We start from the raw sequence: 57671 nt of genomic DNA on the forward strand, positions 1-57671 counted from the left end.
CATGAAAGATTGCTGGTGTTGGTTATACAGAGGTGCGTGGCACGAGTGGCCAATCGACGAAATCGAAATGGCTGTACCAATGTCACCAGAGCAAGTGATGATCAAACGTAAAGCAATTTTCTTCCACGAGTCTCAAAAAGACGGAGTGGTATTCCAAGGTACAGACGACCGTGAATTCTGGCAACGTGCAGAAGAGCGTAACTCTGATACAGCCAAGCTTTACAACCAACTTGGACTAGCAGAATATGAAGCAATGGAAGCGTTCGTTCGCTACCACTTCATCTAAGCCATATATAATTGAATTGATAAAAAGCTCTCGGGGAAACCTGAGGGCTTTTTTTGTATGGGAAATTAAAAATGAAAAGTTAAAAATGAAAAACGTGAGATGTTAAATAGGATGTGTAAATGGTTCGTAAAACCATTCCTTACTTCTTACTTCAAACAACACATACCTAGCAATAAATTACTGGGCTTATGATACTCCATCTCCAAAAATACAATTTCCCTATTCCCTATTAGTTATTACTTAAATAAACGAGCGTCAATTCCGCAACTCCTCCCTCCTAATTCCTAACTCCTACCTATTTTTTCCCTATCTTCACTTAACGATTACTCATTTAAATATCCCTTATGCTAAATAAATATTTTTACATTACTCTATTTCTGTTTTTTACACTTAACATTCAAGCACAAACCCCATATGTAAAAGTGGGGATCGAAGTGCTGAAAGATCAAAATTTTAAAGCTTTAGAAGGCAAACGAGTTGGATTGGTTACTAACCCTACCGGTATCGATATAAATTTCACTTCTACAATTGATATTTTACATCAAGCAGCAAATGTAAACTTAACTGCTCTTTATGGTCCTGAACATGGAGCAAGAGGTGATACAGATGCGGGTGCTCACGTAGATAGTTATCTTGATAAAACCACAGGTTTAAATGTATTCTCTTTGTATGGAAAAACTCGAAAACCAACTCCTAAAATGCTCGAAAATGTAGATGTAATTGTCTATGATATTCAAGATATTGGTGTTCGATCTTATACCTTCATTAGTACATTAGGGCTAGTAATGGAAGCTGCAGCTGAAAATGGTAAAGAGGTGATTGTTTTAGATCGTCCCAATCCATTAGGTGGTAAAAAAGTGGAAGGTAATATTGTAATGGAAGGATACTTCTCTTTTGTGAGTCAATTTCCAATTCCTTACATCTATGGACTTACCGTTGGAGAATTGGCCTACATGATGAATCATGAAGGATGGCTCAAAGGAGGTAAAAAATGTAAACTCAAAGTCATTCCAATGAAAGGTTGGAAACGTTCTATGAGATTCCAAGATACTGGTCGTGCTTGGGTACCGTCTTCTCCTCATATTCCAAATGTTCAAACGGCCGAACTTTACCCTGCCACAGGTATAATTGGAGAACTTGAAGCTAGTTTTATCGGAATCGGTTACACCCTTCCTTTTGGTGTATTTGCCTCTGAATGGATCAATGGATTGAAATATGCAGAAGCTTTAAATGCTTTACATCTTGATGGTGTACATTTTAGACAAATAACGTTTACCCCTTATTATAAAGACAAAAAAGGCAAGAAGCTTTATGGTGTTCAGGTATATATTACCGATTATGATAAAGTGAGATTATCTGAAATTCAATTTCATGCCTTAGCCGTATTGAAAGACCTCTATCCGGATAAAGATCTATTTGCTGGTAAAGAAAATCGATTCAATATGTTTGATAAAGTTTGTGGAACCGACCTTATCCGCACTAATTTCACTAAAAACTATCTTTTTGATGATGTAAAACCCTATTGGAGAAAAGATGAAGAGGCTTTTAGGAAGAAGTCGGCGGTGTATATGATGTATAGGTAGGTAGCAGGTAGCAGGTAGCAGGTAGCAGGTAGCAAAATTTACGCTCGGTTTTAATTAGGAATTAGGAGTTTCTAATCTAACGCTCGTTTTAACTAAGAAGTAAGGAACTAAGAAACTAAGGGTTGATTTCGTTCTATGTAGGTACATATCAAAAGCCCCGTAATTTATTGCGGGGGATTGGTGTTAAAGTAAGAGGTAAATTCACTAAAAATTTATCTCGATGTGACTTTAGATTCTTATATGTATCAGTTGAATTTTAACCTTCAACTATTCATTAGATAAATCAGAAATATGTCTGAAATTATACTTTAGTAGATTTTTGACACAACTATATTCAGTAAAAAACCCTCAAAATTAAAGAAAAGTATAATTTTGAGGGTTTTTCTATCATATTATCAATTTTCATCAATAAAAAAGTTGAGAAATTAACTTAAAGGTAAATTTCTCAACTCAGTATATTTTCAGAGCAAATCGCTTTTCACTTTTCACTCTTCACTCTTCACTTATATTAGTACCACTGACTAATTTGGCGAAGTGATTTTCTTTCGATATTAGGCACTAAGGCATCTTTCTCTGGGTATCCAACAGGGATCAATAAGAAAGGTCGCTCATTGGCTGGTCTTTCTAATTCTTTGGCAAGAAAGTTCATTGGCGAAGGTGTGTGAGTTAATGCTACTAACCCTGCCTCATGTATTGCATGAAGCAAGAAACCGCAAGCTAAACCTACCGATTCATTCACGTAGTAGTTGTTGTGTCTCACCCCCATTTCATCTATTTCGTAGACCTGTTTAAAGACCACAATTAACCAAGGAGCTTTTTCTAGAAATGGTTTATTCCAATCTGTGCCAAAAGGCTTCAAATCTTCCAACCACTCTTCAGACATACGTCCGTGATAGCCTTCATATTCTTCTTTTTCTGCTGCTACACGTATTTTCTTTTTCATTTCAGGATTGGAAACAGCACAAAACATCCATGGCTGCTTATTTGCTCCTGATGGAGCTGCACCTGCTGCCTGAATAATATTTTCTATTACTTCTCTTGGAACTTCTTTATCTGAAAATTCTCTTAATGATCTTCTATGAGAAATTTTCTCCAAATATTCTTGTGTCACTTTAAGCATTTCTGCTTCTGAAAGTTCCTTGTGTTTATATGGTATGAATTCTTCCACTTAGTATTTATTGATAGTAAAACAGTGATCAGTGTAAAAGTACGTAATTTATAATATAAAATTCAAAACAGCCTCTAATAGTTCCTGAGGCTTCTGTGCATGTACCCAATGTCCGGCATCAGCAATCATTTCTATTTGTACGGAAGCAAATTTTTCATCTATTTCTGACATATCAAAAGATTGAATATAATTAGAGTCCGTTCCTCCTATAAATAAGGTAGGTACTTCAATAAGGTATTTACTATCCAATGCTTTACCTACTTCTTCGATCTTTTCAGTTAAAACAGGTAAATTCATTCTCCAAGCAAAACCACCTTCTTTCTTTCTATAGATATTTTTAAGTAAAAATGATCTTTCACCTAAATTCGGAATGTATTCGGCTAAAATTTTATCTGCTTCACCTCTAGATTTTAAAGTATCTATTGGCATGGCATTTAATCCCTCTAAGATGGTTTGATGATGCACCGGGTAATGTCTTGGAGCAATATCAACTACTACCATACGACTCGGCACTTCTGGAAAGTTTGCAGCGAATTGCATCACTGTTTTTCCTCCCATAGAATGTCCTAAAAGAACAGGTTTTATTAATTCATGCTGATCAATAAAATCTTTAAGGTCTTGAGCTAAAATTTCATAGGAAAATTCATCGCTTTGAGGAGACTGACCATGATTTCTTTGATCGACTAAAAATACATGAAACTTTTCCGCAAATTTCTTCCCTAATGTCATCCAGTTATCACATTGTCCGAACAAACCATGAAGTATAATCAGTGGTGTATTTCCTTTTTCTCCTAGTTCTCTATAAAACAAATTCATCTATGAAATAATTTTTATTGTATATCTAATCAAAAAATAAGCTATATAACTACACTTTGATAAGTGTACTTTATTAGTTTTGAAGTGCAATTTATAAAATCATCTTTTGAAAACTCAAAATGCATAGAATCACATTAAAAATTCTTTCGACTTTCGTACTCTTTTTTAGTATCACTGCTTGTGGTTTTAAAACTTCAGATAAAATCAATGCCCCTGAAGTGAACAAACAGATTAAGGAGAGAAAAATCAAAAGGTTTAAAGAAAACGAAATTGCTGATCAAGCATTCAGAATCGGCTCTCAATTATCCGATTCTATATTCTCTATTAATTGTGGAACGCTTCCGGTTGAATTATTAAAAATTGATCAGAAGGAGTTTATTAACAAAGTATGGGTAGATTGTTCAACACCAAAAGAAGATATTCCAAAGCAAGTTTGGGAAGCTTACGCATACAGTAAAAATCAAAAATTAGAGCTGAAAGACAATATCCAAAGAATAAAAGATGATAATGAAAGAGTAACTGCTTATTTATTTTCATCGCCAAAAATTGTTAACGATTCTCTAAAAGTCCTTCAAATCGAACTGAATCACAAAGCGTTGGTACTTTCGCTTTATTAAAAGTGATCAAAAAACTATCTTTGCGAATCAAAATCAGAAAATAATTTTTACAATGAAATATTTAATCGTCGGTTTAGGCAATATCGGTCCAGAATACGAAAAAACGCGTCATAATATTGGCTTTATGGTGGCAGATGCTATCGCAAAAAAACATGATGCTAAATTCGAGATGGATCGCTTGGCTTATGTGGCAGATTTTAAACATAAAGGAAGAAGCATTACTGTAATTAAACCAACCACTTTTATGAACCTTAGTGGTAAAGCAGTAAAGTATTGGGCAAATCAATTGAAAATCCAAAAGGAAAATATTTTGGTTATTGTTGATGACTTAGCCCTTCCTTACACTACCTTAAGAATGAGAGGTAAAGGTGGTGCTGCAGGTCACAATGGCTTAAAAGATATTGAGGCCCAATTACAGTCGGCGGCTTATCCAAGATTACGTTTTGGTATTGGTGATAACTATTCCAAAGGAAAACAAATCGATTTTGTTTTGGGAGAATTTACTGAAGACGAAAAAATAGATTTAGATACATTAATCGATACATCTGTTCAAATGTGCGAATCGTTTTGCAGCATAGGTTTATCAAGAACAATGAATCAATTCAATAAATAATCCATGACAGACAAATTATTAAAAGGATTCTCGGGGTATTTTATGATCATCCTACAGACAATTCTATTTGGAGTTGCCGGATATGTGTTATCATTACCCAACCTTGGTGCAGTGAGTATGCTTATTCTCTTTGTAGACCTTGTCTTGTTAAGAGGTTACTTTACTGTGGCTAATGGAGAGGCTGCCTTAATTAATTTATTAGGAAAATATAAAGGTACCATCAATGTTGCTGGTTTTTATTGGTCTCATCCATTTAGAAAGATCATTAAGACGAGCCTCAAAGATAACGTACAACATATTGGGCCATGGGAATCTTTTGCTAAAGATGGTGTTGCTTTAGAACTTAACGTGGAATGTCGTTGGCAAATCAAAGATGCGGCTAAGGTACACTTTGGAATGTCTGATGTTCAAGAAACAGTCAATTCCATCACAAAAGAAAAAGCCCAAACTTTAGTAGAGATGTATCCGTTTGATAATGCTAATGGCGTTTCTTTACGATTACACTCTAATGAAATTAACAGTGCTTTGATGACTTCATTAAAAGTACAATTAGCCGAGTTCGGTATTTTACTTCAAGGCGTACGCTTTAATAGTATCAGAATGATCAATAGAAAAAGATCTACTCAGGATGCTATGGTTTTAGCTAAAAAAATGGTCGAAGAAGTACATGAGATCGAACAATTATCCGATCATCAAAAATCGGATATGCAATTGCAATTGTTGTCTATTTTGATGACAGAATAAATTAGAAAAAAGTAAATCAAAAATATTATGCTTAAAGAAGAGTGTTTTGAGTTTGGTAAGATTACTAAAACTCATGGTTTAAATGGAGAAGTATTGATCTTTGGTGATGTGGATGATTTAACTCAATACGAAGGGTTAGACGCTGTATTTATAGAAAGAAGAGGAAATCTAGTTCCTTACTTTTTAGAATACCTTTCGATGCATAACAATAGATTTATTGCCAAATTCGAAGATATAGAAACTCTTGAAGATGCTGAAGCATTAAAAGATGCTCAATTGTATCTTCCGTTAGCTGCTCTACCTGAATTAGAAGAAGGTAAGTTCTACTACCACGATGTAGTTGACTTTACTATCGTTGATAACAATCTAGGTGAACTTGGTCAGATCAAAAAGATCTACACCAATTCTGCACAAGATTTAATTGAAATGCATTACAAAGGGAAAGAAGTTCTTATCCCTATTAGTGATGATATTGTGATTAAAGCTGATATGGAAAAGAAACAATTGATCACCAATTTACCTGATGGTTTAATTGATATATACATGGAAGAATAAATTGTTTAACATCTAATTTAAATCAATTTAACTTTTAAAAAAGGCTTTTACGTTTTTGTAACAATACGTAAAAGTCTTTTTTGTTTTTACAGTATAATAGATGTTTATGTTATCAATCGTTTAATCTAAAGCTTATCTATTTAATTATCACTCACGTACATTTGTTAATACACAAACATTCTATTTCTTAATAAGGAATAAAGTTTTATTTATCTTAAACTAATTTACGTGAAAAAGCTACTACTTACATTTGCAGTAATAACTATGTACTGTTCGTTTACCATTAACGATTTACACGCCCAAACTAGTGTTCAGTATTACTATGGTATGGGGAATGTTCAACAAATTTCGGTTTGGCAGAATGTTTCTGAGAACGATTTATTAAACTTCCGTGTAGGATATCAAGATTTTGCTGAGGATAATGTTTCTCTGTCTATTGGTTATGGTCGTTTATTTGGAGAGTTTTTACCCTACTTAGTTTTCAATAAAGACGTCACTTCAGACTTAAATAATTATTCGTTTACCAACGGTTATTATTGGGCTCCTGGAGGAAGATGGGACTTTGCATTGGGTTGGACTTTAAATCAGCATGAAACGTATTCGAATCCTCAGGCAGAAATTCCTACTGACACTTACAGCAGATGGAGTCAGAGTTATTGGTTTGATGTTTATTATAACCTAACTGACATGAAGGCTCAAGTGGGTGCAGAAGTAGGTGTGACTTCTTCGGGAGTTTGGTTTTGGGGAATCATGTTCTCTAAAGCTTTAGATTTTAGAAAAAAACATAAATAGTTAGAGCAAGGTAATTGTTCGAAAAATACATTGGTCATAAATACCAATTTTATTTAAACTACATCAAACTTAAATTTTTAAGTTGATTCCAAGAAGGTTGTCAAATATTATATTTGACAGCCTTTTCTTTTTTTAAAAAATACCTACTAAACCTTAGGTTAATAGATGTTAGTGTTATCATTCATTAATCTGAAGAAACTCCCCCATTATTCTATCAAAATTAACTTTGTTATACTAAGCACATTCTAACCGTATATTATCATTGAAATGAAAAGGTTTTTATTCATTTTCACCACTCTTCTATTGTTTTTCTTTTCTTTTGACGAAATCAAAGCACAAACAAGTATTCAATATTATTATGGCATGGGCGGGTTACAACAAGTATCTGTATGGCAAAATATCACCCAAAAGCACATGGTCAATTTCAGGGCCGGATATCAAGATGTTACCGAAAACAACTTCACATTATCGCTTGGGTATGGATACCTAACTAAGCATTTCCTGCCTTATCTAGTATTTAATAAGGATATCACTTCTGGATTAAATAACTACAGTATCAACAATGGATATTATTGGATTTCAGGAGGTCGTTTCGATTTGGCTGCTGGCTGGGTCATGAAACATTCTGAATATCAAATTGACGAAAGTAATAGTTCTTCTGATTGGGCAAAAAAATGGAGTCAAGTGTATTGGTTCAATGTGTATTATAACATTAAAAAGTATAGAATGCAGATTGGAGGTGAAACAGGAATTACATCTTCAGGGGTGGTTGTTTGGGGTTGTATGATCAACCGGTCATTCTAGTTATAGAGATAATTAGATTTTTTTTCACTAATAACATAGGAGTAGCAGTAATTTTTATCGAGTACTCCAAAATATTAAAATTTGACTATTTTTGAGTACTAATTAATTCCATTATGTTATTTAAGAAATTAAACGCAGCCTTCCCTTTAATTACAGATCAAAAAACGAAATGGCTAGCTTCCTTTTTGTTTGGTGCATTTGTAATTGTCTTTTTAAGTGTGTTTCAACCTTTCGGCATTGCAGGCATTTCATTCTATAAACCTCTATTCATTTTAGGTTACGGACTTATTACATTTTCTTCAGTAGCTTTTTGCTTTTTTGTTCTTCCAATACTATTTAAAGATTTCTTTAAGGCAGATCAATGGACAGTAGGTAAAGCTATATTTTTCACTCTTTTAATCACTTTGATGATTAGTACTGTCAATTGGTACTATACAAGCGTTGTTGGAAAAGAGTTTTTCGATGTTAGCCACTCATACATTAAGTTTATAGGTATTACTTTTTCTGTAGGAATATTTCCAATTTTTGTTTTTATACTTTTCACAGAAAAAAGTCTAAGACATAAACATGAAGAAGCAGCAAAAAAAATTACAAGTAAATTAGTCAGCAACGAAGTTAATCAAGCAGTAGTAGAAAAAGGGATTACTTTTGAAACCGACAACAAAACTTATGCTTACAATTTAGATCAGTTTATCTGTGTAAAATCAGAAGGTAACTATATAGAAATTTATTCTATTTCTGATGATCATAAACTGAAAAAAGACGTTGTTCGTTTATCATTAAAATTAGCTCTTCAACAAATTGATGACAGCTACAATGTACATCAATGTCACAGGTCTTATATTGCTAATTTTGATAAAATAATTAGGGTAAGTGGTAATGCTAGAAACTATGAACTCCACATCGATTTAATTGATTTTCAAATACCCGTTTCTAGGTCATTTTCTAAGGAGCTGATCAGTATTTATAAGTAAAATATTCTATTTATTTAGTGTCCCATTCGTCCCATTCATCACTAAAACATCCCTTTTCATACTAAAAATGGGCCTTCTCACCCCATTTTCTCCCAACCGTAACTTTTAGGTTTTAACTCTCTAAGGAAAGTTTGTAATTGCAATCAAACAAAAATATCACGCCATGTCTTTCCTGTTAAACCTATTAATATATACTCACTTGTTAAGTATACCTACAGATGATGTAACAATAACTATTTCCGGTTTGGAATCTTCCAAAGGTAAAGTGGAAATAGGTATTTATAATTCATCATCTACATTCCCTAAATCTAATGAATTTTACAAGGGATATTCTATTTCTCCCAATGGTTCGGAAATTACAATTTCTGTAAATGACCTGCCTGAGGGGACATACGCTATTGCCGTATGGCATGACGAAAATGAAGATAAAAAATTAAATACTAACTGGGTTGGAAAACCATCTGAAAAATATGGCTTTTCCAATAATGTTTTTGGTGTATTTTCCCCTCCTAATTTTGATGAGGCTTCATTTAACGTCGAAAAAAATAAATTAACTGAACTAAATATCAAACTTAAATAAGATGTCTTACCCACAATACGATGCAATTATCATTGGTGGTGGTCTTGGAGGATTGGTCTCTGCCGCTACTTTAAGTAAAAGAGGAAAAAAAGTATTACTCCTAGAACAACATTATGTTATAGGAGGTTGTGCGACTACTTTTAAAAGAAAAGATTTTATCATGGAGGTTGGCCTTCATGAAATGGATGGTTTATACGAAAGGGATATCAAAAATGATATTTTCGATTATCTTGATATTAAAAAGAATGTAGACTTATTACAAGTTCCTGAAGTGTACAATTTCAAATCGAATGATCTTGATTTTGTTCTTCCACACGGTCATGATGCAGCATTAAATGCTTTAGTTGAAAAATTTCCTCATGAACGAAAAAACATAGAAAAGTTCCTACTTTTCATGGATGCTATACTCTCAGAATTACCAAGTTTTCCAGTGGATAAATGGAAGCAGTATTTAAACTTGCCATTTATGCCTTTGACTTATCCAAATGTGGTAAAAGCATCTAAAAAAACGTTAGGAGAATGGTTGGATCATTACTTTGATGATGATAACCTGAAGTTAGTGCTACAGGCCAACTTACTTTATTATCATGATGATCCTTACAGCATGTCTATGATCTATTTTTCGGCTGCTCAAACCTCTTATATTTCTGGAGGAGGATATTTCATTAAAGGTGGGTCACAAAAGCTATCTGATTACCTTAAAGAGTTTATAGAAGAAAACAGTGGTACTGTACTATTAGGTCAGAAGGTTAAAAACATAATCATTGAAAACAAGGTCGCAACAGGAGTTGTTTTCCAAGATGCTTTTAATCCTAATAATACCAAAAAGGTATCGGGAAAAAAAATAATAGCCAATTGTGCTGTGCCTGTGGTAAAAAAAATGCTACCTAATGAGGAAGCTATAAAATTGGGCAAGAAGATTGACCATTTAAAACCTGCATGTTCCTTATTAAGCATCTACATAGGCTTTAAAAGTGATATCAAAAAGCTGGGCAGTAAGTATTACTCTACTTTTTTCAACTCTTCATCAGTGAAGAATATCAACGAGATTTATGCCAATGCTAATGGTGATTATTCTGAAAGGAATTATGTATTTGTAGATTATAGCCAGATTGATTCTGAACTTGCTCCTCAAAACAAAAGCTTTGGAGTGATCTGCTGTGCTGATTACCTGAAAAATTGGGAAAATTTATCTCCAGAAGAATATAAAATCAAAAAAGAAGAGGTTTCTAAAATTTTTATTGATAGACTTAATGATCATATACCAGGTATAGCCAATGAAATTGAGTACTACGAATTAGCCACTTCAAAAACAATCAATAGATATACAGGAAATCCATTTGGTACCCCATATGGTTTTGCTCAAACCCCTAATCAATCGGGAATGGGGAGAAATCCATTACAATCTCCTGTCAAAAATTTACATTTCGCCGGTGCTTGGACTTTTCCTGGTGGTGGATTTACAGGAGCTATAATCAGTGGTTTCCTTTGTGCGAACCAAGTGGACAAATCCATTAATTCTAAAAAGTTAACCAACTCAAATGTTCAAGATAATCGTTTGGTTAAACTTATTGAGAAAAAAAATATTGCACAAAATACAGTTGAATTAGTCTACGAGAAACCAGACAATTTTGACTATGATGCTGGACAATATGCTATTCTTGAACTTATAGATCCGCCCTTTTCAAATTTAGACGTCCCTCACAGGCCGTTATCCATCGTATCACATCCTTCTGAAAACAAAATTAAGTTTACTATGAGATACAGTAACAGTTCATTTAAAAAATCAATAAGTGAATTAATTGTAAACGATTACAGTAAAATTTACGGTCCTCTTGGAAAATTTACAGTAAAAAATGCTACAAAGGGTATTGCTTTTATCGTATCTGGAATTGGTATTACACCTATATTACCGCTTCTTATGGAGTTGAAAGAAAAAGAATATAAAGAACCAATTTATCTTTTCTATTCCAACAAAACAGAAGAGAGTGCCGCTTACCATGAAGATTTCTTAAAAATGAAATTGGATAACTTTAATTATGTCCCTGTATTTACATCAAAAGAAAAAAGAATAGATTCTAATTTCCTTAATGAATACTTACATCAATGGGGAGATTTCCATTACTACATTGTTGGATCAAGTGAGTTTAGTAAAAGTTTAGTAAAACAGCTTTCGTGTAATCCATTTATAGAACAAAAAGATATTAAAGTCGATGATTTTGGGTGATTTTAGAACTACATATTGGAAGGTTATTCATTAGATACTAACAGCTTATAAACGTATAATTCTAAGTTTACTGTAAATAAAAAAAGAGGTAGAAAAAACTTAAATGCTTATCTACCTCTTTTAAAATTTCTTGTATAAAAAACAAGCCAGGAACGCATCGCTACAACCTATTACCCTTGCTTACTTCCGTACCTGGGGGATTCTAGGGAGCAAATCGACCTGACTTGCGATGCAAAGGTACGTACATTTTTTTATTCTGCAAGGCTTTTTTCTAAATTTTATCTCAAAAACTTATAAGTTAATTATAATTATTTTACTATCAATAATTTATAGTTTATTTTTTTATCAAAAATATTTTTTTTAGGCATAATTAGAATTTACGGATGTAAATCTATAATTGTAAATCACATCAAATTATAGATTATAAATTAACATCCTACTTAATTTTATTTACAGTCTCCCTCATTAACAACTACCTATTTTTCAATACTATATATTTTAATAAAACCACCAATCTTAAATTAATTTTTGATTTAATTGTTAAATTTTCTTTACAAATATAACTTAATAAAATATACGTTAAAAATAGTAAATTGATAATTTTTCATTGAATATTTATAAAATTCGTAAAAACCAAATAATCTTAGTGAATGATTATTCAATTAATAGCTATTAAAATTATAACCTACTTATTCACACTTATTTAATAGTTAGTATTCTACCAATTGAGATTAACATTTAGTTCATTTAACATTGCACTTGCATACAATTGTAAGCTTTCACAAACATAAATTCTTATCTAATTCTATGGCACGCTACGTCATTACAATTTTATTCCTCAGTTTTTTAGGATTAAATATCCATGCCCAAACCACAACATCTGGAATGAGTGGTTTAATAACTGATGAAGACGGGAACACTTTAATCGGTGCTACTGTATTTGCTACACACACTCCTTCTGGTACTAAATACGGAGTAACTACTAGAGAAGATGGTCGTTTTGCTTTACCTAACATGAGAGTAGGTGGCCCTTACGAAGTGATCGTATCTTATGTAGGTTTTCAAAATGTAGCTTATAAAGACATCAATTTGACATTAGGTAACACTTATGTTTTAAATGTTACTATGAGCTCGGAGGACGAAATGTTGAATGAAATCGAAATCACAGCGACACAGGGTTTAGCTAATTCAGAAATGACTGGAGCAGCTACTAACGTGGATGAAAACACGTTGAGAATGATGCCTACGATTTCAAGATCAACTTCTGATTTTACAAGACTAACTCCTCAATCAGACGGAAATAGTTTTGGTGGTAGAAACAATCTTTACAACAACTTCTCTTTGGATGGTTCTATTTTCAATAACTCTTTTGGACTAGACGCTGCTGCTCCAGGTGGTCAAACAAACTCTCAACCTGTTTCTCTTGATGCCATTGAGCAAGTTCAAGTTTCTTTGGCTCCTTACGATGTACGTCAAAGTGGTTTTACAGGCGCAGGTGTAAATGCAGTGACAAAATCAGGTACTAACGAATTTAAAGGTACTGCTTATACTTATTTTAGAAACAACAGTATGATTGGTAGCACTGTAGATGGTGCAGATATTACTAATCCTGATTTAAATTACAATCAATCTGGTTTTAGTATTGGAGGTCCTATTCTTAAAAACAAACTTTTCTTCTTTGCAAATGCTGAATTTACTAGAAGAACTGATCCTGCTACTACTTATAGAGCTGCAAAAAATGAGCAAGAAGCACAAGATGCATTAGATGGTAAAATTTCTGGAGTATCTAGAGTTTTAGAACAAGATCTAGAAGACATTAGCAGCTTATTGAGAAATAAATACGGTTACGAAACTGGTCCTTACCAAGATTATAACTTAGAAACTTATAACAATAAGTTTTTGGCTAAGTTAGACTGGAACATAAATGAGGCACACACTTTTTCTATTCGTTATAATCACTTAACTTCTTATAGAGACAATTTACCTCACCCAATTGCGATCGCACCATCATCTCGTGTTCCTTCTGTGAATACAATGCAGTATCAAAATTCTGGCTATAGAATCAATAACAATTTCGATTCATTTATGGCAGAATTAAATAGCCGTTTCGGAAACAAGTATTCTAACAAAATGCAAATTGGTTATACAGCATTCAGAGATACCCGTGAGTTACCTAACTCAATGCCTTTCCCAATGGTGGATGTTGTTAAAGGTGGTACCACTTATGTTTCTTTTGGTTCTGAGCAATTCTCAGTAGAAAATAAATTAAGCCAAAACGTATTCCAGTTTACAGATAACTTCACTATTTATAAAAGAAATCACACCATTACTTTGGGTACAAACTTTGAATACTTTGGTTTTGAAAATGCGTTCAACTTACAAAGATATGGCTACCCATTCTTTGGTGGATATGAATACACAGGAGCTGCAGGTTTAGAAACAGCTTTAGATGGATACTTTGGTGGATTTGGTGGTTATGAAGGATATAGATCTTCAGTAACAGGTGCTCCAATTAAATCTGTTGATGTAAACGTTGCTCAGTTCTCTCTTTATGCACAAGACGAATGGAATGTAAATGATAACTTCGTTTTAACTTATGGTTTGAGAATGGACGTTCCAATCTATTTAACTGATATTGCACCAAACGAACAGGTTAATAATTACGAAGGTTGGAGAGATCAAAATGATCAGGCGGCAAGAGTTGATGTTACTCAACTTCCTAAGAACTCACCAATGTTCTCACCAAGAGTTGGGTTTAACTACAATGTAAATGGTCAAAATACAACTCAGTTAAGAGGTGGAACTGGTTTGTTTACCGGTAGAATTCCTTTTGTTTGGATCTCTAACCAAGCTGCAAACTCTCAATTCGACGATTGGTATACTTTCCAAATTAACGGTACTACAGACGATTTTAGATTCCCTCAGGTATGGAGATCTAATTTTGCCATTGACCACGAACTTCCTGGCGGTATTATTGGTACTTTCGAAGCGATCTATACAAAAGATATGCACGCTGTTCAACACGTAAACTATAACATGGTTACGAACAGAGAAAGAGCAACTGGAGCTGATAACAGAGAAATCTACCCTGCAACTGGTCCTAGAATTAAACCAATGTGGCAAGGTCCATCGGATGCTGAAGGTCAAGAAAACTCTTTCCTAGATGCTGGTATGATTATGTTGGACAATACAGACAAAGGTTACCAATATAGTTTAACTGGTCAATTGAAAAAGAATTTCAGATCAGGTGTTTCACTAATGGCTGCCTATACTTATTCAGAAGCGAAAGATATAACTTCTAACCCAGGAGAAATTGCTGCAGATGCTTACCAAAGAAATGCAGTAGTGGGTAACCCTAACACTCCAGGTTTAGCGTTTTCTTCTTTTGGATTAAAGCATAGATTAATTGCCTCACTTTCTTACGCTCTACAATATGGTAGTAAAAAGAACTTTGGTACTTCATTTGGTATGTTCTTCGAAGCGGCACAAGGTAACAGATTCTCTTACACATATGCTGGTGATATGAACAGAGACGGTATTATTGGTAACGACTTAATGTATGTTCCTGCTAACCGTGGAGAAATTCAATTGGTCGATATAACTGACGGAACAGGTAATGTTGTTGTTTCTGCTGAAGAACAATGGAACCAATTAGATGCTTATATCTCACAAGATGACTATTTAAGTTCAAGAAGAGGTGATTATGCAGAAAGAAACGGTGCTGTTTCTCCTTGGTACACTCAATTAGATATGAAGATCCTTCAAGATTTCAATATCGAAGTAGGCGGAAAGAAAAACACTATCCAATTATCATTTGATATTCAAAACTTGGGTAACTTATTAAACTCATCATGGGGTGTACGTCAGCAAGTAGCTAACGATCGCTTTATTAATTTTGTTGGTTATTCATCAGCTGATTCGAATACACCACAATATCAATACGTTGGCGGTAACACTACTTTCGTTAACAACACTTCTACAGATTCTCGTTGGAGAATGCAAGTTGGTTTAAGATATATCTTTAACTAAGCTTTAAGTAGTTAAATCAAAAAGGGCACTTCAGTAATTATGAAGTGCCCTTTTTGATTAAATGAAAAATTAAAAATGAAGAATGAAAAACGTGAAATGTTGAACTAACGCTCGTTCACATTTTACAATATTAATTTAACCATTGTGTCAAACTCACTAAATACGTTTCTCATTTTATTTCCTAAGACAGTAGTGTCTTAATATCATCCTTACTCAACTTCTTCATAAAGCTTTCTTCTGTTGTAATCAAAGTATCTGCTAATTCCTTTTTGCTTTGCTGAAGTGCCAAGATCTTCTCTTCCACTGTACCCCTTGTAATAAATTTATAGACAAACACTTTATTTTCCTGCCCAATTCGGTGTGCTCTATCTATGGCTTGTGCCTCGATTGCAGGGTTCCACCAAGGATCTAAAATAAATACATAATCAGCCGCAGTAAGGTTTAATCCTAGTCCACCAGCTTTTAATGAAATAAGGAAAATTTGAATGTCTTTGTTATTCTGGAAATCGTTTACTTCCTTTTTACGGTCTTTTGTTCCTCCGTCCAAGTAGGCATACTTCATTCCATTATCATCCAACTCTTTTTTGAAAATAGACAAGTGTTTAACAAACTGACTAAATACTAATATTTTATGTCCTTCTGCTACGGCATTATTCAGTGATCGAATCACCTCATCAAATTTACCAGCTGAGTCTTCGTATTTTTCTTCCACCAATTTAGGGTGATTGGCCAACTGTCTCAATTCTGTCAAGCCTTTTAAAAGCATGAATTGTGAACCTTTCACTCCTGTTGATTCTATATGTTCTAAAATATCGTTTCTGTAAGAAGATTTTACCTCTTCGTACTTCTTCTTTTGCTCTGCAGTCATATCGATATACATCACTTTCTCTACCTTTTCTGGTAATTCTGATGCCACCTGTGACTTATGCCTTCTCATAATAAAAGGCTTGATCAAACGATATAATTTATTGTATTTTTCTTCGTCCTTTCTTCTTTCAATTGGCGTCAAGAACTCTTTTTTAAAGAAATTCTGACTACCCAATAAACCTACATTGGCAAAATTCATTTGCGACCACAAATCCATTGTTGTGTTCTCAATAGGGGTACCTGTCAATAGTAATCGCTTTCTACTTTTTAACTGATTGACAGCTTTGGTCACAATCGATGTTGGGTTTTTGATCGTTTGTGCTTCATCTAGAATAATATAATTGAAGTAATATTCAGATAAAATCTCGGCATCAATTCTTGCTGTACCATAAGAAGTGATAACGATATCATAATGACCAAATTTTTCTGGATTCTTTACTCTATTCGTTCCTGTATAGTTCAGGATTTTCATCTTTGGAGTAAATTTCTTCGCCTCCATTTCCCAGTTGTATACCAATGAAGTCGGCATAATCAGAAGAGATGTTCCATTATGAGAAACTCTTTCAAATTCTAAGACGCTTAAAGTTTGAACCGTCTTACCTAGACCCATATCATCTGCAAGACACCCCCCAAAATTATACTCAGATAAGAATCTCATCCAATTGTACCCTGCCTTTTGATAAGGACGTAATTTTCCTTTGAACGATCTAGGTACTTTATAATCTTCAATTTTATCGAAGTCGCTTAAACGTTCAAGTTTTCTATCGAAGCTCACTTTAGCCAGCGAACCTTCTTGTAAATCTTGTACTAAAGCAAGGTGATGTTTCTGTAATCTTGGGGATTCATGATCAAGGAAATAAAAGAGTTCTTGATACTGAGTAAACCACTCATTAGGAATGATGGCAATTTCTCCGTTTGGTAATTCGAATTCATGTCTTCCTGAAACAATCAATTTTCTGATCGTTTGGAAAGGAATTTCGAATTCCCCAAATACTACTTTTGTTTTTATATCGAACCAATCTCTATCTTCAGTCACTTCGAGGTTAATCTTTGATTCTCCTACAAAGTATTTTTTTCCTTCTTCTAGGGATTGTGTGACTTTAATATTGAAATCAGCTAATGTATTCGAATGCTTTGACAACCACGAAAAGGCATCGTTTTTAGGAAGAACCACCCTACCCTTATCAATACCGTCTAATTGCATATTACCTACTGTTTGAAGAATAGACTCTTCAAATCGAGTATCTCTCCATGTTTTGGTAAATGTAAATTCGTCGTCTTCATAAAGCATTGTTACTTTACTTCTCTTACCAAATGTAGAAGCATCAACAACAACACCGTTATAATCAAACTGCATTAATAATTCTACTTCTGATGGAAGAACAACGTTCTCGTCTTCTGACTCAATTATTAATTCAGTTACCTTAAGTTTTGCTTTTACTTCTTCATTTCTATTCACAATAGAGAAACCACTTGCCCACACTTTGTAGTCTTCTATTAAGTGAGAAATAAACTTCTCATAATAACTTTTCTCCATTTTCTGAGGAACAGCAATGAAGTTTTTGTATAAAAATGGTTTGATTTTTTTACCGTCGACACCACCTTTAAAAGTAAAAAGCTTTCCTTCGAGTAAAAGCCAAGCCGGAGTATTTGATAATAACACCGCATTTTTATATTGAAACTCAACCTTTTCACCATCATAAAACATGAATGGTCGGTAGTTCGTATTTTCTTGTTCTTTATTTCTCCAGAATCTGAATTCTATTTCAGCTTTTTCCTTTTGAACCCGAATCGTTTTATAGGTAGGATTACCATCTTTCCCCATTTCGAAAACCATTTTATTATGCAGTTTTTCTAAGATTTTCGAACGCTGTTTCTCCACAAAAGCGTTAATCTTTTTTTGCAATAACTCATCTCCTTTTTGCTCATCAAAAACAGTCAAAAAGAATACGTCTGGTTTCATTCTCTTTTTATTACCAAAACGGTTGGCAATGGCATCGGGCTGAATTTCATCCATTAAAGCAATAAGCTCAAAATCTGTATCGTCTAAGCGTTGTTTAAATTCATGAGCATTTCTTGAGGAAATATTCTGATGCTGAAGGGTTAGTTTATTTTCCTTATTTAATTGTATAACAAAGGACTCAAAAAGATATCCTAAGAATTGATGTTGAAATAATGAATATACTAACTGAAATGGAAGTTGTGTGGAGACTTTCATTTAATTTAAAAATGGTAATTTATTCTATTAAAGTTTAAGCAACTCTAATCAAAGCACAACATTTTTTATGTGCACTTTTTTGCATTATTAAATCATCAAAACTAATAGATTTCGGAATAACTTCAAATACATCAGAAAAAAACTAGTGATTATTGATAATTATCATAGAGATATCTATTTGCAATGTTATTATTTCTAAAAAATCAGAGAGTTATGTTAGAAAGTAACAATTAATTGCAAACAATTGTCATTCAACAAATTGATTGTTTAGGTATATCCAATTTTCGAATGTAATTTTGAATGAAATTAATTCGCTAATAAGTACAAATTTATGTCCTCAAAGATTCATACAATACTTCTTTCCTCAATTGCTATATTAATGTCATTCTATATTCTATTTGACATCTACAAGGATAATTACTCTGAGGAAAAAAATGATCATCAACTTATCGTTGAAGAATTGGAAGGTTTAGGTCGCTTAGAACTCTACAAGGCACATGTTAGAGATGTAGCTGAGTATTCGGAAGATAACGAATACCTTGAGGATATTCCTATAGCCAATGAATTCTTTAAATCTAAAATTCTTGCAGTTATTGGAGGTGAGATTGTGGCTTATATCAATCTGAATGAAATCAAAAAAGACGATATTCACTTAATAGATTCTACTGTTGTTATTGATCTTCCTATACTTCATATTGATGGTAGAATAAACCCAAAAGAAGTAAAAATATATTCTTCTGAACATGCTGGCCCCGATGCAATGAACAAGCTTTATATAGAAGCAGAAAAGAAATTAAAAGTAACTGGGCAAGAAATGCAGTTAGAAGCTAGGGCAAAAGACAACGCAAAACAATATTTGGCACCTATATTGAGTAAGATAAGTGGTAACAAAAACATTAAAATCAACTTTAAGGATAGCGTTCATTTAAATTATATGCGCAAATAAGACTACTAATGACAAATCAGCTTGCATCGTTTTTTATTTTTTTGCCTTAAAGCTTACAATTCACGTTTTTTTTACACTAAAAGCTACTCCTTAGCGTTAGTAATTTGATTATTCTTGTAAATAATTGTATTATAATCTTGTTCTTTGAGGTCTATTCTTCTCAGAATTTAGATAAACCGCTAATTAATAGCATTTTTTGATCCTTTTTTTGACTTGTTCAACGCAGAGTATTGCCATGAAAAAGTACTACAACATCATAAATTACTTTACTTCTTTCTTATTACTTTCAGTTGTTATTGGAATAAGTAACCCTATATCAGCTCAAAATATTTTAAGTACTCACTACTCTAAAGATGATGGCTTAAAAGCTGATTATATCAAAAATATTGCAAAAGACTCCATTGGTTACCTTTGGATAGCAAGTGATAATGGCCTTATTCGTTACGATGGTAGCGAATTCCTTTCATTAGGAACTAAAAAATTAGAAAGCCAATACATCAAACAGGTATTCCAGAAAAAAGACGGTTCTCTTTATGCAATTTCGAATAAAGAGATTGTCCAAATCTATAGTAAACCGAATGGGGTATATTGGAACTTCCTTTTAAAAATGGAATCGGAAGAACAAGTACCTGGCAAACTTCATTATGGTAAATTACTTTACGAAGACAGAGACAATGTATTATGGGCTGCTGATAACAACCAAATATTCCGTCAAAATGAAAACAATAAGTTTGAAGTAAAATTAACCGATTTTACACTTCCTGCTGAAAATGAAAACCGTTCATTCCAATTAGTGGAAAATGCAAACGGTGACTTATACGCTTTTCACTATTCTGGTCATGTTTACAGATTTGATGTAGAAAAAGACAAATTTGTTCTAGTATCAAAAAAGGTTGGAAAGTTAAAAAATATACAACATGCAATTTGGTACACAGAATCTGCTTTTTTAGTTGCAGATAGCGATAGAGGCGTATCCTTAGTAGACGTTACTAACGATAAAGTCAAAGTAGATCAGATCGGTAGACAGTTTGATGCTTCATTTATTCAAGAAATTGGTACCGATCAGTACTTGGTGACCGGGTTTGTTAGTGGTATGTATCGTTTGGAGACCACTTTTAAAGGTTTCAAACTCTTCCGTGATCCAGAATTAGGTGTTTACAATGGTAACACTATTTACTATAATGACCTTGATATTTGGTTAGCAAAGGACAATGGTATTTCCCTATTCCAACAATTGCCATTTAATGTTTTCGCGAACAACTTAAGTACATCATATATACAACACATCAGTGGAGATGACGATAACATTTACTTCTCTGATGGTAATAATTTTTTCAACGGTACTATAAATACGTTAAACCAATTTACACTCAACCATAAGATCACTACAGGAAATGGTAACTCATTCCTAAGAATTCTACCAACAAAAGAAGGTGTTTATACTTCTGATGCCAATGGTATTATTCAGCTTTGGAGAAATGGTAAAGAGGTAAAGAAAATTGATATGTCTAATGTTGGTGGTGCTATTTATATCTTAGAGCAAGATAAAGATGGTTACCTATGGACTTGTCAAGATGGTGTTGTTGGTGCCATCAAAATTGGAAAAGACAACAAGCCAATTATCTATGGTATTGAAAACGGTATTAGTAGTAGACCTATCGTTATAAAAATTGACGATAAAGGAGAAATTTTTGTAGGTGGTACAGCTAAAGATGGTCTAATTTATCAATATGATAAAAGAAACGACATCTTTAAAAACCTGACTCCAGAGATTAAATTTAGGATAGACAACAACATCCAAACAAATGATATTGCGACCCTAAGTACTGGAGAAATAATTCTTGCTACTTCTTATGGTACCTTATTATTAAAAGACGAAAAGTTTAAGCGTCTTAACTTTGGTGATTATACTTCTGTAACAAATAACGCATTAGGAATTGACCCTAGTGAAAAACAACTGTGGGTGGCGACGTCAAATGAATTGATTCGTTATAACTTTGAAGTTGAAGAATATTTGATCTATAACAATAAAGATGGTCTTCCTGATGCCAACTTCAATATTAGAGGTTTGTTCATTGATGCTTATGGTCGATTATTTATATCAACTACAAGAGGTATTGGTTTTGCCCCTAACCTTCAGGTATTAAAAGAAACTCCAAGACCAATTGTTAAAAAGATATCTGCAGGAGGTGATGATATCCCTCTAAATAAAAGCTTAGAAGTTCCATCGGATAGTTATTTACGTTTGGATTATCATATTTCTGTTTATCCTACTGAAAACGTAGTTTTCCAAAGACGTATTCTTGGATACCCAGGAAAAGACGAATGGATGAACTTTGATAAAGAAAAAGAAGGATTACTAATCTCCGAATTGGAATCCGGAACATATACATTAGAAATTAGAGGTCGTAAAACTGGTAACTTCTCTTGGTCAAGACCTTTATCTCAACGTTTCTCTGTTTACACTCCATTCTATAAACAATGGTGGAGTTATTTGATCTATTTAGGAGTAACCATTTTTGTTATTGTCGTTACTATCCAAATTAACCGTTACAGATCAAGACGAGAGCAAAGAAGACTAGAGGAACAAGTAAATATTCGTACGAAAGAGGTGGAAATGCAATCTAACGAGCTTTCTGAGAAAAACTACGAATTAGAAAAAGCATTTAACCGTTTAAAAAGATCCGAAGCCATTCTAAACCACAACACCAAGGAACTAGAACGAGCGAAAAAGGATGCAGAAAAAGCGGCAAGTAAACTGAAAGATCAAAACAATCAGTTAGAAGAAACAACAAGAACAATTCGTGAACAACATCACGAAATGAAATCCCATAGAGAGCAAATTCTTAGACAAAACGAATTGGTAAAAGAACAAGCCTTACTACTTTCTCAACATAACGAAAAAGTAAAAAGCTCCGTAAACTATGCCCGTAGAATGCAAACAGCCGTATTTGGTCGTCCATCTGACATGGAAGACAAAATGCAAAGTATTGGACCTCACTGGGATGGTTTCGTTTACCTTAAGCCTAGAGATATTGTATCGGGTGATTTCCATTGGTTTGGTGAGAAAAACGAAAATTACATTATCGTAGCATCAGATTGTACGGGTCACGGTGTTCCAGGAGCCTTCATGTCATTAATTGGTAATGACCTTCTAAACCAAATTGTTTATGAAAGAGGTATTCTTGATCCGGGTCGTATTTTGAAATTGATGAATGATATGATTCGTCAAGCCTTGAACCAAGCAGAAAATGATGATTCTCGAGACGGTATGGACATTGCAGTTTGTGTGGTATCTCCTAAACGTAAAACATTAACATTTGCTGGTGCAGGTAGACCTTTATACTATGTCGATAAAACCAATCCATCAGAACTTCAACGCTTAAAAGGTGGTAAGTTTGGTGTCGGTGGTAAGAAGAATCAGAAAAAGGTATACGACTCTTTCTCTTTACCATTAGAGAACATCGAAGTATTCTACATTTGTTCAGATGGATACCAAGATCAATTTGGTGGTCCTAGTGGAAGAAAGCTAATGCAACGTCCATTTAAAGAACTCTTATATAATGTGCATAAAAAAGATATGAACATTCAAAGAGAAGCGATCTCTAAATTTATGGAACAATGGATGAGAGAAGGAAATCAAAGACAAATTGATGACATGCTCGTAATTGGTGTTCGTCCTCACGTTATTGTAGACGAGATAGAGGAAGAACAATTACAAATACAAGATGAATCGAAAATAGAAAGACATACTATTTTCTAAAAAATAAAATACACAACGAACGGGAAGTTAAATGCTTCCCGTTTTTTTATCAGATAAATCTCAAAAGATTACGATTAGTTAATATAAAGTTTAATTTTGCAGTGTGATCAACATAACTAACATAGTTACACAACACACCCATTCATTCAAACAAGCTTTTATCACCATTTTATTCTTTATTGGTGGGTATACAACCACCTTCGCTCAAGAGAATAAAATTTCTTCCATCACCATTTATAAAGTTGAAGACGAAGATTTATTAGATAATGAGTTGGCTCAGGAAAGGGTAATGATCAGTATCTTTAATCAAAATGTAAATGAATCTTGGCGATTCTTTTTTGAAAACAAGAAACTGATGGCATTAGCTTGTGATGAAAAAAAATTAGACTTTATAGAATTACTTCCTTCTAAAAGACAATATTTCTATAATTCAGAACAAAATATCAATGTCTCGTTTAAATTAAAAAATGATGATACATTCGAGATTTTGATCACTAAAAACACCATCCGACTTCAATCTTTTCTATTAAAAATCCCTTCTGAAAAGCTGTTTTTTCTAGATAATTTGAATAAAAAACATATCGAATCTTCATAATTACAATAATTGTTTAAACAAACAATTATTTTTTTGTACATTAGATGTAACTTAATCCTAGTGTTTATTTACACTCTCTTGAACAAAATGAAAATTGTTTATTTCAGATTTTATTCACTTCTCGTTCTATTTTCGATTGTTATCTCCACTCAAACATTAAAAGCACAAGGATGTTCTGACGCAGGTGTCTGTAGTATCGGTCCAATGACCCACAACAATACAATGGCCGATGATGCTTCTAATGGCGAAATTAGAGTTAAACCAACTTATTCTCTTGGAGAGAAACAAACACACATTATTGGACTTCAGTTAGAAGCTGATTATAATGTAAATGATAAAGTTTATTTTCAGTTTGTAATGCCTTATATCGTTTCCACAGGTGATTTAGGTACTGCAGCTGGCTTGGGTGACATTACCCTTTCTTTATCCGTTCCTGTTTATAAAAATGATAATGTGGTGGCAACTGTCTTTGGTGGTACTAAAATACCATTAAACGACGGTAACCTTAGCGATAATGGAAAAGCTCTACCTATGGCTTATCAACCCTCTTTAGGTACTTTTGATGCATTGGCTGGTATTGCAGTCAACGTGAATAAATTTTTATTCTCAGCAGGTTATCAGCATCCGTTAACTCAGAATAATAGTACATATGTTAATCCAAACCAAACTGCTGAATCCAAACTTTTAACGACTAATGGTTACGAACGTATGCCCGATTTAGCTTTACGTGCAGAATATAAAAAGACAGCAGAGAGTAAAGACAAATGGTCATGGAAAGCAGGTTTATTGGGTATTTATCACATTGGAGAAGATTCATATGTAGATCCTGAAACAAATGAACGTATTAACATCGAAAATTCTAGTGGATTAACTTTAAACATCACCGGTGGCATTGTTAAAACATTCGATAAATATACTATTGGTTCTGATTTAGGTTTTCCTGTTATGGCAAGAGAAGCACGTCCTGATGGTTTAACAAGAACTGTTGCCCTAAGTTTCTGGGTAGGATGGAAATTTTAATAAGCTGCCAATACTAATTTAGTTTTTGAAATATAATAATGACCGAACAAACATTCCTGTCAACATTAAATATATGTGACTTGATAATGAATTGTTCGGTCATTTTACTATTTATTCATCTTTGATTTTTAAGTAAATATTAATTAACAAATCAAAGGCAAAAAACTTTTCTTAAGATGTATTTGATTCATCAAAATTGATTAAATTTAAGTATAATCATTTTTGATATCTATGAGTATCGCTAATACAAATCAATACCTATGGGAAGGTGGTTATGAGAGTACAGACACTCACGCAACCACATTTAAGGTTACCCTCATTTACGATGATAACTCTGAAGAGATTTTCTTCGAAAATGCACAACACGATTTAACCGAAGACGACTTTTATGCCTCTAAATTATTAGCAGAAGAAGGAGTTGTCGATTTTTATATAGAACTAGAAGGTGTTTCCGTTTAATAACGAAGCACCTTCTTTTTTTATATAAACCGCATGATTTTTTAAACTTGGAGCCTTTCTAAAACACATTATTTAGAAAGGCTCCCAATCATCTTATTCCCTAATCAGCAAGTGAGATTGCTTGTCCATTTACCGAAGAGGTAATTACATATTGATTAGAAATCCATTTGTATTTAGAATAATACGCCTCTGCCAAACGGTGGATTCCCCATATCATTTCTTCTTTTGGTCTGGAAACGGTAGTGATTTTCATATTCGCCGTATTCTCCGAGCTCCTTGAATACTGAAACAACTTCCATAGACCTATTTCATCCATTAGTTTCAAAGCCCCTTCAGGACCATATTTACTAACTAAGTAATCTTGGAATTCCTGACCTTTAATTGGAAGAAGCTTCCCTGCCTTAATTTCTCTTTCGTACAGTTCTCTTTCTCCCATAGCATAGATATATGCCTGTGCCATTATCGCATCGTAATAATCAATTTCTCCTGCTGGTTGGGTGCCTGGCTCATTATCTCTTAAAAACGTGTAGGCATTGATCCAATTCAAATGTTCCCAATTTTCTAAATTTTCAGGAAACTCTGTCGCCAATGTATCCAAAAGTCCCATATAGTGCATCACTCTCCGTCTTTCATCAGAAATAGATAAAAACTCTATACCACTTATGGAATCATTATCATCTTTAAAGTAAGGGTCAACTATCGTTTGCTCTTCTATATTGACGATGTCAAACATTTCTGCAGTGTCCAGATCATATTTAATGAATGCTCTTGATAAGTCTTCCTGAAGTCTACCTTTAGCATCATCTAATCTTCCTGTAAAATAAGATTTAATCTCTTCATAATCGTACTTCTTAAAGAATGGATGAGTATTACTTGTTTTCAGCATATCCTTGTAATATTCACCTCTAAAGCCAAAGTGCTGTTGAAATGGAATATGACTATAATCTGAAGTATCTTGCATATGCAACCAATATTTCATGGCTGACTCTGGAAATGGTACATTGATACTAATTTTCACATCCGCAGATTGCTTTTCTATTTTAGACATTCTGTAAGCAATCGAATTGGCTAAAGGAGGAAGTATTTTCGTATAAAGCTTATTATTCAGCGTCATAGAATCGAGCATATTCTGTTTTCTAATCACAATACTTTGCTCATTATATACTGATTCCAAATCTGAAGTATCAAACCCTGGTAAATTAACTTTCTTAGGAGGATGTAAAGCGGCTGCATCTAAAAATACAGGCATAGTTTGCTGTTTCTTTACAATCTCTTTGATGATAAATGAATTAAGATTGGACATTCTAACACATCCACCTGAAAGTTCATATCCCAATTGATCTTCTCTATTTGTACCGTGTAGATAGAGTTGTCGTATACCTGAGTTACTATTATCTATAAACGCAAACTCATCTGGATTTTTACGCAAGTATTTGATAGCTTCGAGGTCAACAAATTCAGCCCCAAAATTTTGTCCAATCAAACCAAATTGATTAGAACAGATATATGCCTTTTCAGTCTTAGTTGATTTTCTGTAAATATATAGTGCCTCATTGGTATAAGCTTGTCCTTCTAACTTCCAAAACATTCTTTTAGGAGAAGTTGTCTTTGTTCTTGACTGCCATCCAGGTTGAGAATATTTTTCATAAACAATAAAATAGCCCAATGGAGTTCTTTCAGAATCTTCTTCGAAACCTATACCGTGCCATGCACTTGAAATGGGAAGTTCTATTAATTCACCCGTAGACATATTTACAATATATCCTTTTTGACCTCCAACATTAGACTTTGCAATATTACCAACAAAAGCATATCCAGATCGTATGCCTTTAGTTTGTCTCAAATAAGTAAATGCTTTATTCATTTTTTGATGAATTAAAGCAAAACGTTTAGGATCAGTTTGCTTATTTAACACCTTAAATCCACAATGAGAATTTTCTAACAACATCTGTTGCTGATGTTCTGACATCTTATCAAAATCCTCATAAAGTTCATTCAGGAAATTATCCGTAAGTAAAGCTAAACTCTCTGGCATTTTATCTCTTGCTTCCTGTAATTCCTGCATTGCAGGAGAAGAGTAAATTTTAGCCATCACTTCTTCAGACTCACTAGAACGTGATGCAACGAAAACATCATGACCAGTTAACGCTTTCCAATTAAAATCTTCCCCATTAAAATGATCCAAACTACTCAGTTCATTTGGCTGTTGATGAGGAGCACAAGAAAATAAAAATAAGAGAACATAACTTATTACAATGGAGCGCTTTTTCTGATACATGAGACTTTAAGTTTATATCACGAAGTTATCTGAATAGGTTAAAAAATGAATTTCAATATACTAAATATTCTTAGTTATAAAACGGGAATTTGTTCAAAAATATTACTCATTATAGGTCAAAAAAAAGATTGTACTTTTAAGTGAAGCACAATCTTTATATTTAGTTTGATGAATTAATCCACCCAATGAAGTACGTCTTTGATCACACTCCAATGTTCTTTCCTTCTTAACTGATCATCACCTAAGATCCAATAATCATAGAAACGATCGATAGTACCGTCTCTTTTATTTACCTCAATCCAGTTAGAAACAAAGCTTGTCATGGCCTCATCATTATTTCCTATTGGATAAGCTAATGGCAATGTTATTTTATAAGGTAAAGGATTAGCTATTTGATATTCTGGATGAAGTAATGTTAAAGCTGCACCTCTTTCAGCACTTGTCAGTAATCCATCTAAAGCAGGAATACTATCCTCAATATCATAAAAGAACTGATTGACGGAATCTAACCTCACCCCTGTCGCATTAGGGAAGTATTTGATAAACTTATCGGCTACATCTTTTCTTTCGAAATAACCGATTCTGAAGGAATCTAATGCCGCTGTTGTTTCAAACTGTTTGAAATGATCATCCTGATCTTTAACTACCAACGCCATGGTAACATCAAGATATGGATTAGAAAACGATAACTCTGCAGAGTATTGTGTGGACATAAATATATCTGACATAACGATATCAAAATGATCGTTTTTAAGCTCCACTGGCATATGTCCAACAGTTATTGGTACAAATTCTAGTTCAACTTCCAAAGCAGATCCTAACTCGTGAGCCATATCAATACCGAAACCAACTAACTCTCCTTCTTCATTAAAATAACTGAATGGGATTTCGTCTTCATAAAAACCAACTCTGATTTTCCCTCTTCTTTTCACTCTATCCAAAACACTTTCATTTTCTAAAAGCGGATCTGGATTAGGTGTCGACTTTTCTATTACTGTAAAAGGTACCAACTTATGAATAAGTTGCATATTGGAGATCACTTTATCGTTCTGATAAGCATCTTTTAAAGAATACCCTAAGAAAATACGAAGTGGTATTAAAGTCACAAAAAATAAACCTACAGTAGTGGTAAGTCCAAAAACTATTTTTCTCTTTTTTACTTTAAAAAATCCATAAGTTGAAGATAGTGTTAAAATAGTGAGTGTAATTAAATGCATTGCGCCTAATACTACTCTAACTCTATCTGTGAATACCGTAGATACCACAAATAATTGGAACATATCTTTAGGTATCTTGAGTAGATCTAGCATAAAAGGAATACCGGTTACAGGGGCTACAAAACTACTTAATAGAGTTGCTCCCATAAACATAGGGTAATCTTTTAAGGATATACCACTTCCTATGAACCATGAAGCAAATGGAACGAAGACGAAAATACATAAAGTACCCAAGTTCGGGAATGGGTATGCTAATGGCATTAAAATATCTATACCTGCGTTATTCTCTTCAGAATTTAAATCGTATTCCTCAAAAAGCTCTTTGATGTCTTCGATAAGCTGAGGTAAAACAACAATGATTTTACCTGTCGCAAAAATGGTAATTAATGTAGCCTTGGTGTACTTGAAAATATCCTTATACTTAAATGGTGTACAAGCAGAAATTAGCATTGGTAACACCCAAAAACACATGATTACTACAGCAACAATATAGGTAAGCAAATAGGCTTGCATTTTACCGAGTTCATCCAATGTCATGGTACCCGCAGTACTTGCTGCTATGGCAAAAACACCTGCCGGAGTAAGCTTTACTACTAATTTATTTACTTGGTTTAGTGCTTTATTGAAAGCATCTAAACTATGTAATAACATATCCTTGTCTTTTCCTTTGATCTGCATCACTCCAATACCTACTAGAATACTGAATAGTACTACTGCAGGAACTTTACTTGATGATAAAGAGAAAAAAGGATTAGCAGGAATGTATAATTCTAAAAAATCCAATTCTGGGGCTGGTGCTACAAAACTTGAGCTAAAGAAGTTCGCTGACTTCCATTCTGGAAAGGCTAAAGGTAAAATCATGACTACCGTTAAACCAATAGCCAACAAAATTGAGAGGAAACGAATTCCTTGTATAATAAGCTTTCTACCATCATCTAACGATAATCTACCAATATTAACGATGAGAGAGAAAACAATATACGGTAATACCGTCATTTGAAGCAACCCGATGAAGGCATCTCCAACAATTGCTAAATGCTTACAATATTCTCCAAAAAATAAACCTGTTGCTATTCCAATAAATAAACCAATGAGGATTTTAGTGGATAACGTCATTGGCTTTTTCTCACCTTCTTTGTTTGGGGATGTAGATTTCGACATATAATTGACAAGTAGATTATTAGTTGATCCCTCAATTTAGTAGTTCTAATGTAAATTGTTTCAAACTAAATCGAATTATCTTATAAAGAATTCGGGATATAGATCAAAAAGTATCATCTATTAAATAGTATTTAATAAAATAAGGGTGTCGAAATAATTTATCGACACCCTTACCATAAATGTTCATCAATTTATTAGGCTTTAAATATGCAATTGATAAACTAAACTTATGTTGTAATACTACTTATTTATGCTGCTTTTGTATTTACTTCTTTGATGTCATCTGTAGATGAATCTAAATTTTCCATAATTACAGCACAAGATGCATCCCCTGTGATATTTACAGCCGTTCTGAACATGTCAAATATTCTGTCTACACCAAAAATTAAAGGAAGAGCTTCAACAGGAATATTTACAGCCATTAAAACCGCAACAGAAAGTAATGTTGGGCCTGGTACTCCAGCTGTACCTACTGCTCCTAAAACAGAAACGATAGCAATGGCTATGTATTCACTAAAGCCTAATTCCATACCATATAACTGTGCAAAAAATATGGCAACCATAGGATTAAAAACAGCATTTCCTGCCATATTCACCGTTGCACCTAATGGAAGTACAAATGAAGAAATAGATTTCTTTACTCCCATATTTTCACATGCCTTGTAATTTAATGGCAATGTAGCCAAAGAGGAGGCAGACGATACCGCAAATACTTGTGGCGTCATCATCTCTTTGAAGAACTTAATTGCTGATACTTTACTTAACCATTGTACCAATAACCCAAAAACAGGGAAAGTCACAATCAGCAAAGCAAGCATGTAAAGTATAAATAACTGTCCAATACTTGACAAGACATCGAAACCAAAGGTTCCTACAGCATCAGCCATTAAAGCCAATACACCAAAAGGAGCAATCCACATTACTTTGATGATCATCCAAGTAAGAACATCATTCACTCCTTCTATAAATTTAGTCACTAAATCTCTTTTTTCATTAGGTAGCTTACCAACTCCTACACCAAAGAATAAAGCAAAAACAATAATAGGTAAAACCTCACCTTTACTAAGGGAAAAGAAAGGGTTGGCTGGAATGGCTCCAAGTAATGTATCCCAAAAGCCAGCAACATCTCCTCTATCTTTTAAAGAGGCATCTGTAATACCTTGCGCTAGATTAGAGATATCCAATCCAGCTCCTGGCTCGAATATCATTGGAAATAATATACCAAAGAACACTGCTATAAATGAGGTAACCCCAAAATAGACAAATGTTAAAGTACCAATTTTACCTGCATTTTTAGATTGTCCCAATGCTTGTGCTCCCATAATAATTGAAAAAAACACCAATGGAATCACTAGCATGGATAGTAGTTTTATAAAGATCTGACCTATTGGTGCTATGACAGATACGTCTTCACCGAAAACGTACCCCAAAGCTGCCCCTAAAATCATCGCGATCAAAATGGCAATACCTAGGTCGATTTTAAAGAATTTCATATATGTAGTTAATATGTGATTATAATGAGTTGCAAAGTTAATGTATATATCCTCAAAAAAAAGGCATAAAAAAAACCCCATCACTTAAAGTAATAGGGTCTTATTTCAATAAGGTCATTCCTTACAGTCAAAACTTATTATTGCTTGTTGAAGACGTAAGTATAGTTTCTTTCTGTACCTTTTGGTCTTGCAGACGAAGTGTCATCTGTTTTGATTAAAGTAATTGTTGCAGCAGAAGTAGAGCTACTTACACTACCTTCAGTCCAAAGAGAATTGAAAGTTTCATAAGTGTGATCACCATCTGTTAATGCTGGCATTAAAGTAGTTTCTCCAATACCAGATAAAGTTACTTTGTCAGAATGTAACACCATAGTAATAGTTACTGACGGAGCAGTTTCACCTTCAGGATACGTAATACTTGCAGAAGTATAAGTAGTTGAAGTTGGAGCCGGATCAGGATCATCATTGCCACCACAGCTAGATACTGATACCATTAAACCAATTAGTGAAATTACCAATAGTGCGTTTTTCCAAATGTTTTTCATTACAATTTTTTTTTAAGTTTTAGAATGTAATAGAGACAATTGAAATAAGGAGACCGACTGATAGCAAATATACTAAATCATATCAGAATTTATAACTTTCTATAGAAATTATTTCATTACATATCTCATATTCATACTTTTGATTACTGCAGATAATCAATAGTTTATTCTGTTTTACTTTCTCTAACCAATTTTGATACCATTTGATATTATTGGCGTCTAAATTGGACGTAGGCTCATCTAAAAGTAAAATTTCACCCTCTGTAAAGAAGGCTAGTGCTAGTTTTAACTTCTGTTTCATCCCCGATGAAAAGTCCTGTACTTGCTTATATTTCGACTTTTCAAATCCCAGAATATCAATAATTTCTTTTTTCGTTTTTGTTCCTTTCTTTAAGGAAAAATGAAAATCAAGATGCTCTTCTAAAGTAAATTCTTCTATTAATTCTGTGTAAGGACCTGCAATTGAAAGTACTTTCCAAATATCATCTACTGCAATCTTTTTCCCTTTTTGGTCATAATAATTGATTTGACCTTTTGAGGGATCATTAATCCCTGCCAAAATCCTTAGAAAAGTAGACTTACCACTACCATTCCCTCCAGTGATAGCGTAAATTTTGTCTTGAACAAAAGAATAATTGATATCTCTAAATATCCATTCTCTTGCAAATCGTTTTCCTAAACTTGATAATTCTATTTTCATCTTATAAAAAACAAAACCATCTTTCCTTTAATAGAAAAGATGGTTTCAATATAAACATATAAATGTTAGTATCCTTTGATGATGCCTCTCTCAGAGTTTTTAAGGAACTCTAGAATTGAATCTCTTTCTTCCGAAGAAACAAACTCCTCTTCCATTGTTCTAGTTGCTTCTGCAATAGTAAATCCTCTTGTGTAGATTAAGCGGTACATTTCATGAATTTCTTGTAAAGATTCACTCTCATACCCTCTTCTTCTAAGACCTACCGAGTTAATACCACAATAGCTTAGCGGCTCTCTTGCTGCTTTTACAAATGGAGGAACATCTTTTCTTACTAAAGAACCACCAGCAATAAATGCATGGGCCCCTATTTTCACAAATTGATGAACAGCTGCAGTTCCAGCAATGATTACATGATCAGCAATCTCGACGTGGCCTGCGATCTGTGTAGAGTTAGATAAAATACAATTATCTCCCATGATTACATCATGAGCGATATGAACGTAAGCCATCAACATACAATTGCTACCTACAACTGTTTTCATTTTATCTGTAGTACCTCTACTCACAGTCACACATTCTCTTAAAACCGTGTTATCGCCAATATAGGTAAGTGTTTGTTCTCCTTTAAATTTCAAGTCCTGAGGAATACCAGAAATACATGCACCTGGAAAAACTTTTACATTTTTTCCGATACGTGCTCCGTCCATAATTACCGCATTAGGACCAATCCATGTTCCTTCACCAATTTCTACATCCCCTTGGATAGTGGCAAAAGGTTCTACGATCACCCCTTCTGCAATTTTTGCATCAGGATGGATATTGGTCATCGGATATTTCTCAGCGTAAGGATTTTTCGACATCGTTTATATCTAGATCAGTGACTCCATCAAATAAATTGAAGGAAGGATGGGTAGATTGTAAATCAATCTACTCATCCTTTAATATTTTTAAGCGTTATTATCTTTTTTTACTAAAGATGCTGTCATAATTGCTTCTGTAACCAGTTTATCACCCACATAAGCTTGACCTTTCATCTTTGCGATACCTCTACGAATAGGCATCAATAATTCACATTTGATAACCAATGTATCTCCTGGAACTACCATTCTTCTGAACTTACACTCTTCTACACCAACAAAGTAAGTCCAGTAATTTGCAGGATTATCCACAGAGTTCAATACTAGAATTCCTCCTGTTTGTCCCATTGCTTCAATTTGAAGTACACCCGGCATAACTGGGTTGCTTGGGAAATGTCCCATAAAGAATTCCTCGTTGATCGTTACATTTTTCACACCAATAACATACTTATCAGTAATCTCTGTAATCTTATCAACTAATCTAAATGGATACCTGTGTGGTAGTAACTCCTCAATTTGATTAATATCATATATTGGAGCTTGAAGAGGATCGTAAGTAGGTACATTTTTACGAGCTGATTTCAACATCAAACTCTTTAATTTTCTAGCGAAAGCTACGTTGGCAGCGTGACCTGGACGAGCCGCTAAAATTTGACCTTTAATTGGTCTACCTACTAATGCTAAATCACCTACCATGTCTAACAATTTATGACGTGCAGGTTCATTAGGGTGACGTAACTCTACGTTATTCAAAATACCTTCTTCAGCAACTTCTACTGATGGCAATTCAAACAACTCAGCTAAATCGTCTAAAGTTTCTTGATTTACTACTTGATCAACAACAACAATGGCATTATTAAAGTTACCACCTTTAATAAGGTTGGCTTTTCTTAATGCCTCTACTTCATGTAAGAAACAGAAAGTTCTTGATGATGCAATTTCTGCAGCAAAATCTTCTATATTATTTAAAGCAGCATGCTGAGACCCAAGTACTGGAGAGTTATAATCTACCATTACAGTTAAACGGTAATCGTTTAATGGTAATGCAGCAATTTCTACTTTTCTATCATCTTCCTTATAGAATACTCCTTCTGGAACTTCAAAGAAGTTACGCAAGCTTTGTTGCTCTTCTAAGCCTACTTCCATTAAAGCTTCTACAAATTTAATAGAACTTCCTTCCATAATTGGTGGTTCTGGACCATCAATTTGGATCAAAACATTATCAATTTGTAATCCAACTAGAGCTGCTAAAACGTGCTCAACAGTATTTACTCTTGCTCCATCTTGTTCAATTGTAGTTCCGCGAGAAACATCTACTACATTGTCTACATCACAATCCACTGTTGGCTGACCTTCGATGTCAACTCTTTGAAATTTGTAACCGTGATTTTCTTCCGCAGGTAAAAATACCATTTTACTAATGGCTCCTGTATGAATACCAACACCTTCTACGGTCACTGGCTCTTTAATTGTATGCTGTTTTGTATACATCATTCAATAGGTTTAGCAACTTAAAATTGCTGAACTACTTGGTTTATTCTATTCTAATTAAGTCGGTAAAAGTTACCAGACTACAAACTTAATACTTTTTTTTCAAGATCTCTTACAATTCTTTGCAACTCAGGTAGCTTCCTATACACTGCAAAAGATTTTAAGTGCTCTATAGATGGTATTGCAGGAGAACCCATAATTCTTGTTCCAGCTTGCTCCACACCTTGAGCTAATCCTGATTGTGCTGCAATCATTGTACGATCTGCAACTTTAATATGGCCAGATACACCTACTTGACCACCTACCATACAGTTTTCTCCAATCTCACTTGATCCAGAAACACCTGTTTGTGAAGCAATCACAGTATTTGAACCAATTACTACATTGTGAGCAATTTGAATAAGGTTATCTAGTTTCACTCCCTTTTTCAAAACTGTAGATCCCATTGTAGCTCTATCTACCACTGTATTCGCTCCAACATCAACATTATCTTCTAAAATAACATTACCAATTTGAGGAATAGTTTTATAAGTACCATCTTTTTGAGGTGCGAAACCAAAGCCATCAGAACCAATTACTGCTCCGGCTTGTAGGGTACAGTTGTTACCCAATTTAGAACCATGGCAAACTTTTACCCCTGCATATAAGACGCAGTTATCGCCAATCTCTACACCTTCTCCAATAAATACTTGTGGGTGAATCTTAGCATTTTTACCAATTTTCACACCTTTAGATATATAAGTAAAAGCCCCAACATAAGCTGTCGCTTTATCCATTTCAACAGATTCGTCTATAAAAGCAGGTTGTTCAATACCTACCTTTGCTAAACTCAACATTCTTTGGTACTCTGTTAATAAATCAGTAAATCCTGCATAAGCATCTTCCACTACAATCATTGCACATGGCACTTCCTGTTTTGGAACAAAAGATTTACTTACAATAACCGCACTCACTTTAGTTGAATAAATAAATTCTTCGTATTTCATATTGGCTAAAAACGAGATGGCTCCTTCATCACCTTCTTGAATTTTAGCAATTGTAGAAACTTTTGCATTTGCATCCCCTCCAACTACTTCACCCTGAAGTAGCATTGCAATCTGCTGTACAGTAATTTCTAATTTCATAATGCGGTATTGCCTCTTATTTCTTTATCAGAATATATTAAATTTTTGATCTTTATTCGACCAACGAACAAAAAATCATGCTAAGATACAACTTTGGGTTGGCATAGATAATATTTTGTGACAATTTTAGTTAATGCCTCTATGTTTGATAAGTCAGATGCATTTGAAATATCTAATATATCGCCACTTTTCATTTTCACCTTAATATTCTGTTTATCAGAAGTATAAGCAGCATTACTTACCTTTCCATGTAAACATAAATAGCCAATTTCTTCTTCAGAAAAATTTTTATCCAACAGTGATTTTTTTACTGTATCAATCTTATTTTGATCAAATTCTTCATGTGAAAGTTCACAATCAAATAATTTCCTTTGTAAGATCCCTTTTACCAAAACTTCTAAAACCCTATCTCCAGATGTTTGCCAAGATTTGATAACATTCCAAATATTGTAATCATCTAATTGTAAATAGTGTTCTAAAATTTTAGGATCACTTTCAAAATTCTTTTTAGAAATAGAGTTTTTTAAAAAAAAGCCCAAGTCAGGATCACACATCAATTCCTTACCTTGTTCTATTAAATATTTTGCTCTTTTTATTATATTCTGAAGCATCAACTCTGCAGCTAGGCCTGTTCGATGTAAATAAACTTGCCAATACATCATTCTTCTAGCATTTAAGAAACGATCGATGCTGTAAATTCCTTTTTCCAAAATAACAATCTCATCATCATGAACATCAAGCATTTTGATGATTCTATTTGCACCCACACTTCCCTCGATCACACCAGAAAAGAAACAATCTCTTTGTAAATAATCTAGTCGGTCCATATCCAACTGACTAGATACCATCTGATGAAAAAAATGTCGAGGATACTCACCCGTGAACATTTGAATTGCCATATCTAACTGACCATCCATCTCCTTATTTAATTGATGCATTAAATAAAGAGAAAGCTCTTCGTGATGAACATTTAATAAGATTTTTTCTAATGCATGTGAAAAAGGACCATGCCCAACATCATGAAGTAAGATAGCAATCATTGCTGCTTCTTTTTCCTCCGCAGAAATTGATGTCCCTTTTCTTGCCAATGATTCTATGGCAGATTTCATCAAATGCATGGCGCCCAAAGCATGACTAAAACGAGTATGCTGTGCTCCAGGATATACCACACTCGAACAACCCATTTGCTTTATTCTAGTCAATCTTAAAAAAATGGGATGATTGACAAGCTCTAAGATGAGATCTGACCCAATGGATACAAAACCATAAATAGGATCATTGATAATTTTATACATAGTAATTAAAAGCGTTTTCCTATACTAAAAATCACCTCAGTACGAGAATTGGTAATATCTGTAATAGGATAAATCAAAACTGTATTGCCGTTTTCATCAACAAAGTTGGCATCTAATTGATATGGGCTATGTAAACCTTTCCATTGAGAATATATTACTGCCATATCTATATAGAATGCTTTATTTCTATAACCTAAACCACCAGAGTACAACATTTTACTTTTATCTACTCCAAGGTTGTATTCTTCTTTTTGTGGATCTTGATAGAAAGCATATCCTGCTCTTAGGTTAAAGTTTTTATTTACTCTAAACTCTCCACCCAACCTAATATTGACTGTGTTTCTATACTCCTCATTTAGGATTTCATTATCACCTTCTGTATTATCAGGGAAACCGTCACTATATGGCCCATAATAGGTTTTCATTTTATTGATCTTCATTGCAGTATAACCAACATATTCTACATCAACCGTTAGGAAACCTTTTTTCCCAAAGAAAGTAGAAAAACCGCCAGATGCTCTCCAAGGAGTATTCATATTATAAGTGGTTCTTATTTCTTCATGTCGAGCTGATCTTCTACCATTGTATTTGGCATCAACATCAGATGCATTGGGATTATACAATGGTTTTCCTTCTGGGTTGTAAACGAAAGAAGGATCATCACCTGCAAAATGAGCATCTTGATATTTAGCATCATTCCAAATGTAATTATTATAATCTCTCGTCATAGTTGCTGTGTAAGTGTCTTCCATTGTATGCCATGTAGGAGATGTAATTGTTGCCCCTATACGTAATGCATCAATTGGTCGCCATATCACACCGGTTTGGAGATTAATACCCCAACCATTGGTTCTAAAGTCCTCATTCAAACCAAGATATGTTAACTGACTATCTCTTAACTCTACATAAGAAGATGTTTTGTGATAGTTGGTATACTGAATACCTACCTTTGCTCCTATATAGAACTTATCGTCATAATTTGCTCCATAGGCAAAACTGGTTTCGTATTGACCACCTCGAGTTTCTTCTACTTGAGTTCTTGATGATACAGGCGTGTTTGTAAAACCATTTTTATCTCTATCCAAGATATAGTAATAATTATAGCTTTCGTCATCATCACCATAAATTGGTTTGATTAGATCTAGATAATAAGCCATTTCATCTAAAGCAATAAAAGGATAACCTTGATTATAAAAGCTTTTAGCTTCGTCAAGTCTAAACTTTTCTACTCCAAATGCTGCTTCTTCCAAATAGTTCAACATTGATGTACGATTCGTACCATCTTCTGTGTAAGAAATATGTTGGTTATAATCAGCCAATCGGTTAAATGATATTGAAAAGGCTCCTCCTCTCCAACCTGCACCCTTACCGTTATCAGAAACACTTGCGTGATCCCAAACGATACCAAATTCTGGTAAGAAAAATTTTGACGCATTACCGGTACCTGATGTACCCACCCCACTAGCTGAAGAACCTGTAAAGCCCATACCAGCTGAAAAATGATATTCTGATTTTCTTATAAAACCCAAACCTGCTGGGTTTAATACACCATGCGAAAAGTCACCACCAAGCGATACTCCAGCACCTCCAAGTCCTCTAACCCTGGCTGTACCCATTGGATTTTGCTGCGAAAAATTCACCACATCTTTATAAAACCCAGTGGCAAGATAAGTTTGTCCATTAGTACCCATCGATACTAAAAAAAATATCGTTAAGATGAATAATTTTCTCCCTGTTAGATTATTTATCATAAGTATTTGTGATAATTATTTAGAAAAAATGATAGGAGATAGTTGTTTTTAGTTATTGAATTTAAAAAAAGGATGCTTCGGGTAGAAACATCCTTTTGCTCATATATAAGTGAAATTATCTTCTTCTGACTGATCTACCCGCAGAACCAGAACTTCTTCCTGCACCAGAAGAAGGTGAAGCTCTGAAAGATGATCCTCCAGAATTATAAGAAGGTCTTCCGTAAGAATTGTTATTAAACGGATTTGAACTTCTTGTGTTATTGTATCTTTGTGATTTACTTGGCGTTCCTGCTGATCTAGCACCAGAAGAAGCCGTCGAAGGTGTTCTGTATCTTGATGGATACTTTAAACCTTTATTCGATTGTGCTAAACCTCTATTTCTAACACTGTTAGCATATGCTCTTTGTTCAGGAGACTGAGTAACATGGATTGGTCTATAACCCCAACCCATACCTGGATAACCCCAACCCATGCCAGGGTAGCGGCCAGCCATCATTGGATCGTACCAGCCCATACCTGGGTAACCCCTACCGTAGCCAGGGTATCCCATACCCCAACCCATGCCTGGATAACCCATTCCATAACCAGGGTAACCCATACCCCAGCCCATACCTGGATAACCCATGCCATAACCAGGGTACATTCCCATACCCATGCCCATGCCAATTCCTAAACCAAGTTGAAAAGCTGAATTATTTCCGAATCCTATACCAACACTTGTACCAGTACCAAATGTACCTGCACTCATGCCTATATTAATAGAAGGATTTGAGAAAAATCCACCTTTTTTAGATGTTTTTCCTGCTTGTTCGGCGATACTCATTCCTTGAGTAGCTTCCATGTAAGCATTTCCTTCTGTAGGTATTGATGAAGGAATTACTCCTTCTTCTGTTACATAATAATTATATCCATATCCAGAACCTGCACCGTCTGGATTAGAAAATCTACTTTGTGGGTTTTGTCTTTCCGGTGTAGCTGGAAAACTATGCATCCCCATATCAACTGGAACAGCTGCAGGCTTTGCACTTAATACCTCTCTATCCGCTTTAGTGAAGTACATATCATCAAACTCTTGAGCTTGTGCAGAAGCGACGATGAATAGTGTACTGAGAGCGGTGCATATCCATTTATTCATAATAAACGTAGTTACATCGGTTTTTAATCAATATGAGGTTAAAAAATTATTATATTTGCAAACCTCTTGTCGAAGCATGATTAGGTTTCTGTTTAGCTTCATTACAAATATAACAATTTTAAGCTAACATTCCCTAACTTTATCTCTACAAGAGAGTTAAAAGAGGTTATAACAATTTACAGATAATAAATATATCATGGCAAAAGGCTTACCGAAGAGAGGCGATGATCACTCGGCGTGGTACAACGAGTTAGTAAAAAAGGCAGATTTAGCTGAAAACTCAGCAGTAAGAGGCTGTATGGTTATCAAACCTTATGGTTACGCTATCTGGGAAAAAATGCAACAAACATTAGACAAGATGTTCAAAGATACAGGACACTCTAATGCTTATTTCCCTTTACTTATCCCGAAATCTTACCTAAGCAAAGAGGCTGATCACGTAGATGGTTTCGCCAAAGAATGTGCAGTAGTGACTCACTACCGTTTAAAAAATGCTGAAGATGGATCTGGAGTTGTTGTTGACCCTGAAGCTAAACTAGACGAAGAATTAATCGTACGTCCTACATCGGAGACTGTTATTTGGAGTACTTATAAAAACTGGATCCAATCATATAGAGATCTTCCTTTATTAGTCAACCAATGGGCAAACGTAATGCGTTGGGAAATGCGTACTCGTTTATTCCTAAGAACTTCTGAATTCTTATGGCAAGAAGGTCACACGGCTCACGCTACTGAAAGAGAAGCAATTGCTGAAACAAAACAAATGTTGGAGGTATATGCTGATTTTGCAGAAAACTTTATGGGTGTTCCAGTGGTAAAAGGTGTAAAAACTGCTAATGAACGTTTTGCGGGTGCGGTAGATACTTTCTGTATTGAGGCAATGATGCAAGATGGTAAAGCATTACAAGCAGGTACTTCTCACTTCTTGGGTCAAAACTTCGCCAAAGCATTTGATGTAAAATTCTCAGATAAGGACAATAAACTAGAGCATGTTTGGGGTACTTCTTGGGGTGTTTCTACTCGTTTAATGGGTGCTTTAATCATGGCACACTCAGATGACGAAGGTTTAGTACTTCCTCCAAAATTAGCTCCTATCCAAGTGGTTATTGTACCGATTTATAAGGGTGAAGATCAATTGGAAGCTATTGCTGAAAAAATCAAACCAATCCAAAAAGAACTTCAGAAATTAGGAGTATCTGTGAAATTCGACGATAGAGATTCTCTTCGTCCAGGTTTCAAATTTGCTGATTGGGAATTAAAAGGTGTTCCCGTTCGTATCGCAATGGGTCAGCGTGACTTAGAAAATGGTACTGTAGAAATTGCTCGTCGTGATACTAAAGAGAAAAATACGTATCAGCTAGATGGTATTGTTGAAACAGTTCAACAATTATTGGAGGATATCCAAGAAAACATCTTCAAAAAAGCACTTGATTATAGAGATACACACATCACTAAAGCAGATACTTTTGATGAGTTCAAAGACCTTTTAGAAAACAAAGGTGGATTTATATCTGCTCACTGGGATGGAACAACAGAAACAGAAGAAAAAATCAAAGAATTAACAAAGGCAACAATTCGTTGTATTCCTTTAAATAACGAGCAAGAAGAGGGCAAGTGTATTTACACTGGCAATCCTTCTACTCAACGTGTGCTTTTCGCTAAGGCATACTAATTCTTGATCAAAATATATTTTCATGGATAGTACTCGTAATTTACTTGTACTATCCTTTTCTTTTAAATAAGAACATGATTAAGTTTATATATTAATCAGGTTCGATTAGAATATATCTTCAGAATAAATTATGGAATTAAATCCAGTAATCATCATTGGTGCAAGCGGTTTAGGTAAAGCTGCTCTTGATATCTTTAAAAGCCAAGGAATAATGGTGTATTGTTTCCTTGATGGCAATGAAGAACTTCATGGTGCGGAAATAGGGGATGTTACCGTAATGGGTGCTCCTACCAACGATTTCTTGAAACATATTGGTAAAAAGTGCGATGCTTTTGTTGCTATAGAAGAGTTAGACACTCGTCAGAGTATTATCAAAGTAGTAAAGGAACGCCGTAAGGTGATGCCTGTAAATGCGATCCATAAAGATTCTAGCATCGCTGAATCTGCATTTATTGGATACGGCAACTTCATCAACGCTGGAGCTAGAATTGGATCTGACGTAAAAATGGCCGACCACTGTATCGTTCATTCCAATTCCGTATTAGAACACGATGCTCAATTGGATGAATTAGTAACAGTAGGCTCTGGAGCTATTATTGGTGCCGGTGCTCAAATTGGTAAAGGTGCACATATTGGTTCTGGTGCTATTATCGCTCCTAATGTAATCATTGGTGAAGGTGCTCAAGTAGGACCTGGCTCACTTGTTATGATGGAGGTTAAACCTAATACTACTGTATTTGGTATGCCTGCGAAAGAAATATAATTAGGTAATAACTAATAGGTAGTAGGTAATAAGAGTTCTCAAAACCATCTCTATTATCTACTACCTTTTTCTTAAAAAGCAATTATAGCTTTTACCTAACTATAAATACATCAAGTAATAAAAATAATAGCGAGCATTCCTTCCCCTATTACCTATTACCTATTACTTACTACTTATTACTTAAACAATGCGTCTCATCTCCCACCCTGTACTCTGCAACTATTACGTCACCTACAGGTGCAATGCAAAATGTCATTTTTGTGATATTTGGGAAAAGCCATCTCCTTACATTACCCTTGAAGACGCAAAAGCCAATTTTGAAGATTTAAAAAAATTAGGGGTAAAAGTAATTGACTTTACTGGAGGCGAACCACTTCTTCATCAACAACTCCATGAATTACTAGCATTGGCTAAAGATTATGGATTCATCACCACAGTTACTACCAATGCCTTACTTTATCCTAAAAGAGCAGAGCAATTAAAAGGGTTGATAGACATGCTTCACTTTAGCTTGGATAGTTTCGATAAAGAAAAACATGATACAGGACGAGGAGTAGCCTGCTACGACAAAGTAATTGAATCTATTGATATTGCTCGATCATTAGGGGAACGTCCCGATATTCTATTTACGGTCATGCCTGATAATTTAAATGAAATATCGGATGTTTATCAAAAAATCTCCAAGCCGAATGAATTAATCCTAATCCTCAACCCCATTTTTGAATATGATTCGATTGGCAGTCAATTATCCACCGATCAATTATCTGAATTAAAACAATGGGGAAAGAAAAAATGGATTTTTCTAAATGATGCTTTGATCGATTTAAGATTAGATGGAGGAAATAATATACATCAGCCTGTATGTAAAGCAGCAAGTAGCAGTATAGTTATATCTCCCAAGAACGAATTGATATTACCTTGCTATCATTTAGGTCAAGATCATTTTCCTATTGAAAATAACTTACACACCCTTTATAACTCAAAAAAAATTCAGGCAATCATTCCTAAAGAAGGACGATTACCTGAATGTGATTCTTGCACGATCAATTGCTATATGCAACCGTCGTTTAGCGTAAATATCAATAAGTATTTTTGGAAATCCCTTTCCAGTACATTTAAATACAATTGGTGGAAAGGAACATGGAAAAACCTATTCTAAACTTTCTTCTTACCATACATTCTAAACCCTACACCCCACTCTACAAAGTCAGCAATAAAGCCGCCAGGTGTTTTTAAAGCCAAGTGTGCGAATACCTTTCTTGTGATATCGTAACGACCACCTACTCTACCATACCAGCCTCCACGGCCTTCAACATGAATTAGCGGTACACCAACTTGTGTTACTAAAGTAAACCTATGAATTAATAATTCGTGAGAGACATGAATACCAGGGTACCACAATCTACTTTCTGGAACTCCATTCGAATATTCTGGTTTGTTTTGATACTCTTCGACCAAAGAACCATCTCTGAAAACATCTACACCAATACCAAATTTACCTTTATGTGAATAGTGTCTAGCTACATCAAATGCTAAGGTAGCAACACCATAGTATAATTCTCTATCTTCAATATCATAAGGCGATGTACTCCAACCACCTGCAGCAAACATATAATATTCCCAATACGGCTTAAATTCTGGTAGGTTGTAATCAATATATTTAGGTCTAGGATCTTGAGTTTTAGCTAAACGCTGTCCTCCTTGCTTTGGAATGTAAGCATTAAAGTTATACTTCAAACCAGCATTTAGACCATATAAGTTTACACCTTTATTAGGTGTTCTTGTTCTTCCGTTTGAAAAGTGAGTAAATAAGAAGCCAGTTGTAAGGTCTAATCTTCTTGATAATTTAAACTCCCCTTCTACAGAAACAGTAAAATAGACATTAAAATCACTACCAATTGCCGTTTGTTCTGGATTTTCTTTAGGATCGTATCCAAAGAAATCATAAGCCAAACCAACCCCTAAATCATAGTTTAGGCTCCACTTGTTATATCTTTTAAAAGGGGCATTGAAGAAACCATAAACTGCAGAAGGGCTACCTAGAATATTAGCTTCTGGGAAGAAGGTAGCTTGGTATAAACCAAAACCATAACTCGGGTATCCCATTAACTTTTGCCATCTCTTTCTTCCATAGCCTTTCCAACCAACTCTAAGTTCCATGGCACTGAAGTAATTATTTTCTATTTCTTCTAAACCATCCACCCCTGTAGAGAAATGTCCTCCAAAGTGAAACTTAGTTTGAGCGAACATATATCGCGGATATGTTTTATTTGTATCCGTTGTATCGGCTTTCAAAAAATCTACAGTTTGAGCATTAATAACGATTGAAAGCAATACAAACTGAAGAGCAAGTACAATATGCTTGAAGTTCATAGTATATTAAAAAATGAGTTGTTAAGTCAACAATCAAGGTGTCAATTCCTTGATGATGAAATTAGATTGATAGTACAAAAATGAAAAAAGCCAAGATTAAATCATAATCTTGGCTTGAATGTTTTTCAACGTAAACGTTGTGATTCTAAATTAAGCAGCAAGTTTGTTAACGTGCTTAGCCAATTTAGATTTTTTATTAGCTGCGTTCTTGTTATGAATGATGTTACGCTTAGCTAACTTGTCAATCATAGAAGCAACTTTGCTGTACAACTCAACCGCTTCAGCGTGGTCTTTAGTGTCACGTAAACGTTTCACAAAAGTACGAGTTGTTTTAAGTTGATATCTATTTCTCAAGCGCTTCGCCTCATTCGAACGAATTCTCTTTTTAGCTGACTTATGATTTGCCATTATATATCTATATTTAAAATTCTAAGATTAAGTCTGAAATCAGTTTTCACAAACCTCTCCCAAACGGAATGCAAAAATATTATATTTAAAATTAAAATACAAGTACTTGGTAAGTTAACAACGATAAATATTACTATATATCAGTCAATTAAATCAAAACCAGTATATTTTTGCAGTACTTCAGGTACTAAAATTCCTTTTTCAGTCTGATTATTTTCTAAAATTGCAGCTAAAACTCTTGGTAAAGCAAGGGCTGAACCGTTTAAAGTATGCAACAATTGAGTTTTCTTATTATTGTCTCTATATCTCAATTTAAGACGGTTTGCTTGGTAGTTTCCAAAGTTACTAATTGATGAAACTTCCAACCATCTTTCCTGAGCAGCAGAGTAAACTTCTAAGTCGAAGCAAAGATTAGCGTTAATACCTAAATCACCACTACATAATAATAACCTTCTGTATGGTAAACCTAGTTTTTCTAAAAGAGATTCTACGTGTTTTACCATTCTTTCCTGAGCAGCAGCTGAATCTTCTGGCTTTTGGATCTCAACAATCTCTACCTTATCAAATTGATGCAATCTATTTAGACCTCTCACGTGTGCCCCCCAAGAACCCGCTTCACGACGGAAACATGGTGTATGCCCTGCCATTTTCTTTGGCAATTCATTTTCTTGAAGTAAGCTACCTCTATACATGTTGGTAATTGGTACTTCAGCAGTAGGAATCATGTATAAATTATCTGCTTGCATATAGTACATCTGACCTTCTTTATCTGGTAATTGACCTGTACCATAACCCGAAGCTTCGTTGATTACGATTGGAGGTTGTACCTCAAGGTAACCTGCAGAAACTGCTTCGTCTAAGAAAAAGCTAATTAAAGCTCTTTGCATACGAGCTCCTTTTCCTTTGTAGAATGGGAAACCAGCACCTGTTACTTTATTGCCCAATTCGAAGTCAATGATATCATATTGCTCGATCAGGTCCCAGTGAGGTTTTGCTCCTTCCGCTAAAGTAGGCTTTTCTCCCTTTTCATACATTACCTCATTTTCTTCATCAGATTTTCCTAAAGGAACAGAAGGATGTGGAATGTTAGGAATGTGGTATAATTTATTTTGAAGACTTTCTTCTAATTCAGAAACCTTTGTACTTAGTTCTTTTGCTTTCTGCTTGTTTTCGGATGCTGATGCTTTTGCTTTTTCGGCTTCTTCTTTCTGACCGTTTTTCATCAACATACCGATTTCTTTAGCAGATTTGTTTGCTTCAGCCAAGGCGTCATCTCTGTCTTTTTGAGTTTGACGTCTTTCCGCATCTAGAGATAGTACTTCTTCTACTACTTCTTCTGCATTTTCGATATATCTTTTCTGTAATCCTTGGATTACTTCTAGTTTATTTTCTGATATATATGAAACTAATAACATTTTTGGCTAATTTATTTGAATTTCAGCCACAAATATAGTTAACTTTTAGTAGGCTTACTCACTAAATATTTCTTAAATAAAGATTTATCCTAAAAACTTTCCATGGATTATCATTCTTTAGACCCATTATTACTCATCGCCTACATTACAACCGGAATTATAGCAGGTATTGTTAACACATTAGCAGGAGGTGGATCCTTATTCACCTTATCTTTATTAATGTTCCTAGGAATGCCTGTTGGCTTAGCAAATGGTACAAACCGATTAGGGATATTATTCCAAAATGTAACAGGAACCTATACTTTTAAAAAAAGTAACCTATTAGACATACCTTCTTCGATGAAGTATGTTATCCCCTCCTTATTGGGTGCTATCGTTGGAGCATTAACTGTTTCTGATATTGACGAAAAAGTTCTTCAATACATTATTGGTACATTGATGCTACTAATGCTTTACCCCATATTAAATGAAAATAAAAAGGGAGTCAATTTAAAAGTAACTGCAACCCAAAAACCTCAATACACATTTTGGAGAGACAATATCATATTCTTTTGTATAGGCTTTTACGGAGGTTTTGTTCAGGCAGGAATCGGTATAATGATACTTGTTAGTGTATCTAATTTAGGTAAAATGACTCTCATTAGAGCCAATGCTATAAAAATGCTAATTATTGCTGCTTATACTCTTCCTGTTTTTATAGTTTTTGTTATTAAGGGACAAGTTGTTTGGCTAGCAGCACTATTATTAGCTGTAGGCCAAGTTCTAGGCACATGGTTTGCAGGTAAAATAGCATCGAAGTCTGATAAAGTAAACATTTTTATACGATGGTTACTTGTCATAATGGTTGTGATTTCGATTTTTAGAATGTTTGGAATACACACATGGCTAATAGATCATCTGACATAACACTATACAAGATTCTTTTATTTTTCGGGCTATTTTTAGTTTTAGCTACTACGGGATCTTATGCTCAAAAAAGAAAAGATCATACTAAAAACTCAAAACAGCACAATAAAGAAATAAAAAATAAGAAGTCTCGATCTAAAAAAACGAGAACGAAAATAAGCAATAGTAACCCTTACGAACAAAAAGGAAATCCGAATAAACAAAGACAAGCAATTACTAATAAGGATAAAAAAAGTAATAGTAAGTCTAAAAGAAAAACGGCTGCTTCTCAAGAGGAATCAAAAAGCACCTACAAAATGAGTGGCAAAAGGGATTATCATACGAATTCATCCAAAAAACATAATAAATCAGTAAATAAAGATTTTAAGGATGAAAGAAAGAGTAATGAGAAGAAGGCTAAGTTTTATGAAAAAGAAATGGCAGCTCCTTCTCAACCAACCAATAGAAATAGGGAGAGTAATTCTTCAAATCAACATTTGGATGAACAAAAAACAAGGAAAGGTGTAAAAAACGCAAATAAGGTAGAACCGGAATTAAAATTCTCGAATGATGCGAGAAAACAAGTTTCCAAGGATATGAAAAAATTTGAGCCTTATGTGAATGTTGATCCAACCAATAAATATAAGGCAGTAAATAAACATAAAAATAACCCTCAGGAAATTCGAGTTCCTAAAAACAAAGGAAAACAGATTCAAAAAGATTTTTCAGAGAGTAAAGGATACTACATAAGAGTCGAAAAGAAGCCTGGTAGAAAAGTAGGTAGAGATGCCGCTAACCACGAAGGTGCTTATGTAGTTGTGGAAAAGCAACCAGGTAGAAAAGTAGGTAGAGACGCCGCTACTTACAAAGGAGGATATGTGGTTGTAGAAAAGAAACCTGGACGAAGAGTAGGTAGAGATGCCGCTCAATATAGAGGTTATGTTGTTGTGGACAGATCGAGAAATCGAAAGATTGCTAGACAAGCAGCAAACTTTAAACCTAATTATGTAAAAGTAAAACAACAACTTTCTCTTACTAAGATGTATTACGGTAAAGGAAGAGGTAAAAATACAGGTAAGCAAATACAACGACAACGATTTGCTCCCCACTTTAAGAATGTTCATAACCCTACTATAAAAGGAAAATCAAATTCCATGAAAGACAAACCTTCGAAGTACACTTATGACAAGGGGGAAGCTGAGATTTGGAATTAAAAAAAGAGGATAGCTCAATTTATAAAAGCTATCCTCTTTCTTTTTTATCAAGAATTGTAATTTGTTTTTTTAAATACTGAACCACACTAAGAAGAATGGCAATACAAAGAACAGTGTAAACAAATATAGGAATCCAAATATTCTATCTTTTGCCGCTAAAAAGCCTAATTTCTTTGCATACCAAATAGGGAATTTTTTCACTCCAGGGATTAATAAAAATATTAATACACCCAATACATTAAAAAGTACATGGGTTAAGGCAATTTCAATCCCATACTCTGTCCCTGTTGTGATAGAAGCGAATAAAGCTGTGATTGTGGTACCGACATTGGCTCCCATTATAAACATATATCCTTTTTCTAATGATATTTTCTTTGAAGCAGTTAATGGAACAATCAAAGAAGATGTTATTGAACTTGATTGTACTATAGAAGTTATCAAGGTACCTGACAATAAACTTCCCCCATCACTTTTAAAGATTAAAGAGTTTGTCGAAATACTATTATTTTCCATCAAGGCTTGCTTAGTTACCCCTCCGATCAACTTTAATGAACCTACAATTAATACAATCGCAATAAAAAAGATTAACCAAGGGTAGTCTGTAAGATTTGAAAATAAGTATTTAACAACTCCATCTAATCCAAACCCAAAACCATTAAAGTTCTTTACTGCCAAATCAGTAGGTTGATCAAATAATATACCCGCAAGCTTTTGTGATAGATTAGACAAAAATCCCGTAAAAATTTCTAATGGTAAAAATATTAATGCAACACTAATATTAAAGAAATCGTGCAAAGCTGCTCCAGAAAGGGCACGCATAAATACCGATTTATCATCTATATAACTTAGGGCAACGATTGTACTTGTAACAGTTGTCCCGATATTTGCCCCCATTACAATAAATACTGCATCGTCCAATGACATATGTCCAGAAGCAACGGCCCCAACAACAATAGTTGTTACCGCTGAACTGCTTTGAAAAACTGCTGCTCCCAATAATCCTATGAAGAAATATATAAAGGGATTATGAGGAACTTTCACTAAATCCTCAGCTATTTCACTCCCCATTAGTGTAAAAGAATATTTCATTACCCCAAAAGCTAGGAACATCAAATAGAATGATACCAGCATGGCTAATGTTTTCTTTAATACACTCTTTATGTCTATATTTTTAAAACTATCCAATTTTTATTTGTTCAGTCTCGTTTAGCATTACTCACCATTGTTAAACCTTAGTTCATTTTTTAATAAAAAAGAAGAATTTTACAGGTTTAAGTATTAGCGTGCAAAAATAAGGAATTGTTTACTATCAATTCACACGTTCTATATTAATTAAAAATGAATTATACTTATTTTGCATCAAAAGTGTTCCATTTTTCATTTCAACCACATAAATTTTTAAAAAAGTGAAATTATTTTTAATTCCAAGTTTACTTGCTGCTGATAGTTATGACAGCCTTCCAATTGAAACAAAAGAAGCTGTTCGTACTACAAAATACTACCTTGTAGAGGATTTAAGAACTGCAAGACGATTTATTGGTGGTTGGAAAATCGAAGGTATTGTTGTCCAAGATCTTAATTTTCAGATTTTAGATAAAAAAACAAAGCCAGAAAAAGTTCAAGAGCTATTTAAAAATATACCAAAGGGAGAAAACGTTGGCGTTGTTTCAGAGGCTGGGTGTCCAGGTATTGCCGATCCGGGTGCCTTGGCAGTTCAATATGCACATAAAAATAATATACAGGTAAAACCTCTAGTGGGTCCGTCTTCGATACTTTTAGCACTTATGGCATCAGGGTTAAGCGGACAAAAGTTTGCTTTTCACGGTTACCTTCCTATTAAAAAAGCAGAGAAACAAAAGGCACTAAAAAATCTAGAAAAAGATTCTTCTAAGTTATATCAAGCACAAATTTTTATGGAAACTCCATTTAGAAACACTGCCATGCTTGAAGATCTTTGTCAAAACTTAAATGGAGACACTAAACTTTGTATTGCTGCCAATATAAATGCAGAGGATGAGTACATCAAAACAATGACGATCAAACAATGGAAAAAGGCAAAAGTCGACATCCATAAAAAGCCATGTATCTTTATTATACAGTCATAATTGACAAAATACTCCTAACATTGATACAAAATCATCAACAATAACCATTATTTGTTGCAAAAATACCGATAATCACCCTTACAAAAAGGGTGATTTTTTAATTTACAGGGAACTTTTTTATTAAATCTGTAATCAAACTTCATTTTACCCTCCTTAAATTACAAATTACACAACAAATAAAGTTTAAAATTGATATATCTGTAAATATTTAGTTATTTTATTGAAATATTTGCATTATAAATCAAGATTACCTTACTTTGTATCAACAATAAGGGAAAAAGGTATAAAGATATCAAACCCCGTTAAGTTGATATAATACTGTAAGGTGATGAAACTGGCAGACATGCCCTCCTGTCTCGGGGGTGGAGGTTCGCGATAAACTTTAAGTAATGGGTTGACCACTAAACGTGCGATGCATACACGATTTGCTTAAAAGCTAAGTACTCCGTGAAGGTTCGAATCCTTCCCTTACAGCTAAACTTTATAATCGATAAAGTTTGAATTTGAAATACACTGTAAGGTGATGAAACTGGCAGACATGCCCTCCTGTCTCGGGGGTGGAGGTTCGCAATAAACTTTAAGTAATGGGTTGACCACTAAACGTGCGATGCATACACGATTTGCTTAAAAGCTAAGTACTCCGTGAAGGTTCGAATCCTTCCCTTACAGCTAAACTTTATAATCGATAAAGTTTGAATTTGAAATACACTGTAAGGTGATGAAATTGGCAGACATGCCCTCCTGTCTCGGGGGTGGAGGTTCACAATAAACTTTAAGTAATGGGTTGACCACTAAACGTGCGATGCATACACGATTTGCTTAAAAGCTAAGTACTCCGTGAAGGTTCGAATCCTTCCCTTACAGCTAAACTTTATAATCGATAAAGTTTGAATTTGAAATACACTGTAAGGTGATGAAACTGGCAGACATGCCCTCCTGTCTCGGGGGTGGGGATCACGCGATAAACACTAAGTAATGGGTTGACCACTGAAACGTGAGATGCACACACGATTTGCTTGGCCGCTAAGTGCTCCGTGAAGGTTCGAATCCTTCCCTTACAGCAGAATTATTTAAGAAGCTTTTGATGGTAACGTTGAAAGCTTTTTTTATTGTCAATTAAATCGACAAACTCCAGAATCGATTGTGCTGATTCAACAAAAAATCCAATATCAATATTTTCAAAAGTATCGGTAGTTCGATGATAATGCTCGTGCTCTTCAACACCGAAATAAATAAACGGTATTTGGTATTTATGAAACTCTCTATGGTCTGAAGATTCTACCCAATAGTTTTCTGTATCTCTAGCATTATCATGACCATATTTCATTTTCAAATGCTTACCTGAAGCCGCCTCATTTATCATTTTCTTATATTCATGGTGATAATGAGTACCTGAAACCCCCAACTCTGATTTATCAGAAATAGAAATCATATCTAAATTGATAAATAAAAAAATACTTTCATGGGGAAGTAAAGAAGATTCCACAAAATATTTTGATCCCTCACAAGCCATTTCTTCAGCATCAAAAGAAATAAATACTATTGGTATTTGAGGAGGAGTTTCTTTAAATGATTTTGCAATTTCGATTAATGCAGCAACACCTGAAGCATTATCATCTGCTCCATAATAGGTATTCCCTCCAAAAATCCCCAAATGATCATAATGAGCACCAACTATTATACACCCTTCTTTTGGATCTTGCCACAGTTCCCCCTCTAAATAGCCAATAATATTACTTCCATTCGCTTTTAAATTATATAGTCGATTGTAAAAACTGAAATCTTGCTTAAAACCATCAGGATGAAGGTTCAACAATCCAATTTCGCTAAACTTATCAGTAACAAATTCTTTGGCTCTTTCTCCACCTACAGTTCCTGTTTTTCTACCTTGATAATAATCTGAAGACAATAATCTTGTATTCGTTAATAAGGCAATAGGATCAATCTTTCTGCTTTGTCCAATTACACCAAAAGAAAAAAATAAGCAGGTAATAAAAAATATAGGAATACTCCTTTGCATGAATACTATCAATTATATTGTAGATAAGGAATCATCAATAATAGATCCTGTTTTTGTAAAGTCTTAATTCTTAATACATCACTCAAATCAGCGTAATCACCATGCTGTTTTCTATACTTTACTATCCAACGAGCTTGTTTATAGTTTAAGTAAGGATGAGTAGCCAACTGTTCATAAGTAGAAGTATTGATATTAATCTTCTTGATATCTTCAGATTTAATATAGCAAAATTCGTTTAAAATTTTCACTTTTAAAGAATCTATTCCAAATACCTCTTCTAATTGATGAAGGGAATAAAAACTTCCTCCCAATCGATTTCTGTACTTTATTATCTGATTAGCAGAATAATCACCTATCCCTTTCAATTGGGTTAATTCGTTATGTGTTGCCTTATTTAAATTAAACTTTGATATAACTTTAGGTACTTCTTTTACCAACAATTGTTCTTGTTCTGGCAAATTGATATACTTTTTCCACTCCAAAAATTGAACTGAATCCACACCATATAACTTCAAAACATCATCTTTACTCTTAAAAGAACCTCCGCTTGTTCTATAAGCCACCATACTATTTGATATTTGATTGGAAAAACCCATTTCAAGCAATTCTTGTTTTGTCACTTTATTTGGATCAAATCGTTTTGGGTTAAATGCTATAGTAGTCTTCTTCTCTTTTGAATATCTAGTATACTTCTCTTTTTTCACCCACTTTCTCTTTTCTAATTTAGGTGGATCAATCTTCACATAAGGGCTTATTTGATCATATACATCATCAGTTAATAAATAAATTTTCTTAAGATCCTCAACCGAATTAAACTTTCCCCCTTTTAATCTATATTTTACTATTGATTTAGCTACATGAGATTCTAAACCAACATCTTTCCATTCTTCTACAGTAAAAACATTAGGATCAAAGAAAGATATCTCTTTGCTCTCCTTTAAATCATTTGATGGTGCCTCAAAAACTATGACCGCAGGGGAAGGAAAGATTTTTTGATAGATCACATCAGCAAAAAGAAATAAAATAAGTGTTGGAATAAGGTAAATGATACTTTCAATTGATCTATAGTTAAGACCAAACCAATCAAATAGCGATTGAAAATTTGTTTTCATGAGAGAATGTTAAGCAAGTGAGAATCGTTTATTATGAGAGAGTATCAAACTCTAGTTTAAATTAAAAAACTACCTGAAACAAAAAAAGCACATGGTTTAATTTCTATTTAGACCATGTGCTTTTCAGCTATCTTTTATCGTATTCGTAAAGTCGATACTTCTCTATTATGTTAATCAACTTCGATGGGTATTTAGGATCGGTGGCATAACCTGCCTTTTTTAATCCTTTAGCCCAACCTTTATAATCTGTTATCTTCAACTTAAACAATGGTGCATACCATGATCTAGTCCTAAGGAAATTACCATGGTCTTCGTAGGAGTCCAATACAGAATTATATACCCTAAAACATTCATTAGGTCTATCGTCATCGTATTTATACGTATTACCAGACCAATTACCGCCACACTTAATTCCGAAGTGATTATTTGTTGCTCTAGCCAAACTACTATTACCTGCACCAGACTCCAATAAACCTTGGGCCAAGGTGATACTCGCAGGCACCTTTTTATGGTGCATAGACTCAATAGCATATTCCTTATAATAATCGATATACTCTTGAGGAGTTAACTTTTTCCCTGGAGGTATTTTATGCTCTATCCCTTTTTTAGATTTTGGCTTATTCTCTTTGTTTGTATTCGATGATACAGAACTGTTATTATTATTAGAAGAAGAAGAACTTCCGCCATGTTTAGCCTGTAACTCTCTTTTTTTCTTTTCACTTCTTTGCTGGTAAGTATATTGACTTGACCATTGACATGAGGTGAATAAAAAAAGGCTAATAATAAGTGATATATATAAAGAGTGAATATTGTTTGTCTTCATCAAGCAAAAATAAGAGTAAAAAAAAGCTCAAGTCATTCTCTGACTTGAGCCTTAAATATACAAATTGTCTAGTTAACCTAAGTTTCATCAAAAGTAATTTCACAAGATGTGCTTACTTTTTAATGGAAATTAGCTTTATACTAATTGCTTTAACAAGCTAGTTAACGAACAATGCTTATCTAAATATGCTTTCAATTCAGCAATTGGTAATCTGAATTGCTCTGTTGTATCACGCTCACGAACAGTTACTGTATTGTCTTCCAAAGTTTGGTGATCTACAGTAATACAGTAAGGAGTACCAATTAAGTCCTGACGCGTGTAACGCTTACCAATCGCATCTTTTTCCTCGTAAGAAACATTGTGATCGAACTTGATTTCGTTCATCACTTCTCTTGCCTTTTCAGGAAGACCATCTTTCTTCGTTAATGGGAATACTGCTGCTTTAATTGGAGCAAGACCTGGATGGAATTTCAAATAAGTTCTAGATTTACCCTCCACTTCTTCTTCAGTGTAAGCACCTGTTAGGATCGATAAGAACATACGGTCCAAACCAACAGAAGTTTCTACTACGTAAGGAACAACGTTTTTACCCAACTCGTGATCGAAGTATTGCAATTTCTTAGAAGACAACTCTTGGTGAGCCGACAAATCGAAGTCAGTTCTCGAGTGAATACCTTCTAATTCTTTTTGACCGAATGGGAACTTGAATTCAATATCCACTGCTGCGTTAGCGTAGTGAGCTGTTTTCAAGTGATCGTGGAACACATAATTATCAGCGTTACCAACAGCTGTATGGAACTTCATACGTTGCTCTTTCCAGTATTCGTACCACTTCATTTCCGTACCTGGCTGAATGAAGAATTGCATCTCCATTTGTTCAAACTCACGCATACGGAAGATAAACTGACGAGCGACGATCTCATTACGGAATGCTTTACCAATTTGAGCAATACCGAAAGGAGGACGCTGTCTTGAAGTGTTCATCACATTCAAGAAGTTTACAAAGATACCTTGTGCTGTTTCAGGACGTAAATATACCTTGTTAGAATCACCAGCAACGGCTCCCAACTCAGTTGAGAACATCAAGTTGAACTGACGAACGTCTGTCCAGTTACAAGTACCAGAGATAGGACAAACGATATTGTTTTCTTCAATAATCGCTTTTAATCCTTCCATATCGTCTGCCTCTAAAGCGGTTTTAAATTTCGCTTCGATTTCGTCGATTTTCTTCTGGTTTCTTAAAACATTTGGATTCGTCGCTAAGAATTGCTCCTTATCGAAATCATCACCAAATCTTTTTTGAGCTTTAGTTACTTCCTTTTCGATTTTGCCTTGGTATTTGGCCATCAAATCTTCGATAAGTACGTCTGCTCTATATCTTTTCTTTGAGTCTTTATTATCAACCAAAGGATCATTAAAAGCATCAACGTGACCTGAAGCTTTCCATACTTTAGGATCCATAAAAATTGATGCATCAAGGCCTACAATATTTTCGTGCATTTGCACCATAGAAGCCCACCAATATTTCTTGATGTTGTTTCTTAACTCAACACCATTTGATCCATAATCGTATACCGCTTGAAGTCCTCCATAAATTTCCGACGAAGGGAAAACAAAGCCATATTCCTTAGCATGGGAAACGACTTTTTGGAACATATTTTCTTTGTCTTGTTTTGCCATTTTCAATGATCTTTTCAAAAATTCAGCCGTAAAATTATAAAAACATGACGACTTAAACATTAATTTTTTCGAAATGAATGAAAATCATAAAAAAAGGAGATCATTTTTTTAATAAATGATCTCCTTTTTGATTTATTTTTTGTGATTATTCTAATTCACAGGGTGAACTGATCCTCCATCACCTACTGTAATCGTAGCGTTTCCAGATCCTTTGTAAGTGATTATAGAACGATCTCCTGTGTTTCCTTTTAATTCTTCGGTAACATAAGCATAAGCTTTAGTATCGTGACCAGAAACAATATTCGTCACCTTTGAAATAACAGGTCCAGTCTTTAAAGTACCTTGATTAAAAGCTAAACGGTCGTTGCCTTGAAATTTATGGAGGTATAAACTTTCTATTACATTATCAGCATTAGATGCATCTTGAATACCTTCCAATCTTACTTGAGCATCGTGTCCTGTTGCAACATCAGCATTGATTGCCATTAATGTATCCAC

46 protein-coding genes (2 of these 46 only partly in view) are annotated in these 57671 nt (G+C 34.2%); 23 read left to right on the forward strand and 23 right to left on the reverse strand.

Going from position 1 to position 57671, the window contains the following annotated elements; all coding sequences use genetic code 11:
- On the forward strand, window positions 1–286 hold the final stretch of the coding sequence (gene nagB / locus KMW28_RS17770) for a glucosamine-6-phosphate deaminase (protein ID WP_169662964.1). It extends 1646 nt beyond the left edge of the window; the window shows 286 of its 1932 coding nt (coding positions 1647–1932); its start codon lies beyond the left edge, outside the window; the stop codon is at window positions 284–286.
- Between the two features lie 344 nt (window positions 287–630).
- Complete coding sequence (locus tag KMW28_RS17775; RefSeq protein ID WP_169662965.1) at window positions 631–1869, forward strand: exo-beta-N-acetylmuramidase NamZ family protein; 1239 nt, start codon at window positions 631–633, stop codon at window positions 1867–1869.
- 508 nt (window positions 1870–2377) lie between these two features.
- On the opposite strand, the gene KMW28_RS17780 is transcribed toward KMW28_RS17775, so the two are convergent.
- Together KMW28_RS17780 and KMW28_RS17785 are read right to left on the reverse strand one after the other, a co-directional pair.
- The gene (locus KMW28_RS17780; protein WP_066212275.1) at window positions 2378–3037 is read right to left on the reverse strand and encodes a nitroreductase family protein; all 660 of its coding nucleotides are present in this window, start codon (window positions 3035–3037) and stop codon (window positions 2378–2380) included.
- 48 nt (window positions 3038–3085) lie between these two features.
- Entirely contained in the window at window positions 3086–3853 is a 768-nt protein-coding gene (locus KMW28_RS17785; RefSeq protein ID WP_169662966.1) for an alpha/beta fold hydrolase, read from the reverse strand.
- Window positions 3854–3972: 119 nt separating this feature from the next.
- Between KMW28_RS17785 and KMW28_RS17790 the strand changes: the two genes are divergently transcribed.
- From KMW28_RS17790 to KMW28_RS17835, 10 genes are all read left to right on the forward strand, one after another.
- Window positions 3973–4470 (forward strand): hypothetical protein, encoded by a 498-nt coding sequence (locus KMW28_RS17790; protein ID WP_066212270.1) that lies wholly within the window; start codon window positions 3973–3975, stop codon window positions 4468–4470.
- A gap of 52 nt (window positions 4471–4522) precedes the next feature.
- Window positions 4523–5083, forward strand: a complete 561-nt coding sequence (gene pth / locus KMW28_RS17795) for an aminoacyl-tRNA hydrolase (RefSeq protein WP_169662967.1) — start codon at window positions 4523–4525, stop codon at window positions 5081–5083.
- Window positions 5084–5086: 3 nt separating this feature from the next.
- On the forward strand, window positions 5087–5827 hold the full coding sequence (locus KMW28_RS17800) for an SPFH domain-containing protein (RefSeq protein WP_169662968.1): 741 nt from the start codon (window positions 5087–5089) through the stop codon (window positions 5825–5827).
- 27 nt (window positions 5828–5854) lie between these two features.
- The gene (rimM, locus tag KMW28_RS17805) at window positions 5855–6382 is read left to right on the forward strand and encodes a ribosome maturation factor RimM (RefSeq protein ID WP_169662969.1); all 528 of its coding nucleotides are present in this window, start codon (window positions 5855–5857) and stop codon (window positions 6380–6382) included.
- 228 nt (window positions 6383–6610) lie between these two features.
- On the forward strand, window positions 6611–7174 hold the full coding sequence (locus KMW28_RS17810) for a hypothetical protein (RefSeq protein WP_169662970.1): 564 nt from the start codon (window positions 6611–6613) through the stop codon (window positions 7172–7174).
- A gap of 267 nt (window positions 7175–7441) precedes the next feature.
- A complete protein-coding gene (locus KMW28_RS17815; protein ID WP_169662971.1) occupies window positions 7442–7978 on the forward strand; it encodes a hypothetical protein in 537 nt (178 codons plus the stop codon).
- Between the two features lie 113 nt (window positions 7979–8091).
- Window positions 8092–8952, forward strand: a complete 861-nt coding sequence (locus tag KMW28_RS17820) for a LytTR family DNA-binding domain-containing protein (RefSeq protein WP_169662972.1) — start codon at window positions 8092–8094, stop codon at window positions 8950–8952.
- A 163-nt stretch (window positions 8953–9115) separates the two neighbouring features.
- On the forward strand, window positions 9116–9532 hold the full coding sequence (locus KMW28_RS17825; protein ID WP_169662973.1) for a DUF2141 domain-containing protein: 417 nt from the start codon (window positions 9116–9118) through the stop codon (window positions 9530–9532).
- 1 nt (window position 9533) lies between these two features.
- Window positions 9534–11759, forward strand: a complete 2226-nt coding sequence (locus tag KMW28_RS17830) for an FAD-dependent oxidoreductase (RefSeq protein ID WP_169662974.1) — start codon at window positions 9534–9536, stop codon at window positions 11757–11759.
- 807 nt (window positions 11760–12566) lie between these two features.
- Window positions 12567–15788 carry a TonB-dependent receptor gene (locus tag KMW28_RS17835; RefSeq protein ID WP_169662975.1) on the forward strand — a complete coding sequence of 1074 codons (3222 nt, stop codon included), beginning with the start codon at window positions 12567–12569 and terminating at the stop codon, window positions 15786–15788.
- A gap of 181 nt (window positions 15789–15969) precedes the next feature.
- On the opposite strand, the gene KMW28_RS17840 is transcribed toward KMW28_RS17835, so the two are convergent.
- Window positions 15970–18873: a DEAD/DEAH box helicase gene (locus KMW28_RS17840; protein WP_169662976.1), complete on the reverse strand. Its 2904-nt coding sequence runs from the start codon at window positions 18871–18873 to the stop codon at window positions 15970–15972.
- A 379-nt stretch (window positions 18874–19252) separates the two neighbouring features.
- On the opposite strand from KMW28_RS17840, the gene KMW28_RS17845 reads away from it, so the two are divergent.
- The 5 genes from KMW28_RS17845 to KMW28_RS17865 all read left to right on the forward strand — a co-directional run bounded on the left by KMW28_RS17845 (window position 19253) and on the right by KMW28_RS17865 (window position 25656).
- The gene (locus tag KMW28_RS17845) at window positions 19253–19819 is read left to right on the forward strand and encodes a DUF4230 domain-containing protein (protein WP_066212252.1); all 567 of its coding nucleotides are present in this window, start codon (window positions 19253–19255) and stop codon (window positions 19817–19819) included.
- A gap of 235 nt (window positions 19820–20054) precedes the next feature.
- Window positions 20055–23582 carry a SpoIIE family protein phosphatase gene (locus KMW28_RS17850; protein ID WP_066212251.1) on the forward strand — a complete coding sequence of 1176 codons (3528 nt, stop codon included), beginning with the start codon at window positions 20055–20057 and terminating at the stop codon, window positions 23580–23582.
- Between the two features lie 103 nt (window positions 23583–23685).
- The gene (locus tag KMW28_RS17855) at window positions 23686–24177 is read left to right on the forward strand and encodes a hypothetical protein (RefSeq protein WP_169662977.1); all 492 of its coding nucleotides are present in this window, start codon (window positions 23686–23688) and stop codon (window positions 24175–24177) included.
- A gap of 87 nt (window positions 24178–24264) precedes the next feature.
- Window positions 24265–25197, forward strand: a complete 933-nt coding sequence (locus KMW28_RS17860) for a hypothetical protein (RefSeq protein ID WP_169662978.1) — start codon at window positions 24265–24267, stop codon at window positions 25195–25197.
- A 231-nt stretch (window positions 25198–25428) separates the two neighbouring features.
- Window positions 25429–25656 carry a hypothetical protein gene (locus tag KMW28_RS17865; RefSeq protein ID WP_066212243.1) on the forward strand — a complete coding sequence of 76 codons (228 nt, stop codon included), beginning with the start codon at window positions 25429–25431 and terminating at the stop codon, window positions 25654–25656.
- A gap of 100 nt (window positions 25657–25756) precedes the next feature.
- Here the strand turns inward: KMW28_RS17865 and KMW28_RS17870 are convergent, their stop codons facing one another.
- From KMW28_RS17870 to KMW28_RS17920, 11 genes are all read right to left on the reverse strand, one after another.
- Window positions 25757–27934 (reverse strand): L,D-transpeptidase, encoded by a 2178-nt coding sequence (locus KMW28_RS17870; RefSeq protein WP_169662979.1) that lies wholly within the window; start codon window positions 27932–27934, stop codon window positions 25757–25759.
- Window positions 27935–28107: 173 nt separating this feature from the next.
- Window positions 28108–30312 (reverse strand): cation:dicarboxylate symporter family transporter, encoded by a 2205-nt coding sequence (locus KMW28_RS17875; protein ID WP_169662980.1) that lies wholly within the window; start codon window positions 30310–30312, stop codon window positions 28108–28110.
- 248 nt (window positions 30313–30560) lie between these two features.
- Window positions 30561–31805 (reverse strand): dicarboxylate/amino acid:cation symporter, encoded by a 1245-nt coding sequence (locus KMW28_RS17880; RefSeq protein ID WP_169662981.1) that lies wholly within the window; start codon window positions 31803–31805, stop codon window positions 30561–30563.
- Window positions 31806–31942: 137 nt separating this feature from the next.
- Window positions 31943–32350, reverse strand: a complete 408-nt coding sequence (locus KMW28_RS17885; protein WP_169662982.1) for a hypothetical protein — start codon at window positions 32348–32350, stop codon at window positions 31943–31945.
- Between the two features lie 82 nt (window positions 32351–32432).
- On the reverse strand, window positions 32433–33050 hold the full coding sequence (locus tag KMW28_RS17890; RefSeq protein ID WP_169662983.1) for an ABC transporter ATP-binding protein: 618 nt from the start codon (window positions 33048–33050) through the stop codon (window positions 32433–32435).
- A 65-nt stretch (window positions 33051–33115) separates the two neighbouring features.
- The gene (lpxA, locus tag KMW28_RS17895; RefSeq protein ID WP_066212235.1) at window positions 33116–33910 is read right to left on the reverse strand and encodes an acyl-ACP--UDP-N-acetylglucosamine O-acyltransferase; all 795 of its coding nucleotides are present in this window, start codon (window positions 33908–33910) and stop codon (window positions 33116–33118) included.
- Between the two features lie 87 nt (window positions 33911–33997).
- Window positions 33998–35398, reverse strand: coding sequence for a bifunctional UDP-3-O-[3-hydroxymyristoyl] N-acetylglucosamine deacetylase/3-hydroxyacyl-ACP dehydratase (locus KMW28_RS17900; RefSeq protein ID WP_066212234.1), 1401 nt, complete (start codon window positions 35396–35398; stop codon window positions 33998–34000).
- An 80-nt stretch (window positions 35399–35478) separates the two neighbouring features.
- Window positions 35479–36522 (reverse strand): UDP-3-O-(3-hydroxymyristoyl)glucosamine N-acyltransferase, encoded by a 1044-nt coding sequence (gene lpxD / locus KMW28_RS17905; protein WP_066212233.1) that lies wholly within the window; start codon window positions 36520–36522, stop codon window positions 35479–35481.
- Between the two features lie 80 nt (window positions 36523–36602).
- Window positions 36603–37817, reverse strand: a complete 1215-nt coding sequence (locus KMW28_RS17910) for an HD domain-containing protein (protein WP_169662984.1) — start codon at window positions 37815–37817, stop codon at window positions 36603–36605.
- A 5-nt stretch (window positions 37818–37822) separates the two neighbouring features.
- Window positions 37823–39568, reverse strand: a complete 1746-nt coding sequence (locus tag KMW28_RS17915) for an OmpP1/FadL family transporter (protein WP_084005963.1) — start codon at window positions 39566–39568, stop codon at window positions 37823–37825.
- A 115-nt stretch (window positions 39569–39683) separates the two neighbouring features.
- Window positions 39684–40703 carry a hypothetical protein gene (locus KMW28_RS17920; protein ID WP_169662553.1) on the reverse strand — a complete coding sequence of 340 codons (1020 nt, stop codon included), beginning with the start codon at window positions 40701–40703 and terminating at the stop codon, window positions 39684–39686.
- 196 nt (window positions 40704–40899) lie between these two features.
- Between KMW28_RS17920 and proS the strand changes: the two genes are divergently transcribed.
- The 3 genes from proS to KMW28_RS17935 all read left to right on the forward strand — a co-directional run bounded on the left by proS (window position 40900) and on the right by KMW28_RS17935 (window position 44297).
- Window positions 40900–42375 carry a proline--tRNA ligase gene (gene proS / locus KMW28_RS17925; RefSeq protein ID WP_066212225.1) on the forward strand — a complete coding sequence of 492 codons (1476 nt, stop codon included), beginning with the start codon at window positions 40900–40902 and terminating at the stop codon, window positions 42373–42375.
- A 130-nt stretch (window positions 42376–42505) separates the two neighbouring features.
- On the forward strand, window positions 42506–43138 hold the full coding sequence (locus KMW28_RS17930; RefSeq protein WP_169662985.1) for a NeuD/PglB/VioB family sugar acetyltransferase: 633 nt from the start codon (window positions 42506–42508) through the stop codon (window positions 43136–43138).
- A 187-nt stretch (window positions 43139–43325) separates the two neighbouring features.
- Window positions 43326–44297 (forward strand): radical SAM protein, encoded by a 972-nt coding sequence (locus tag KMW28_RS17935; RefSeq protein ID WP_169662986.1) that lies wholly within the window; start codon window positions 43326–43328, stop codon window positions 44295–44297.
- Here KMW28_RS17935 and KMW28_RS17940 read toward each other — a convergent pair.
- From KMW28_RS17940 to serS, 3 genes are all read right to left on the reverse strand, one after another.
- Window positions 44294–45511, reverse strand: coding sequence for an acyloxyacyl hydrolase (locus KMW28_RS17940; protein WP_169662987.1), 1218 nt, complete (start codon window positions 45509–45511; stop codon window positions 44294–44296). The two genes, KMW28_RS17935 and KMW28_RS17940, sit on opposite strands and share 4 nt — an antisense overlap.
- 150 nt (window positions 45512–45661) lie before the next feature.
- Entirely contained in the window at window positions 45662–45919 is a 258-nt protein-coding gene (gene rpsT / locus KMW28_RS17945) for a 30S ribosomal protein S20 (protein ID WP_066212218.1), read from the reverse strand.
- 140 nt (window positions 45920–46059) lie between these two features.
- Window positions 46060–47334, reverse strand: a complete 1275-nt coding sequence (gene serS, locus KMW28_RS17950; RefSeq protein ID WP_169662988.1) for a serine--tRNA ligase — start codon at window positions 47332–47334, stop codon at window positions 46060–46062.
- A 102-nt stretch (window positions 47335–47436) separates the two neighbouring features.
- Here serS and KMW28_RS17955 point away from each other — a divergent pair, with 102 nt between their 5' ends.
- Together KMW28_RS17955 and KMW28_RS17960 are read left to right on the forward strand one after the other, a co-directional pair.
- Window positions 47437–48240, forward strand: a complete 804-nt coding sequence (locus tag KMW28_RS17955) for a sulfite exporter TauE/SafE family protein (protein ID WP_169662989.1) — start codon at window positions 47437–47439, stop codon at window positions 48238–48240.
- Complete coding sequence (locus KMW28_RS17960) at window positions 48216–49433, forward strand: hypothetical protein (RefSeq protein WP_169662990.1); 1218 nt, start codon at window positions 48216–48218, stop codon at window positions 49431–49433. The genes KMW28_RS17955 and KMW28_RS17960 overlap by 25 nt, the downstream gene beginning before the upstream one ends.
- A gap of 69 nt (window positions 49434–49502) precedes the next feature.
- On the opposite strand, the gene KMW28_RS17965 is transcribed toward KMW28_RS17960, so the two are convergent.
- The gene (locus KMW28_RS17965; RefSeq protein WP_169662991.1) at window positions 49503–50618 is read right to left on the reverse strand and encodes a Na/Pi symporter; all 1116 of its coding nucleotides are present in this window, start codon (window positions 50616–50618) and stop codon (window positions 49503–49505) included.
- A gap of 221 nt (window positions 50619–50839) precedes the next feature.
- Here KMW28_RS17965 and KMW28_RS17970 point away from each other — a divergent pair, with 221 nt between their 5' ends.
- Window positions 50840–51538: an SAM-dependent methyltransferase gene (locus KMW28_RS17970; RefSeq protein ID WP_066212206.1), complete on the forward strand. Its 699-nt coding sequence runs from the start codon at window positions 50840–50842 to the stop codon at window positions 51536–51538.
- Between the two features lie 1066 nt (window positions 51539–52604).
- On the opposite strand, the gene KMW28_RS17975 is transcribed toward KMW28_RS17970, so the two are convergent.
- From KMW28_RS17975 to KMW28_RS17995, 5 genes are all read right to left on the reverse strand, one after another.
- On the reverse strand, window positions 52605–53558 hold the full coding sequence (locus KMW28_RS17975; protein ID WP_169662992.1) for a M20/M25/M40 family metallo-hydrolase: 954 nt from the start codon (window positions 53556–53558) through the stop codon (window positions 52605–52607).
- An 8-nt stretch (window positions 53559–53566) separates the two neighbouring features.
- Window positions 53567–54670, reverse strand: coding sequence for a helix-hairpin-helix domain-containing protein (locus KMW28_RS17980; RefSeq protein WP_169662993.1), 1104 nt, complete (start codon window positions 54668–54670; stop codon window positions 53567–53569).
- Window positions 54671–54797: 127 nt separating this feature from the next.
- A complete protein-coding gene (locus tag KMW28_RS17985; protein WP_169662994.1) occupies window positions 54798–55493 on the reverse strand; it encodes a glycoside hydrolase family 73 protein in 696 nt (231 codons plus the stop codon).
- Between the two features lie 135 nt (window positions 55494–55628).
- The gene (locus KMW28_RS17990) at window positions 55629–57173 is read right to left on the reverse strand and encodes a glycine--tRNA ligase (RefSeq protein ID WP_169662995.1); all 1545 of its coding nucleotides are present in this window, start codon (window positions 57171–57173) and stop codon (window positions 55629–55631) included.
- A 150-nt stretch (window positions 57174–57323) separates the two neighbouring features.
- A protein-coding gene (locus KMW28_RS17995; RefSeq protein ID WP_169662996.1) for a DUF2807 domain-containing protein crosses the window boundary here: on the reverse strand, window positions 57324–57671 show its final stretch. The gene runs 468 nt beyond the window's last position; the window shows 348 of its 816 coding nt (coding positions 469–816); the start codon falls outside the window, past its right edge; it ends in the stop codon at window positions 57324–57326.

This window comes from Flammeovirga yaeyamensis, from assembly GCF_018736045.1.
Classification (GTDB): domain Bacteria; phylum Bacteroidota; class Bacteroidia; order Cytophagales; family Flammeovirgaceae; genus Flammeovirga; species Flammeovirga yaeyamensis.

What these genes read in the sequence shown, in the direction of transcription:
- KMW28_RS17775 (WP_169662965.1), top strand. Translation starts at nt 631, where the DNA reads ATGCTAAATAAATATTTTTACATTACTCTATTTCTGTTTTTTACACTT.
- KMW28_RS17785 (WP_169662966.1), bottom strand. Translation starts at nt 3,853, where the DNA reads ATGAATTTGTTTTATAGAGAACTAGGAGAAAAAGGAAATACACCACTG.
- KMW28_RS17790 (WP_066212270.1), top strand. Translation starts at nt 3,973, where the DNA reads ATGCATAGAATCACATTAAAAATTCTTTCGACTTTCGTACTCTTTTTT.
- pth (WP_169662967.1), top strand. Translation starts at nt 4,523, where the DNA reads ATGAAATATTTAATCGTCGGTTTAGGCAATATCGGTCCAGAATACGAA.
- KMW28_RS17800 (WP_169662968.1), top strand. Translation starts at nt 5,087, where the DNA reads ATGACAGACAAATTATTAAAAGGATTCTCGGGGTATTTTATGATCATC.
- rimM (WP_169662969.1), top strand. Translation starts at nt 5,855, where the DNA reads ATGCTTAAAGAAGAGTGTTTTGAGTTTGGTAAGATTACTAAAACTCAT.
- KMW28_RS17815 (WP_169662971.1), top strand. Translation starts at nt 7,442, where the DNA reads ATGAAAAGGTTTTTATTCATTTTCACCACTCTTCTATTGTTTTTCTTT.
- KMW28_RS17820 (WP_169662972.1), top strand. Translation starts at nt 8,092, where the DNA reads ATGTTATTTAAGAAATTAAACGCAGCCTTCCCTTTAATTACAGATCAA.
- KMW28_RS17825 (WP_169662973.1), top strand. Translation starts at nt 9,116, where the DNA reads ATGTCTTTCCTGTTAAACCTATTAATATATACTCACTTGTTAAGTATA.
- KMW28_RS17830 (WP_169662974.1), top strand. Translation starts at nt 9,534, where the DNA reads ATGTCTTACCCACAATACGATGCAATTATCATTGGTGGTGGTCTTGGA.
- KMW28_RS17835 (WP_169662975.1), top strand. Translation starts at nt 12,567, where the DNA reads ATGGCACGCTACGTCATTACAATTTTATTCCTCAGTTTTTTAGGATTA.
- KMW28_RS17840 (WP_169662976.1), bottom strand. Translation starts at nt 18,873, where the DNA reads ATGAAAGTCTCCACACAACTTCCATTTCAGTTAGTATATTCATTATTT.
- KMW28_RS17845 (WP_066212252.1), top strand. Translation starts at nt 19,253, where the DNA reads ATGTCATTCTATATTCTATTTGACATCTACAAGGATAATTACTCTGAG.
- KMW28_RS17850 (WP_066212251.1), top strand. Translation starts at nt 20,055, where the DNA reads ATGAAAAAGTACTACAACATCATAAATTACTTTACTTCTTTCTTATTA.
- KMW28_RS17860 (WP_169662978.1), top strand. Translation starts at nt 24,265, where the DNA reads ATGAAAATTGTTTATTTCAGATTTTATTCACTTCTCGTTCTATTTTCG.
- KMW28_RS17865 (WP_066212243.1), top strand. Translation starts at nt 25,429, where the DNA reads ATGAGTATCGCTAATACAAATCAATACCTATGGGAAGGTGGTTATGAG.
- KMW28_RS17870 (WP_169662979.1), bottom strand. Translation starts at nt 27,934, where the DNA reads ATGTATCAGAAAAAGCGCTCCATTGTAATAAGTTATGTTCTCTTATTT.
- KMW28_RS17875 (WP_169662980.1), bottom strand. Translation starts at nt 30,312, where the DNA reads ATGTCGAAATCTACATCCCCAAACAAAGAAGGTGAGAAAAAGCCAATG.
- KMW28_RS17880 (WP_169662981.1), bottom strand. Translation starts at nt 31,805, where the DNA reads ATGAAATTCTTTAAAATCGACCTAGGTATTGCCATTTTGATCGCGATG.
- KMW28_RS17885 (WP_169662982.1), bottom strand. Translation starts at nt 32,350, where the DNA reads ATGAAAAACATTTGGAAAAACGCACTATTGGTAATTTCACTAATTGGT.
- KMW28_RS17890 (WP_169662983.1), bottom strand. Translation starts at nt 33,050, where the DNA reads ATGAAAATAGAATTATCAAGTTTAGGAAAACGATTTGCAAGAGAATGG.
- lpxA (WP_066212235.1), bottom strand. Translation starts at nt 33,910, where the DNA reads ATGTCGAAAAATCCTTACGCTGAGAAATATCCGATGACCAATATCCAT.
- KMW28_RS17900 (WP_066212234.1), bottom strand. Translation starts at nt 35,398, where the DNA reads ATGTATACAAAACAGCATACAATTAAAGAGCCAGTGACCGTAGAAGGT.
- lpxD (WP_066212233.1), bottom strand. Translation starts at nt 36,522, where the DNA reads ATGAAATTAGAAATTACTGTACAGCAGATTGCAATGCTACTTCAGGGT.
- KMW28_RS17910 (WP_169662984.1), bottom strand. Translation starts at nt 37,817, where the DNA reads ATGTATAAAATTATCAATGATCCTATTTATGGTTTTGTATCCATTGGG.
- KMW28_RS17915 (WP_084005963.1), bottom strand. Translation starts at nt 39,568, where the DNA reads ATGATAAATAATCTAACAGGGAGAAAATTATTCATCTTAACGATATTT.
- KMW28_RS17920 (WP_169662553.1), bottom strand. Translation starts at nt 40,703, where the DNA reads ATGAATAAATGGATATGCACCGCTCTCAGTACACTATTCATCGTCGCT.
- proS (WP_066212225.1), top strand. Translation starts at nt 40,900, where the DNA reads ATGGCAAAAGGCTTACCGAAGAGAGGCGATGATCACTCGGCGTGGTAC.
- KMW28_RS17930 (WP_169662985.1), top strand. Translation starts at nt 42,506, where the DNA reads ATGGAATTAAATCCAGTAATCATCATTGGTGCAAGCGGTTTAGGTAAA.
- KMW28_RS17935 (WP_169662986.1), top strand. Translation starts at nt 43,326, where the DNA reads ATGCGTCTCATCTCCCACCCTGTACTCTGCAACTATTACGTCACCTAC.
- KMW28_RS17940 (WP_169662987.1), bottom strand. Translation starts at nt 45,511, where the DNA reads ATGAACTTCAAGCATATTGTACTTGCTCTTCAGTTTGTATTGCTTTCA.
- rpsT (WP_066212218.1), bottom strand. Translation starts at nt 45,919, where the DNA reads ATGGCAAATCATAAGTCAGCTAAAAAGAGAATTCGTTCGAATGAGGCG.
- serS (WP_169662988.1), bottom strand. Translation starts at nt 47,334, where the DNA reads ATGTTATTAGTTTCATATATATCAGAAAATAAACTAGAAGTAATCCAA.
- KMW28_RS17955 (WP_169662989.1), top strand. Translation starts at nt 47,437, where the DNA reads ATGGATTATCATTCTTTAGACCCATTATTACTCATCGCCTACATTACA.
- KMW28_RS17960 (WP_169662990.1), top strand. Translation starts at nt 48,216, where the DNA reads ATGGCTAATAGATCATCTGACATAACACTATACAAGATTCTTTTATTT.
- KMW28_RS17975 (WP_169662992.1), bottom strand. Translation starts at nt 53,558, where the DNA reads ATGCAAAGGAGTATTCCTATATTTTTTATTACCTGCTTATTTTTTTCT.
- KMW28_RS17980 (WP_169662993.1), bottom strand. Translation starts at nt 54,670, where the DNA reads ATGAAAACAAATTTTCAATCGCTATTTGATTGGTTTGGTCTTAACTAT.
- KMW28_RS17985 (WP_169662994.1), bottom strand. Translation starts at nt 55,493, where the DNA reads ATGAAGACAAACAATATTCACTCTTTATATATATCACTTATTATTAGC.
- KMW28_RS17990 (WP_169662995.1), bottom strand. Translation starts at nt 57,173, where the DNA reads ATGGCAAAACAAGACAAAGAAAATATGTTCCAAAAAGTCGTTTCCCAT.